The sequence below is a fragment of the Aminobacter sp. J44 genome (assembly GCF_007829415.1).
In the GTDB taxonomy this organism is placed as follows: domain Bacteria; phylum Pseudomonadota; class Alphaproteobacteria; order Rhizobiales; family Rhizobiaceae; genus Aerobium.
Map to the genome: position 1 here is coordinate 1 of NZ_VLJG01000017.1, position 54424 is coordinate 54424.

General features: G+C 62.8%; 62 protein-coding genes (1 of these 62 cut by a window edge). 30 read left to right on the forward strand and 32 right to left on the reverse strand.

The genetic code is table 11. The features are described from left to right. Positions 1–342 precede the first annotated feature (342 nt). Both L610_RS08425 and L610_RS08430 read right to left on the reverse strand, forming a co-directional pair. Positions 343–819: a hypothetical protein gene (locus L610_RS08425; RefSeq protein WP_144704270.1), complete on the reverse strand. Its 477-nt coding sequence runs from the start codon at positions 817–819 to the stop codon at positions 343–345. Positions 820–907: 88 nt separating this feature from the next. After that, complete coding sequence (locus L610_RS08430; RefSeq protein WP_144704273.1) at positions 908–1690, reverse strand: lytic transglycosylase domain-containing protein; 783 nt, start codon at positions 1688–1690, stop codon at positions 908–910. A 434-nt stretch (positions 1691–2124) separates the two neighbouring features. Here L610_RS08430 and L610_RS08435 point away from each other — a divergent pair, with 434 nt between their 5' ends. Then, entirely contained in the window at positions 2125–2346 is a 222-nt protein-coding gene (locus L610_RS08435; RefSeq protein ID WP_144704276.1) for a hypothetical protein, read from the forward strand. Positions 2347–2364: 18 nt separating this feature from the next. On the opposite strand, the gene L610_RS08440 is transcribed toward L610_RS08435, so the two are convergent. Together L610_RS08440 and L610_RS08445 are read right to left on the reverse strand one after the other, a co-directional pair. Beyond that, positions 2365–3201: an EAL domain-containing protein gene (locus tag L610_RS08440; RefSeq protein WP_186441400.1), complete on the reverse strand. Its 837-nt coding sequence runs from the start codon at positions 3199–3201 to the stop codon at positions 2365–2367. A gap of 2 nt (positions 3202–3203) precedes the next feature. Next, positions 3204–4025, reverse strand: coding sequence for an EAL domain-containing protein (locus tag L610_RS08445; RefSeq protein WP_371712975.1), 822 nt, complete (start codon positions 4023–4025; stop codon positions 3204–3206). A gap of 267 nt (positions 4026–4292) precedes the next feature. Between L610_RS08445 and L610_RS08450 the strand changes: the two genes are divergently transcribed. Then, a complete protein-coding gene (locus L610_RS08450; RefSeq protein ID WP_024849035.1) occupies positions 4293–5495 on the forward strand; it encodes a pyridoxal phosphate-dependent aminotransferase in 1203 nt (400 codons plus the stop codon). Between the two features lie 197 nt (positions 5496–5692). Continuing rightward, positions 5693–7744 (forward strand): elongation factor G, encoded by a 2052-nt coding sequence (locus L610_RS08455; protein ID WP_144704285.1) that lies wholly within the window; start codon positions 5693–5695, stop codon positions 7742–7744. 304 nt (positions 7745–8048) lie between these two features. On the opposite strand, the gene L610_RS08460 is transcribed toward L610_RS08455, so the two are convergent. After that, positions 8049–8945 carry a LysR family transcriptional regulator gene (locus tag L610_RS08460; protein WP_024849033.1) on the reverse strand — a complete coding sequence of 299 codons (897 nt, stop codon included), beginning with the start codon at positions 8943–8945 and terminating at the stop codon, positions 8049–8051. Positions 8946–8977: 32 nt separating this feature from the next. Continuing rightward, complete coding sequence (gene trxB, locus L610_RS08465) at positions 8978–9952, reverse strand: thioredoxin-disulfide reductase (protein ID WP_024849032.1); 975 nt, start codon at positions 9950–9952, stop codon at positions 8978–8980. Between the two features lie 252 nt (positions 9953–10204). On the opposite strand from trxB, the gene L610_RS08470 reads away from it, so the two are divergent. Next, positions 10205–10678 (forward strand): Lrp/AsnC family transcriptional regulator, encoded by a 474-nt coding sequence (locus tag L610_RS08470; protein WP_024849031.1) that lies wholly within the window; start codon positions 10205–10207, stop codon positions 10676–10678. 12 nt (positions 10679–10690) lie between these two features. Here the strand turns inward: L610_RS08470 and L610_RS08475 are convergent, their stop codons facing one another. The 3 genes from L610_RS08475 to L610_RS08485 all read right to left on the reverse strand — a co-directional run bounded on the left by L610_RS08475 (position 10691) and on the right by L610_RS08485 (position 12795). Further along, entirely contained in the window at positions 10691–11773 is a 1083-nt protein-coding gene (locus L610_RS08475; RefSeq protein WP_246658968.1) for a glycosyltransferase family 4 protein, read from the reverse strand. Between the two features lie 6 nt (positions 11774–11779). Next, positions 11780–12253 (reverse strand): transcription elongation factor GreA, encoded by a 474-nt coding sequence (gene greA, locus L610_RS08480; RefSeq protein WP_144704288.1) that lies wholly within the window; start codon positions 12251–12253, stop codon positions 11780–11782. A 191-nt stretch (positions 12254–12444) separates the two neighbouring features. Beyond that, positions 12445–12795 (reverse strand): DMT family protein, encoded by a 351-nt coding sequence (locus L610_RS08485; protein WP_024849028.1) that lies wholly within the window; start codon positions 12793–12795, stop codon positions 12445–12447. A gap of 194 nt (positions 12796–12989) precedes the next feature. Between L610_RS08485 and L610_RS08490 the strand changes: the two genes are divergently transcribed. Then, positions 12990–13682, forward strand: coding sequence for an extensin family protein (locus L610_RS08490; protein ID WP_144704291.1), 693 nt, complete (start codon positions 12990–12992; stop codon positions 13680–13682). Positions 13683–13854: 172 nt separating this feature from the next. Continuing rightward, complete coding sequence (locus L610_RS08495) at positions 13855–15165, forward strand: hemolysin family protein (RefSeq protein ID WP_144704294.1); 1311 nt, start codon at positions 13855–13857, stop codon at positions 15163–15165. 81 nt (positions 15166–15246) lie between these two features. Here the strand turns inward: L610_RS08495 and L610_RS08500 are convergent, their stop codons facing one another. Beyond that, positions 15247–15849 carry an NADPH-dependent FMN reductase gene (locus L610_RS08500; RefSeq protein ID WP_144704296.1) on the reverse strand — a complete coding sequence of 201 codons (603 nt, stop codon included), beginning with the start codon at positions 15847–15849 and terminating at the stop codon, positions 15247–15249. Positions 15850–15938: 89 nt separating this feature from the next. Here L610_RS08500 and L610_RS08505 point away from each other — a divergent pair, with 89 nt between their 5' ends. Next, entirely contained in the window at positions 15939–16301 is a 363-nt protein-coding gene (locus L610_RS08505) for a helix-turn-helix domain-containing protein (protein ID WP_024849024.1), read from the forward strand. Positions 16302–16307: 6 nt separating this feature from the next. Here the strand turns inward: L610_RS08505 and L610_RS08510 are convergent, their stop codons facing one another. Then, on the reverse strand, positions 16308–16700 hold the full coding sequence (locus tag L610_RS08510) for an acyl-CoA thioesterase (protein ID WP_144704299.1): 393 nt from the start codon (positions 16698–16700) through the stop codon (positions 16308–16310). 202 nt (positions 16701–16902) lie between these two features. On the opposite strand from L610_RS08510, the gene L610_RS08515 reads away from it, so the two are divergent. After that, a complete protein-coding gene (locus tag L610_RS08515; RefSeq protein ID WP_024849022.1) occupies positions 16903–17130 on the forward strand; it encodes a hypothetical protein in 228 nt (75 codons plus the stop codon). 3 nt (positions 17131–17133) lie between these two features. Here L610_RS08515 and L610_RS08520 read toward each other — a convergent pair whose 3' ends face one another. The 4 genes from L610_RS08520 to L610_RS08535 form a co-directional block, all read right to left on the reverse strand. Beyond that, on the reverse strand, positions 17134–17484 hold the full coding sequence (locus L610_RS08520) for a DUF1428 domain-containing protein (RefSeq protein WP_024849021.1): 351 nt from the start codon (positions 17482–17484) through the stop codon (positions 17134–17136). Positions 17485–17506: 22 nt separating this feature from the next. Continuing rightward, positions 17507–17926 (reverse strand): glyoxalase/bleomycin resistance/extradiol dioxygenase family protein, encoded by a 420-nt coding sequence (locus L610_RS08525; RefSeq protein WP_144704303.1) that lies wholly within the window; start codon positions 17924–17926, stop codon positions 17507–17509. Between the two features lie 117 nt (positions 17927–18043). Further along, complete coding sequence (gene uvrB, locus L610_RS08530) at positions 18044–20962, reverse strand: excinuclease ABC subunit UvrB (protein WP_144704308.1); 2919 nt, start codon at positions 20960–20962, stop codon at positions 18044–18046. A gap of 160 nt (positions 20963–21122) precedes the next feature. Further along, on the reverse strand, positions 21123–21335 hold the full coding sequence (locus L610_RS08535; RefSeq protein WP_024849018.1) for a cold-shock protein: 213 nt from the start codon (positions 21333–21335) through the stop codon (positions 21123–21125). A 615-nt stretch (positions 21336–21950) separates the two neighbouring features. On the opposite strand from L610_RS08535, the gene L610_RS08540 reads away from it, so the two are divergent. Continuing rightward, entirely contained in the window at positions 21951–22163 is a 213-nt protein-coding gene (locus tag L610_RS08540) for a cold-shock protein (RefSeq protein ID WP_024849017.1), read from the forward strand. Positions 22164–22272: 109 nt separating this feature from the next. Here L610_RS08540 and L610_RS08545 read toward each other — a convergent pair whose 3' ends face one another. The 3 genes from L610_RS08545 to L610_RS08555 all read right to left on the reverse strand — a co-directional run bounded on the left by L610_RS08545 (position 22273) and on the right by L610_RS08555 (position 24553). Further along, positions 22273–22911 carry an MBL fold metallo-hydrolase gene (locus L610_RS08545; protein ID WP_144704311.1) on the reverse strand — a complete coding sequence of 213 codons (639 nt, stop codon included), beginning with the start codon at positions 22909–22911 and terminating at the stop codon, positions 22273–22275. A 161-nt stretch (positions 22912–23072) separates the two neighbouring features. After that, positions 23073–23372 carry a hypothetical protein gene (locus tag L610_RS08550; protein ID WP_144704314.1) on the reverse strand — a complete coding sequence of 100 codons (300 nt, stop codon included), beginning with the start codon at positions 23370–23372 and terminating at the stop codon, positions 23073–23075. Between the two features lie 287 nt (positions 23373–23659). Further along, complete coding sequence (locus L610_RS08555; RefSeq protein WP_144704317.1) at positions 23660–24553, reverse strand: branched-chain amino acid aminotransferase; 894 nt, start codon at positions 24551–24553, stop codon at positions 23660–23662. A gap of 246 nt (positions 24554–24799) precedes the next feature. On the opposite strand from L610_RS08555, the gene L610_RS08560 reads away from it, so the two are divergent. From L610_RS08560 to L610_RS08570, 3 genes are read left to right on the forward strand one after another with little or no spacing between them, the layout of a single operon-like run. Beyond that, positions 24800–25330 (forward strand): MarR family winged helix-turn-helix transcriptional regulator, encoded by a 531-nt coding sequence (locus L610_RS08560; protein WP_144704320.1) that lies wholly within the window; start codon positions 24800–24802, stop codon positions 25328–25330. A gap of 57 nt (positions 25331–25387) precedes the next feature. Further along, positions 25388–26092: a response regulator gene (locus tag L610_RS08565; protein WP_144704323.1), complete on the forward strand. Its 705-nt coding sequence runs from the start codon at positions 25388–25390 to the stop codon at positions 26090–26092. A gap of 33 nt (positions 26093–26125) precedes the next feature. Further along, positions 26126–27541 (forward strand): ATP-binding protein, encoded by a 1416-nt coding sequence (locus tag L610_RS08570; protein WP_144704326.1) that lies wholly within the window; start codon positions 26126–26128, stop codon positions 27539–27541. Between the two features lie 24 nt (positions 27542–27565). Here L610_RS08570 and L610_RS08575 read toward each other — a convergent pair whose 3' ends face one another. From L610_RS08575 to L610_RS08585, 3 genes are all read right to left on the reverse strand, one after another. Then, positions 27566–27925: a tRNA-binding protein gene (locus tag L610_RS08575; protein WP_144704329.1), complete on the reverse strand. Its 360-nt coding sequence runs from the start codon at positions 27923–27925 to the stop codon at positions 27566–27568. 4 nt (positions 27926–27929) lie between these two features. Beyond that, on the reverse strand, positions 27930–28430 hold the full coding sequence (locus L610_RS08580; RefSeq protein WP_144704332.1) for a YbjN domain-containing protein: 501 nt from the start codon (positions 28428–28430) through the stop codon (positions 27930–27932). A gap of 341 nt (positions 28431–28771) precedes the next feature. Then, positions 28772–29080 (reverse strand): accessory factor UbiK family protein, encoded by a 309-nt coding sequence (locus L610_RS08585; RefSeq protein WP_144704334.1) that lies wholly within the window; start codon positions 29078–29080, stop codon positions 28772–28774. A 141-nt stretch (positions 29081–29221) separates the two neighbouring features. Here L610_RS08585 and lgt point away from each other — a divergent pair, with 141 nt between their 5' ends. From lgt to L610_RS08615, 6 genes are all read left to right on the forward strand, one after another. Beyond that, the gene (gene lgt, locus L610_RS08590; protein ID WP_144704338.1) at positions 29222–30061 is read left to right on the forward strand and encodes a prolipoprotein diacylglyceryl transferase; all 840 of its coding nucleotides are present in this window, start codon (positions 29222–29224) and stop codon (positions 30059–30061) included. Then, entirely contained in the window at positions 30058–31146 is a 1089-nt protein-coding gene (locus tag L610_RS08595) for a class I SAM-dependent methyltransferase (RefSeq protein ID WP_144704341.1), read from the forward strand. The genes lgt and L610_RS08595 overlap by 4 nt, the downstream gene beginning before the upstream one ends. A gap of 98 nt (positions 31147–31244) precedes the next feature. Next, positions 31245–32039, forward strand: coding sequence for a peptidoglycan editing factor PgeF (gene pgeF, locus L610_RS08600; protein WP_024849005.1), 795 nt, complete (start codon positions 31245–31247; stop codon positions 32037–32039). Further along, on the forward strand, positions 32039–33190 hold the full coding sequence (locus L610_RS08605) for a Xaa-Pro peptidase family protein (RefSeq protein ID WP_024849004.1): 1152 nt from the start codon (positions 32039–32041) through the stop codon (positions 33188–33190). The genes pgeF and L610_RS08605 overlap by 1 nt, the downstream gene beginning before the upstream one ends. A gap of 67 nt (positions 33191–33257) precedes the next feature. After that, entirely contained in the window at positions 33258–33812 is a 555-nt protein-coding gene (locus L610_RS08610) for a hypothetical protein (protein ID WP_024849003.1), read from the forward strand. 147 nt (positions 33813–33959) lie between these two features. Next, positions 33960–34892, forward strand: a complete 933-nt coding sequence (locus L610_RS08615) for a ribose-phosphate pyrophosphokinase (protein WP_024849002.1) — start codon at positions 33960–33962, stop codon at positions 34890–34892. On the opposite strand, the gene L610_RS08620 is transcribed toward L610_RS08615, so the two are convergent. Continuing rightward, complete coding sequence (locus L610_RS08620; RefSeq protein ID WP_144704343.1) at positions 34889–35734, reverse strand: helix-turn-helix domain-containing protein; 846 nt, start codon at positions 35732–35734, stop codon at positions 34889–34891. The genes L610_RS08615 and L610_RS08620 overlap by 4 nt on opposite strands. A gap of 102 nt (positions 35735–35836) precedes the next feature. Here L610_RS08620 and L610_RS08625 point away from each other — a divergent pair, with 102 nt between their 5' ends. The 8 genes from L610_RS08625 (at position 35837) to L610_RS08660 (ending at position 42059) form a co-directional block, all read left to right on the forward strand. Further along, positions 35837–37057 (forward strand): MFS transporter, encoded by a 1221-nt coding sequence (locus L610_RS08625; RefSeq protein WP_024849000.1) that lies wholly within the window; start codon positions 35837–35839, stop codon positions 37055–37057. A 158-nt stretch (positions 37058–37215) separates the two neighbouring features. Then, positions 37216–37833 carry a 50S ribosomal protein L25/general stress protein Ctc gene (locus tag L610_RS08630; protein WP_024848999.1) on the forward strand — a complete coding sequence of 206 codons (618 nt, stop codon included), beginning with the start codon at positions 37216–37218 and terminating at the stop codon, positions 37831–37833. Between the two features lie 24 nt (positions 37834–37857). After that, positions 37858–38577, forward strand: coding sequence for an aminoacyl-tRNA hydrolase (gene pth / locus L610_RS08635; RefSeq protein WP_144704347.1), 720 nt, complete (start codon positions 37858–37860; stop codon positions 38575–38577). Between the two features lie 8 nt (positions 38578–38585). Then, complete coding sequence (locus tag L610_RS08640) at positions 38586–39122, forward strand: dihydrofolate reductase family protein (protein ID WP_024848997.1); 537 nt, start codon at positions 38586–38588, stop codon at positions 39120–39122. Positions 39123–39160: 38 nt separating this feature from the next. Continuing rightward, the gene (locus L610_RS08645; RefSeq protein WP_024848996.1) at positions 39161–39751 is read left to right on the forward strand and encodes an exopolysaccharide biosynthesis protein; all 591 of its coding nucleotides are present in this window, start codon (positions 39161–39163) and stop codon (positions 39749–39751) included. A 73-nt stretch (positions 39752–39824) separates the two neighbouring features. After that, positions 39825–40928: a redox-regulated ATPase YchF gene (gene ychF, locus L610_RS08650; protein ID WP_024848995.1), complete on the forward strand. Its 1104-nt coding sequence runs from the start codon at positions 39825–39827 to the stop codon at positions 40926–40928. Positions 40929–41136: 208 nt separating this feature from the next. Continuing rightward, the gene (locus L610_RS08655) at positions 41137–41598 is read left to right on the forward strand and encodes a MaoC family dehydratase (RefSeq protein ID WP_024848994.1); all 462 of its coding nucleotides are present in this window, start codon (positions 41137–41139) and stop codon (positions 41596–41598) included. Then, positions 41595–42059: a MaoC family dehydratase gene (locus L610_RS08660; RefSeq protein ID WP_024848993.1), complete on the forward strand. Its 465-nt coding sequence runs from the start codon at positions 41595–41597 to the stop codon at positions 42057–42059. The genes L610_RS08655 and L610_RS08660 overlap by 4 nt, the downstream gene beginning before the upstream one ends. 28 nt (positions 42060–42087) lie before the next feature. Here the strand turns inward: L610_RS08660 and L610_RS08665 are convergent, their stop codons facing one another. From L610_RS08665 to L610_RS08700, 8 genes are all read right to left on the reverse strand, one after another. Further along, the gene (locus L610_RS08665) at positions 42088–42633 is read right to left on the reverse strand and encodes an adenine phosphoribosyltransferase (RefSeq protein ID WP_024848992.1); all 546 of its coding nucleotides are present in this window, start codon (positions 42631–42633) and stop codon (positions 42088–42090) included. Positions 42634–42729: 96 nt separating this feature from the next. After that, positions 42730–43557, reverse strand: coding sequence for a cytochrome c1 (locus tag L610_RS08670; RefSeq protein ID WP_024848991.1), 828 nt, complete (start codon positions 43555–43557; stop codon positions 42730–42732). 29 nt (positions 43558–43586) lie between these two features. After that, positions 43587–44879, reverse strand: a complete 1293-nt coding sequence (locus tag L610_RS08675; RefSeq protein ID WP_024848990.1) for a cytochrome b N-terminal domain-containing protein — start codon at positions 44877–44879, stop codon at positions 43587–43589. A gap of 22 nt (positions 44880–44901) precedes the next feature. Beyond that, positions 44902–45465 (reverse strand): ubiquinol-cytochrome c reductase iron-sulfur subunit, encoded by a 564-nt coding sequence (gene petA / locus L610_RS08680; protein WP_024848989.1) that lies wholly within the window; start codon positions 45463–45465, stop codon positions 44902–44904. Positions 45466–45683: 218 nt separating this feature from the next. Further along, positions 45684–46010, reverse strand: coding sequence for a DUF6665 family protein (locus tag L610_RS08685; protein ID WP_024848988.1), 327 nt, complete (start codon positions 46008–46010; stop codon positions 45684–45686). Positions 46011–46019: 9 nt separating this feature from the next. Then, the gene (locus tag L610_RS08690; protein ID WP_144704353.1) at positions 46020–47912 is read right to left on the reverse strand and encodes an ABC transporter ATP-binding protein; all 1893 of its coding nucleotides are present in this window, start codon (positions 47910–47912) and stop codon (positions 46020–46022) included. Beyond that, positions 47909–49780 carry an ABC transporter ATP-binding protein gene (locus L610_RS08695; protein ID WP_144704356.1) on the reverse strand — a complete coding sequence of 624 codons (1872 nt, stop codon included), beginning with the start codon at positions 49778–49780 and terminating at the stop codon, positions 47909–47911. The genes L610_RS08690 and L610_RS08695 overlap by 4 nt, the downstream gene beginning before the upstream one ends. Before the next feature lie 13 nt (positions 49781–49793). Beyond that, entirely contained in the window at positions 49794–50069 is a 276-nt protein-coding gene (locus L610_RS08700) for a hypothetical protein (RefSeq protein ID WP_144704359.1), read from the reverse strand. Positions 50070–50417: 348 nt separating this feature from the next. On the opposite strand from L610_RS08700, the gene L610_RS08705 reads away from it, so the two are divergent. Then, on the forward strand, positions 50418–50903 hold the full coding sequence (locus L610_RS08705) for a tRNA (cytidine(34)-2'-O)-methyltransferase (protein WP_024848985.1): 486 nt from the start codon (positions 50418–50420) through the stop codon (positions 50901–50903). On the opposite strand, the gene L610_RS08710 is transcribed toward L610_RS08705, so the two are convergent. Beyond that, positions 50872–51129 (reverse strand): hypothetical protein, encoded by a 258-nt coding sequence (locus L610_RS08710; RefSeq protein WP_084466061.1) that lies wholly within the window; start codon positions 51127–51129, stop codon positions 50872–50874. The genes L610_RS08705 and L610_RS08710 overlap by 32 nt on opposite strands. Before the next feature lie 115 nt (positions 51130–51244). On the opposite strand from L610_RS08710, the gene hemF reads away from it, so the two are divergent. From hemF to L610_RS08725, 3 genes are all read left to right on the forward strand, one after another. Further along, a complete protein-coding gene (hemF, locus tag L610_RS08715) occupies positions 51245–52159 on the forward strand; it encodes an oxygen-dependent coproporphyrinogen oxidase (protein WP_024848984.1) in 915 nt (304 codons plus the stop codon). Between the two features lie 282 nt (positions 52160–52441). Then, complete coding sequence (locus L610_RS08720) at positions 52442–53230, forward strand: alpha/beta hydrolase (protein ID WP_024848983.1); 789 nt, start codon at positions 52442–52444, stop codon at positions 53228–53230. A gap of 131 nt (positions 53231–53361) precedes the next feature. Further along, positions 53362–53547, forward strand: a complete 186-nt coding sequence (locus L610_RS08725) for a DUF1059 domain-containing protein (RefSeq protein ID WP_024848982.1) — start codon at positions 53362–53364, stop codon at positions 53545–53547. Here L610_RS08725 and L610_RS08730 read toward each other — a convergent pair. Continuing rightward, positions 53544–54424 carry the 3' portion of a CCA tRNA nucleotidyltransferase gene (locus L610_RS08730; RefSeq protein ID WP_024848981.1) on the reverse strand. It continues 388 nt past the right edge of the window, so 881 of the gene's 1269 nt are visible here — the last part of the coding sequence; its start codon lies beyond the right edge, outside the window; it ends in the stop codon at positions 53544–53546. The two genes, L610_RS08725 and L610_RS08730, sit on opposite strands and share 4 nt — an antisense overlap.

The window sequence follows — 54424 nt, forward strand, 5'->3', positions numbered from 1 at the left end:
GGCCGATCATGAACTAAGATTGAAACCGGACCACCCTATGGGGTCAGGCCACCGGCATGGACCCTCGGGTCGAGCCCGAGGGTGACGAAGATGGGAATGTTTACGTTCCTTCCTTTGGTCGTCGCTGAGTTGGCAAACACAATTCAGTGGCCCAGCATGCCAAAGCCGCCCTTTCCTCCTCGTCATCCTTGGGCAAACGGAGCGAAGCGGAGTGCGACCCAAGGATCCATGCCTGAACGCTTCATCACGCACCACCGACCGGAACCTGAGGCTCGATACGGAGAACAGGCGTGTGCGGGTATCGGGATCTACGCCAAGAAGGCAGGCCGGGACGCAGACGCCTCAGCTCGTCTTTTTCTTTTCCTTGAGCTGCTCGACCGCCTTGGTGTTGGCGGCGCGGATTTCGCGCAGGAACAGGCGGCACTGGCGCTCGTCGAGCACGAAGACACGGCGGGCGGCCTTGGTCCAGGACATGTTGACCAGCACGCCGTCGCTGCGCGCCTCGGCGTCGCTCGCCTCCTTCAGCGCGCGGATGTCCATGCGGCCGCACTGGTTGGCGATGATCTGCGACAGCGCATAGGCGTGGGTGAACGACGTCTCGGCCGCCAGTTCGGTCGGCACGGTCGAGACGGCGATCGGGTCCGGCCGGTCATGATGGGCCGCGTTCGCCGCGCTCTGGTAATACATCCAGCTTGCATAACCGCCGCCAACGAGCGCGATCACCGGCAGGATCGCGAACAGCGCGACCTTATTGCCGGAGCGGACCGGCTTGGACTCGGACTTTTTGGCGGATGCTGGCTTGGAAGATTCATTGGTCATGGCCCGGGCAAGCTAGGACCCGTCCATTAAGGACGGGTAACCGCTGCCCGGCGGCCAATGAAAAAGGTGAAAAAATTCAGAAGCAGCCCTACTGGATCTGCGCTCGGGCGTCTGCCTGGGTCTGGGCCTGTGGCTTGGGCTGCGGCTTCGGCATCCGGCTGCGGTCGACCCCGAGGCCGGTGATGCCGAGCATGCCCTTGCGCTTGGCGTCGTAGTAGTAGCCGCGCGAGTAGTAGCGGACCGCGAGGTCATGGTCGCCGCCGGCGACCAGATAGGCGCCGCGCAGATACTTGCCCGCGTATTTCAGGTTGGTCTCGGCATCGAGCAGCCCGTCAGGCGAGCCGCTGTAGCCCATCGCGCGGGCCGTGGCCGGCAGGATCTGCATCAGGCCCCAGTACGGCCCGTTGCGGGCAGCCGGATTGAAGGTGCTCTCGCGCTTGACGACGCGGCGCAGCAACTCGACCGGAATTTCGTGATGAGCGGCGTAGCGCTCGATGAGGGCATCGAGCTCCGGGCTGCGCGCGCGGACATTGTTGGTGCGGATGGCTGCTGCTGCGGCGTTCTCGACGGTCGGGCCGACATAGGCGGACGCAACGATGGTGGGATCAAGCCCCTTCTGAGGCCCGGCGGCTACGGGCTTGGCAGCGTCGGCCGCCGTCGCGGCGGCGAGCGCCGCAGCGGCTTCATCGACGTCCTGACCGGTCGCCGTCGGCACCAGCGCAACCGCATCCGGCAGTATCGGATCCCCCTCCTCGATCACCGAGGCAGTCGTCGGTGCGATGGCGTCAAGGCCGCCCGAGGTGGAGCAGGCCGAAAGCAGGCCGGTCGAGAGCAGCGCGCAAATCGCGACTTCGGGAAGGAAACGAGGCATGGCCCTCTTCATGGTCAATCAGCAGTCCCTCTGGACGATGAAGTACAGGAGCAAATCCGGGGCTGCAACCCGCGCGGGTCCACGCTCGCCCCAGCGCGGGAGACTTCAGCATCAGGGCGATTTCGTGGCAGTGGGTGAATCAGAGTCGGGCGCCAGTCGCGGAAAAGTATTTTCTCCGAAAAGGGTTGCGGGGTCCCGCGGACACGCAGCTCAAATGCGGCGAAAACGCGAAGTTATTGTGAAGACAACACGTTTCGAAGCTTGCACGAAGCTTGGCTCGCGCTGCGCAATTCTTGTCTCGCGCGCGAATCCGCTCATACTGAACGAGCTGAGTCGAAGATAACGCCAGCCTGAAAACGCCTTTCGAGTGCCCGGTCCGTGTTCACGCGTCTCGTAACAACGACACATAAGTTGAACGCAGGGGGAAGTCGAACATGCCTCCGTTTACAGAGGAAAGCCTGAAACGCCGGCTGACGGAGCCCGACGATCTCGCAGTTGCAGCCCGATTCCTGATGGAGCGCGGGTACGAAAGAGACGAGATCGCCGTCGAGTTGTCGCGGCACTTTTACGTCGACATCGACATGCTGAACGAGGTGGTCGTGGCACTCGCGGCACCGCCTGCGCCGATGCCGACGCAGTGGTGGCGCGCCGCCTAGTCCGTCAGCGGCGGATCCTCATCCGCCTCGAAACAGGGGAATGATGTCCGCGCTCTTCTCGCGGAACTTGTCGAGGGGTAGCTCGGCCTCATCCGTCACCGGCATGCCGGCGAGCTGCGGGCGCGACAGGAGAAAACCCTGGAAATAGTCCGCGCCAAGCGAGACGGCGGCGAACAATTGGTCCGCCGTCTCGATCATGTCGATCATGACCGCCGTTCCCCTGGACTGCAGATCGCTGACGAGGTGAGAGAGAAGGCGAAGCGCCCCTTCGTCGCCCGCAATGCGTTGGAACCAGCGGCCATCGATCCGCGCGATCGCCGGGCTGAAATGCTTGAGCGCGTCCAGCGGCGGCTGCTCGCCCTTGGCCGGGCCGATGGCGAGGCTGTAGCCTTGGTCGCGAAACTTGGTCACCACTGACTTCTCGCGGTGGTCGGCAGGTTCGGTCACGCCGAGAACGATGCGAACTTCCTCGAACGACAGGCCCGCGACCTCGCCGAGCTGGTCGGCGAAGAAGTCCGGTGTCGTGGCGTCGGCGCAAGCGGCAGCGCCCAGCGCGACAAAATGGTCGAGGCCGGTCACCTCGACATGCGGGTGATTGTAGAGATGCAGCGCAATTGCCAACTGCTCGGCAAAGCAGCGCTCGCGCTGCGAAAGCCCGCTAAAGAACGTGCCGGCGTCGAGCTCGCGGCCACGAAAATGCGGCCGCACGAAACCCTGCGTGGTGACGGCGCGCAGCGTGTCACCATCCTTCGCGTAAATCATCTGGAACGCGCTGTGCAGGATGACGCTGCCGCAGCGTGCGGAGGCAATGCCAATCTCGTCCAGCGAGATCGCGTCTTCGATTCTTTTTCTCAAATTCATGGTTGTGGACGTCTGCCAAATATTTTCGAAACTGATTGCGTGCGGGCAGCGGACCTGCGTGCGCCGGCTGCGTCTGCCGGCACCGAGCCCGGCGGAAGAACCGGGCGGCCGAGCGCCATGGCAAAGCTTGACGGCGCGAGCTCCGGCCGCGCCAGTGCATAGCCCTGAACCATGTGGGCGCCGGACTGCTCGGCGATCTCGAGCTGCCAGGGCTCCTCGATGCCCTCGAAAACGATCCTGATGCCGCTCGAGGCAAACTCCTCGACCATCGCGGCAAGCAGCGCGACGCCGTGCGGCGTGTCCATCAGCCGCATGATCCACTGCGCGTCGAACTTGACGATATCCGGCTTGAGCGCGCGCACGCGGGCAAGGTCAGACTCTTCCGCGCCATAGTCGTCGACGGCGATCGTGAAGCCGTCGTCGCGCATCGCGGACACGAAGGTGGCGAGCGCTAGCTTCGATGTCGCCTTCTTTTCCGTCACCTCGCAGACGACGCGGGCGGGCTCGATCCCCGCCTCGTGCAGCACCAGCCGCATCCCGCGGAGCAGAGACGCGATGACGCGGCGATCGCTGAACACCGACGGGTCGAAATTGACGAAGATGAGGGTGGCAGGATCCAGGAACCGCCCGGCGTTGAGCAGGTGGATGGTTCGCGTCAGCGCCTCGATCGCCAGCCGCTCCTGCGGCGGGATGAGCGCAAAGAACTGCATGGGGGAAATCTCCTCGTCGTCACGAAAGGGACGAACAAGGCCCTCGAAGGCTTTCATCACCAGCTTCTGGTCGTGAAAGGCAAAGATTGGCTGGAACGCCGTCTGCAACTCAAAATCCGCCCACGACCCGGTTGCTACACCAGTGTCATGGCGTTTGATGTTTGCGAATATCGTGCTGCGCGACAAGCACCCTACTCCATGCCGCCCCGCCGCGACGTTCCTGCCGGACGATGCCGCGGTTAGCTTAGCATTTGGTTAAACAACCTGCCATCGGCGCATCTGGGACTGCATTTCACTTGAGATTTTCACCGGGATCGGACATGAAGCAGGCGCCGCATGGAAGCGGCGTTCTTTACCCCATTGGAGATTTGTCTCATGGCCTTCCTCGCCGATATTCTCTCACGCGTTAAGCCGTCCGCGACCATCGCGTTCACGCAGAAAGCGCGGGACCTGAAGGCGAAAGGCCGGGACGTGATCTCCCTGGCTGCCGGCGAGCCTGACTTCGACACCCCGGACAACATCAAGAACGCCGCGATCGAAGCGATCCGCCGTGGCGAGACCAAGTACACTCCGGTCTCCGGCATCCAGCCGCTGCGCGAGGCGATCGCCGTCAAGTTCAAGCGCGAGAACAATCTCGACTACAAGCCGGAGCAGACCATCGTCGGCACCGGCGGCAAGCAGATCCTGTTCAACGCCTTCATGGCGACGCTGAACCCGGGCGATGAGGTCATCATCCCGCGTCCGTACTGGGTCAGCTACCCCGAGATGGTCGCAATCTGCGGCGGCACTTCGGTTTTCGCCGAGACCTCGATCGACAACGGCTTCAAGCTGACCGGCGCGGCGCTCGAGAAGGTGATCACGCCGAAGACCAAGTGGCTGGTCATGAACTCGCCGTCGAACCCGTCGGGCGCTGCCTACACCGAGGCTGAGCTGCGCGAGATCGCCGACGTCCTGCTCAAGCACCCGCATGTCTGGATCCTCACCGACGACATGTACGAGCACCTGACCTATGGCGACTTCGTCTTCAAGACGATCGCCGAGGTCGAGCCGAACCTCTATGAGCGCACGCTGACCATGAACGGCGTGTCCAAGGCCTATGCGATGACCGGCTGGCGTATCGGCTACGCCGCAGGCCCGGTCCAGCTCATCAAGGCAATGGACATGATCCAGGGCCAGCAGACCTCTGGCGCCTGCTCGATCGCCCAGTGGGCTTCGGTCGAGGCGCTGAACGGTCCGCAGGACTTCATCGCGAAGAATAAGGCGATCTTCCAGGGCCGCCGCGACCTCGTCGTCAGCATGCTCAACCAGGCCAACGGCATTACCTGCCCGACGCCGGAAGGCGCGTTCTACGTCTACCCGTCGGTTGCCGGCCTGCTCGGCAAGACCGCGCCTTCGGGCAAGGTCATCGAGACCGACGAGGATTTCGCGCTCGAGCTGCTCGAGGCTGAGGGCGTTGCAGTTGTTCACGGCACGGCCTTCGGCCTTGGCCCGAACTTCCGCATCTCCTACGCGACCTCGGAGTCGATCCTTGAGGACGCCTGCTCGCGTATCCAGCGCTTCACCGCTTCGCTGCGCTAAGAACTTCCGGCACGCGGCCTTCGGGCTGCGTGCCTCTCCTCCTCGCGTCCGGCCAGATCCGGAACGCCCTTGCTCTCCCTCCCTACTCGTGTTTGCATGCGTAATGGCCAGCCACGGCCGCCGCGCCGTCGCTGCCACGCGACGGTCGAAGACCGGCCGCCGCTCATGAGGAACAAGTGGGATGGAGGTTGGTCATCATGGGCACCAGAGCCGGAGAACGTTGCAAGGGCCCCAAATGCATAGCCATTGTCGGGCCCTTCAGCAGCGGCAAGACAACGCTTCTTGAAGCTCTACTGGCGCGAACGGGGATTATTCCCCGCCAGAACCCGATCGGCTCCGGCAGCACGGTCGGAGACAATTCACCCGAGGCCCGCGGTCACATGATGAGCGTGGAGGCGACCGTCGCCACCACCGAGTTCATGGGCGAAAGCATCACATTCGTCGATTGCCCGGGCTCTATCGAATTTTCCTTTGAGTCCCAGCCCATTCTCGCCGGCTGCGACCTCGCGGTCGTCGTCGCCGAGCCCGACGAGAAGAAGATCCCCGCGCTGCAGCTGATCATGCGCCAGCTGGACGACATGGGCGTCCCGCGCATGCTGTTCCTCAACAAGATCGACAAGGCAACGGTCGGGGTGCGCGACCTCCTCAAACTGCTGCAGCCGATCAGCTCGACGCCGCTCTTGCTGCGCCAGATCCCGCTGCGCAAGGAAGGCGTCATCATCGGCTCGATCGACCTCGCCCTGGAGCGCGCTTACATCTACCGCGAATACGCGCCGAGCGAGATCGCTTCCATTCCCGACGACGAGAAGGCGCGCGAGGTCGAGGCACGCTTCTCGATGCTCGAACGGCTTGCCGACCATGACGACGCGCTGATGGAGCAGCTGCTCGATGAGATCGAGCCCCCGAAGGATGCCATCTTTGATGACCTGTCCGCTGACCTTCGGGAAGGCGTCATCACCCCGGTGCTGATCGGCAGCGCGGAAAAGGGAAACGGCGTCCTGCGCCTGCTCAAGGCAATACGGCACGACGCACCGGACGTGACCGCCACACGCGAAAGGCTCGGCCTCGAGGCCGGCAAGCCGGCCGTCCAAGTGCTCAAGACCTGCCACACGCCGCATGGCGGCAAGCTGTCGATCGCCCGCGTGCTCGCCGGCCGCTTTCCTGACGGCGCGGAGGTCTATTCCTCGCGCAGCACGAGCGGCAAGATCTCCGGCATCTATCGCCTCCTCGGCAAGGAACAGAAGAAGCTCGCCGCTGCCGAGGAAGGCGAGACGGTTGCGTTCGGCAAGCTCGACGAAATCGCCACCGGCGACACGCTGTCGCTCGACAAGAACGTGCCGCAGCTTGTGACGCTGGACATTCCCGCACCGGTCTATGCGCTCGCCATGCGGCCTAAGGAGCGCAAGGACGACGTGCGCCTGACTGCAGCCCTGCAGCGCATGCTTCAGGAAGACCCGTCACTCACCCTCGAGCAGAACCAGGACAGCAGCGAGACCATCGTCTCCGGCCACGGCGAGATGCACCTGCGCGTCACGGTCGAGCGGCTCGAAGGAAAATATCAGATCGCGGTCGACACCCAGCCGCCGCGCATCCCCTACCGCGAGACGATCCGCACGGGCACGACTCAACGCGGCCGCCACAAGAAGCAGTCAGGCGGGCATGGCCAGTTCGGCGACGTCCTCCTCGACATCAAGCCGCTACCACGTGGCTCGGGTTTCGAGTTCACCGACACGATCACCGGCGGCGTGGTGCCCAAGCAATACATTCCCTCAGTAGAGGCCGGCATTCGCGACTACCTCAAATGCGGACCGCTTGGCTTTCCGGTCGTCGACATCGCGGTCAACCTCGCAGACGGCTCCTACCATACCGTCGACTCGTCGGACATGGCATTCCAGCAAGCGGCGCGGCTCGCGATGCGCGAGGGCATGGCAAACTGCTCGCCGGTCCTTCTGGAGCCGATCCTGAAGGTCGAGATCTACACCCCGTCGGAAGCTACCGCGAAGATCACCGGCATCGTCCCGCAGCGGCGCGGGCAGATTCTTGGCTACGACGCACGGCCTGGGTGGGAAGGCTGGGACATCGTCGAGGCGACGATCCCGCAGTCGGAAATCGGCGACCTCATCATTGAGCTGCGCTCGGCGACCTTTGGCGCGGCGTCATACTGCGCAAAATTTGATCACCTTGCTGAACTGACCGGGAGATTGGCAGACGAGGTGATTCAAAGCCAGGCAAAGAAGGTTGCTGCCTAGCCGCAGGCTCCAACAGGCTGATTTAAGACAGAAAAAAAGCCGGATCTGGAAAGACCCGGCTGAGTTATTGGAAGTGCCGTTAGGCTAAACCTCCAGAGGGGAACACTCGCGGGCGCTAATGGGAGGAGGAACGCGCCCGGGAGATGGCGTTGATATGGGCGCTTCCTGCTCAAATTGCAAGCAATCTCTTTCGCAATGCACCTATGCGGATGCAGCATAGCTGACCTGGAACAAAAAAGCCTGCCGTCGCGGCAGGCTTTTTCCGAAAGATGCCCGGTTTCGCAGCAAAACGTCCAAGGACGTCTCAGAAATTCCAGCTACGCGCCTTCGCGAGCAGGAAATCGCGGAAGACATGCAGTTTCACCTGATTCTTCATCGCGTCGGGGTAGCAGAAGTAGGTGTCGAACGACGGCACCTCCGTCTCCGGCATCAGCTGCAGCAGGCCCGAATCCTTGTCGACCATGTAGTCCGGCAGGATGGCAACGCCCGCACCGCGCTGAACCGCGATCTTCAGCGACATGATGTTGTTGATCTGCAGCGCCGCCGTTCGCTTCTGCCCTTCAGGCAGGCCAGCGGTCTCCAGCCAGTTCATGTCTGCCAGGTGAGTCGGCACCGGCTCGCCGAAGGTAACGATTCGGTGCTGATCGAGCTCCTCCATCGAACGCGGCTTGCCGAACTTATTGACGTACGAGGGCGCCGCGTAGACGTGGAAGTGCACGGTGAACAGCTTGCGCTGGATCAGGTCCGGCTGCTGCGGCTGACGCAGGCGAATGGCGCAGTCGGCCTGGCGCATGGTCAGATCGAGTTCCTCGTTGGCAAGAATTAGCTGCAGCTGAATCTCGGGATAGAGGTCGAGGAACTCCTGAACGCGCTCGGTAAGCCACCCCGAACCGAGGCCCACAGTCGTGGTCACGCGCAGCGGGCCGGACGGTCGGTCCTTGGCCTCCGTCAGGCGCATCCTGACGGTTTCCAGCTTCATTAGCACTTCATGCGCCGTCTGGTAGAGGATCTCGCCCTGCTCGGTCAGGACGAGACCACGCGCATGGCGGTGGAACAGCGGAACGCCGACATCCTGCTCCAGCGCGCTAACCTGGCGCGAGATCGCGGACTGCGACAGGCGCAGTGCCTCGGCAGCATGTGTGAATGACCCGGCTTCGGCGGCCGCGTGGAATACGCGCAGCTTGTCCCAGTCGAGTGCCATATCCGCTGTCCCCTTCCAAAACCCTCTGAGGCTTACTCTGCAGCCTCGCGGTGCATTTCGAGTTCAGCGACATAGCGTTCGGCCTCGAGTGCTGCCATGCAGCCCATGCCCGCCGCCGTGATCGCCTGACGGTACACGTCATCCGTCACGTCGCCCGCCGCAAAGACGCCAGGGACATCCGTTGCCGTGGAGTCCGGCGCGGTCCAGAGATAGCCGTTCGGCTTCAGCTTCAGCTTGCCCTTGAAGAGTTCGACTGCCGGTGCATGGCCGATCGCCACGAACAGGCCATCGGTGGACATCTCGGTGAGTTCGCCGGTCTGAACGTTGCGCAACCTGAGCCCCGTGACTGACGGCGGCAGCGGCGCCTTACGCACCTCTCCGAGGATCTCGTCGACCTCGTGGTCCCAGATGACCTTGACGTTTTCCTTCATCGCCAGGCGCTCGCGCAGGATCCGCTCGGCGCGGAACTCGTTGCGGCGGTGCACGACGGTGACGCTCTTTGCGATGTTGGCAAGGTACAGCGCCTCCTCGACGGCCGTGTTGCCGCCGCCGACGACGACCACATCCTTGCCGCGATAGAAGAAGCCGTCGCAGGTCGCGCAGGCCGAGACGCCGAAGCCCATGAAGGTCTGCTCAGACGGCAGGCCCAGCCACTTCGCCTGCGCTCCGGTGGCAATGATCAGCGCGTCGCAAGTGTAGGTCGTGCCGGAATCGGTCGAAACGACGAACGGCCGCACGTCGAGGTTCACGTCGGTGACGAGGTCGGAAACGATCTTGGCGCCGACATGCTCGGCCTGCGCGCGCATCTGCTCCATGAGCCAGGGGCCCTGGATCGGCTCGGCAAAACCCGGATAGTTCTCGACGTCGGTGGTGATGGTGAGCTGGCCGCCCTGCTGCAGCCCTGCGATCAGCACCGGCTCGAGCATTGCGCGTGCTGCATAAATGGCGGCTGTATAGCCGGCCGGGCCGGAACCGATGATCAGAACGGGCGCGTGTGTCGCGGTCATGTCGTTACCCTACTCCCCGCCTTCGCATGCTCGGCGCGGCTACAAATTGGTATGCTGGATGATGCCTAATCTAGGTGTTGGTATGCACTGCTTGCAAGGCGGCGATTTGTTGCGTGCCGCAATCTCTGGGGATAGGTTTGCCTGTCTGCCAGCGGCGGTGCACAATGCCTTCAAATCCCCAAGGCGTGCGGCGATTCTGGCTAGCGTCAACCTCACTCGTCTGCACACCCCTCAGCCACCTCGGAACACGACATGCCCATCAAGGCCGACCTCGACAACATCGACTGGAAAATCCTGAAAGAGCTTCAGGAAGACGGCCGGATGACAAATGTCGAACTGTCGCGCCGGGTGGGGATATCGGCGCCGCCATGCCTTCGACGGGTAAAGCGACTGGAAGACGCCGGCATCATACGCCGCTACCGCGCCATCCTCGACACGTCGCAGCTCGGGTTCGATGTCGTAGCCTTCTGCTCCATCGGCCTCAACAATCAGTCCGAAACCGAACTGAAGAAATTCGCTGAGCTCACCCGCGCCTGGCCGATCGTACGGCAGGCCTGGATGGTATCGGGCGAATCCGACTTCATGCTGTACTGCGTGGCCAGCGATCTCGCGACGTTCCAGAACTTCGTGATCGAGGAACTTACCTCGGCGCCGAATGTCGGCACCGTGCGTACCGCGCTGACCATCAGGCCGGTCAAGGACGAAGGCGCGGTCGCAATCGGCTGACGGGACCGGCGCCTAGCGCCCCTGCCCCATCAACCCTTCATAGATGGCGATGAGCTTCTTCGCTTCGCCGATCAGCTGGAAATCCCGTTCGACATGCGCCCGCGCGGCGACGCCCTGCCGCTCTCGCAGCTCGTTGTCGGCCAGGTAGCGCTCGACTTCTCGGACCATCGCCTCGCCGTCCCCAGGCGGAATGATGACGCCGGCCTCTGAAGGCACCAGCTCGGAAAACGCGCCGACATCAGCTGCCACGACCGGCACACCGCTCGCCATTGCTTCCAGCGGCGTCAGTCCAAAACCTTCCCAGCGCTGCGGCGCGACATAGAGCGACAGCGCGCGGTACCAGCGGTCGATGTCGGTATGTTCGCCGACGAAGAGGATGCGGTCGGAAAGGCCAGCTTCAGCTACGCGGCGCTTGAGGCCATCCTCGAATTCCTGGTGCTGCGCAGTCGCCCGGCCTGCAACGATCGCCGACCATTCCGGATAACGGGGCAACAGTGCAATCATCGTGTCGACGAAGAGGTCCGTGCCCTTCTGGTGGCGCACACGACCGAAGCAGCCGGCATAGAGCCGGGTCGGATCGAGCCCTACTTCCTTCGCCGCTTCCGCCCTGTTCGCGGGCACGTGGAACCGCTCAGTATCGATGCCGTGCATGATCACGGTATTCGGCACTTTCAGGTAAGCCGCCGTCTTGTTGCTAGTCGCGATGACGGCATCCATCCGGTCGATCAGGAAGCGGGTCAGGCGCTTGTGGTGACGCTGCGAGGCCGATGTGAAGACGATCTTCATCGGCGCGCGAAAGATGTCGCGCAGGATCAGCCCGCCGATCATCTCGACATTGCGCCGCGCGTGCCAGACACGCACGCCGCCGCCAACGGGGCGGCGCAGCAGAGCCGGCACCTGCCACCAGCGCAGCTTGGCCAGAAGCGCAGGCAGGCCCGGCCCCAGCGCCGCAAGCCCAATCATCTTCACCTGCAGCGGAACGAGCTGGATGATCGTGCTCGTCACGCCGGACAGGCGCCGCTTGAAGTTGGGCACAATGACACGCACCCGCGCCGGGTCGACGCGGGTGGCCTCACGCGTTTTTTCGGAGGTCACCGGGGTTTAGACCCAGCGCAGCTCGACGATCTCGTAGCCGCGGGCGCCGCCGGGTGCATTCACTTCGATCTCGTCGCCGACGCTCTTGCCGATCAGCGCGCGCGCGATGGGCGAGGAAATGGAGATGCGGCCGGCCTTCACGTCGGCTTCCTGGTCGCCGACGATCTGGTAGGTCTTCTCTTCCTCGGTCTCCTCGTCGACGAGGACGACCGTGGCGCCGAACTTGATGGTGTCGCCGGACAGCTTCGACACGTCGATGACATCGGCGCGCGCGATCAGGTCTTCAAGCTCGTTGATGCGACCTTCGTTCAGGCTCTGCGCCTCCTTCGCGGAGTGGTATTCCGCATTCTCGGACAGGTCGCCATGAGCCCGGGCTTCGGAGATGGCCTCGATAATGCGAGGACGCTCCTCCTGCTGACGCCAGCGCAGTTCTTCCTTCAGCGCCTCGAATCCGCGGACCGTCATCGGGACCTTGTTCATCTCAGTCGACCTTTCCTGCACATCCACCAACCCCCTTTCTCTCCGGGGTTGAGACAAAAATAAAACGGCTCGGCAGCCTTGGCCAACGAACCGTTCAACGCATGTTCAGGGCTAAATATAGCAAGTTTGAGTGAGTTTTCACGAACAATTTCGCGGGGCGCCGCCGCCAACCCACCGCTTCCACAAAAGCGTCAGGCGCGGAAGATGACGGCCGCCCCCGCCGCAATCAGCGCAAACCCCAGCACATGGTTCCACGTGATCGCCTCCTTCAGGTAGAAGACAGAGAAAACTACGAAGACGCACAGAGTAATGACCTCCTGGATCGTCTTGAGCTCGGCGGCAGAATACACGCCATGGCCGATTCGGTTCGCAGGCACCGCCAGCCAGTACTCGACCAGCGCAATCATCCAGCTGAACATCACGGCGGCATAAAGCGGTGCCGTCTTGAATTTCAGGTGTCCATACCATGCAAACGTCATGAAGACGTTGGATGCGAGAAGAAGAAGTACCGGTAATACCTTGGGTGAGAGGAGCAGCGACATGACGATTCCCGAACAAGGGCTTTGACGATCCGTCTTTGCGCAGGTTCAGGGCAAATTGTCATCTGAAATCAGGTGCCGTGCGCGGCCCGGCCGCTGCCGCAGGATAAAGCCCAAACAGAATCGCAACATGCCGTCATGCCATGTGATCGCCCCGGCGCTGGTCGCGATCGATTCCTGCGCCACTTTCCGGAGTCATGAGGATCTTCAACCGGCGCGCGTTCACCCTATTGATCATCCTGTCGGCCTTTCCCGCCTCCGGCGATGAGCTGCCGGAGACGATGTCACCGCCACCTCCCCGCCCGAAAGCCATCGCGAAGCCCGAAGCAAAGGCTGACAGCGGCGTCTCCGGATCGGAGCAGCAGTGCCGCGCCGAATTGCGGAAGCTGGGCGTCGAGTTCAAAAGCTTGCCGGCCATCCGATCGGGCGGCTGCCGGGTATCGAGTCCGCTCGAGGTTTCCTCGCTCGGCGGCGGCGTGGACATTCGCCCCGCCGCGACGCTCTCCTGCCCGATGGCACTGGCAGCTGCCCGCTATATCCGCGACACGGTGCGTCCGGCCGTGCGGAAGGAACTTGGCAGCGACCTGGTCGCGATCAACCAGGCATCCGGGTATGTCTGCCGTCCCCGCAACGGCACGAAGAAGCTGTCTGAACATGCGTTCGGCAATGCGCTCGATCTCTCGGCGCTGGTCCTGAAGGACGGCGACACATACGAGATCCGTGACTACGGCAAGGCGAGGCCCAATCACGCCCGGCTGCTGAAGCACTTGCGGGACAAGGCCTGCGGGCCGTTCAAGACGGTGCTGGGGCCCGGAAGCGACGCCGATCACGCCGACCACCTCCACTTCGATCTCGCCGAGCGGCGCAACGGCGGCACCTATTGCAAATAGCCGCCTGCCACTGCGGAGCTTGTCGCCGAGCTTTCAATTACGCCTGCCGCGTCATCCATTCGGTGAAGGTCTGGCCGCTTCCCTGTCTCTCGGGCGCCCGCCTGCCGCTGACAGGCGGGCCTCGCCCAAAATCCCTGTCGCTTAACGCTGCGACGGATGTTATCTCACGCAAATGCTATACCTTGAAATCGCTGTCGTCGTAGTTCTCATCTGCGTCAACGGACTTCTGGCCATGTCGGAGCTGGCCGTCGTCTCCTCCCGTCCATCCCGCCTTAGTGCGATGGCCGAGAAGGGAGATACCGGCGCTGCCGTCGCCAACAAACTCGCGGCCGATCCGGGTCGCTTCCTGTCGACCGTTCAGATCGGCATCACCCTCGTTGGCGTCCTGTCGGGTGCCTTTTCGGGCGCAACGCTCGGTCAGCGCATGTCCGAATGGATGCTTTCGGTTGGCGTGCCGGCCAGCGTTGCCGGCACCCTTGGCGTTGGTCTCGTCGTCGCGCTTATCACCTATGGCTCGCTGATCATCGGCGAACTGGTTCCGAAGCAGATAGCCCTCCGCAATCCGGAGGCAGTCGCCTCGCGCGTTGCCGGCGGCATGCGCCTTCTGTCGATCGTTGCAGCGCCGCTCGTCTGGCTGCTCGACATTTCCGGCAAGACGGTCCTTCGCCTCCTGGGGCAGAATGAAGAAGGCGGTTCAATTGTCACCGACGAAGAAATCGTCAACCTGATCGCCGAGGCTGAGAGCCACGGGGTCGTCGAGAGCGACGAGCGCAAGATGATCGCGGGTGTCATGCGCCTTGCGGATCGCAGCGTGCGGGCGCTGATGACGCCGCGTACCGAAGTCGACTGGATCGATCTCACCGACAGCAAGTCGACCCTGCGCAAGAAGCTGGTCGAGACCCCTCGCTCGCTGCTGCCTGTCGGCAACGGCAGCGTCGACGAGATGGTCGGCGTCGTGAAGGCGCGCGAGGTGCTGGCGATGCTGGTTGAGCGCAAGCCGTTCGAACTGTCCGAACTGATCCACCCGGCGCCGATCGTGCACGACACCGCCGACGCGCTCGACGTGCTGACGACGCTCAAGGAAGCCGCCACGCCGATGGCGCTGGTCCATGACGAGTATGGTAATTTCGAAGGCGTTGTGACGCCTGCCGACATTCTTGAGACGATCGTCGGCGTCTTCAAGTCGGACCTCGACGAAGAGGAAGAGCCCGCAGCCGTCGAACGTCCGGACGGGTCGTGGCTGCTGGCCGGCTACCTGCCGACCGACGAGATGGCCGACATTCTGCACATCGAACTGCCTGAGAAGCGGGACTACGAGACTCTGGCGGGCTTCGTGCTGTCCTACATGCACAAGCTGCCGGAAGTCGGCGAGTATGTTGATGCGCTCGGTTGGCGCTTTGAAGTGGTCGACCTTGACGGCCGACGCATCGACAAGATCCTCGCAACCCGCCTCATCAAGACGCACCGGGGCGTGGTCGCTTGAGCGATTTCACGAATTTTATGAAAACAAACAAAAAAGGCCGGAGCAATGCCGGCCTTTTTCTCTTGGTGACACGTGCGGCGATTATTCCGCCGCTTCCTGATGCTGGGCGCTCGCCTCGCGGGCGTTCTTCAGCGCGTTCACCCACCAGGCGAACTGGTTAAGCATGTCCTTGCCGCTCTGGACGAGGTGCGGCATGTCGGAGAACTTCTTCTCCCCGGAGGCGATCTGCGCGTAGTCGGCCCAGACGATATGAACGCCGGTGCGGATGGGCGCCATCTGCAGCTCGATCGCGATCAGGCGCAGCTGCTCCACCGCGCGGGCGCCGCCAACGCCGCCGTAACCGACGAAGGCGACCGGCTTGTTCTTCCACTCATTGTAGGCATAGTCGAGCGCGTTCTTGAGAACGCCGCTCGGGCTGTGGTTGTACTCGGCGGCGGTCATGATGTAGCCGTCAAAGCTGGCAACCTTCTGCTGCCATGCCCGCGCCACGTCCGACTTGGACGGAGCCCATGCCGGGGATGCCGGATCCTCGAAGAACGGCAGCGGGAAATCGCGAAGATCCACGATCTCGACATCGAACTCGCCCGTCTCCCTGGCCAGATCCGCGATCCACTCTGCAGGTTTATCGCCGAAACGCCCCTCGCGGGTTGAACCGATGATCACTCCGATTTTGGGTTTGGCCATGGTAAAGTCCTTCTCGCGCCAAGTTGGTATCTAAATGATACCGACACTAGATATGAAACTATTGACGCAGCGGACAAGGAGGCACTTTGTTGACACTGAGTCACCGTGACGAAACCGCCTGCCGCGCCGTCAGCGACGTGCTCTCCCGGGTGGGCGACAAATGGACGGTCCTCGTGGTCGAGTTGCTGAGCGACGGGCCGATGCGTTTCAGCGAGTTACGGCGCCTGATCGGCAACATCTCGCAGAAGATGCTGACGACCACGCTGCGCGGGCTGGAGCGGGATGGGTTGGTGACGCGCACTGTCTATCCGACCATCCCGCCGCGCGTCGATTATGAACTCACGGAACTTGGCCGCGGCCTGCGCGAGCCGGTCAAGGCCTTGGGCGACTGGGCGCGGCAAAACATCGGCCACATCAATGAGGCGCGGCGGAAGTTCGACGACGAAGCGTAGTGAGGATCAGTCTTCCTGAGGCACCGGCGTCGGCACGCCGTCCTTGTCGACGGCAACCATGACGAAGTCGGCATGCGTCACCCGCTCCATCAGGTCCGACAGATAGCGCTGCGCCCAGGCCTCGACGCGAAGCGTCATCGAGGTGCGGCCGACCTTGGTGATGTCGATGTAGATGCAGAGCGTGTCGCCGACCTTCATCGGCTTGGCGAAAGACATTTCCTTCACCGCGGCGGTGACCACCCTGCCCTTCGCCCGCTCGGCGGCGCGGATACCGCAGGCAAGGTCCATCTGCGCCATCACCCAGCCGCCGAAGATGTCCCCGGCCGCGTTCGCGTCAGCCGGCATCGCGAGGGTGCGCAGGGTTAGCTCGCCGACCGGTTTGACGTCATTGCGATTCATGCAGATGCTCTCCTTTTGCTGGGCAACCAGAGGTAGCCGTGAGCGAAAGGATTAACAAGCGGCATGGAAGGCGCAACGGGTTACACCGAAAGCGGCATCTGAAAATGCTTCTTGATGATGTGCAAAACCGCGATACACTCATTTTGTGGCGGGGATAACAAGGCGAGCGACGCCCGAACATCGCTCCACCAGGGAGGATCAGATGCCCGCCAGGCACCACTCGGAGAACGTAACTTTACTCGGCCAAAAACTGTCGCCGGATGAACTGGCCCTGACGCAGCCAGTTATCGACGCCGTATGCTGGGAACTCGGCATAACAGCCCGGGAGATTGCGCGCAGAAGAGCCGTTTCAGAACGCGTCTACGCCGCATTCCGCTCCGGCCGTCTGCCGCTGAACATGGTCACAGCAGGTTTACAGGAGCTGCGTTAACCGTCAGCTCCCGACGATGACCTCAAAGCCGCCGTAAATCATTCTCTGGGTGTCGAAGATACCTTTCCAGTCGTCCATTTTCATGCGCGGGTCCTGCATCACCTGCGCATTGATCTCATCGCGCTTCTCCCGTGACGGATAAGTGATCCACGCAAAGACAACGGTCTCATCCTCGCTAGCCTGAACCGCACGGGGGAAAGAAGTGATCTCGCCATACGGAACGTCGTCGGCGATGGCTTCAACGTAGGAAAGCGCGCCATGTTCAATCCATACGTTCTTTCCCAGTGTCGCCATCTCCTTGTAGCGCTCGATATTGGCTTTCGGCACCGCGATCACGAAACCGTCGACATACATCTGCTTCCTCCCAGGAATTTGCCTAGCTGACCGGCGCGTTCATCGCCCACGAAACGCCGAAGGGGTCGCGCAGGTTGCCCCAGCGGTCGCCCCAGAACATCACGTCCAGCGGCACCACCACCTCGCATCCGGCATCGACCGCCCGCTGCCACCAGCTGTCGATCTCGTCGGGTTTGAGGATCAGCTGCAGCGTGTAGCCCGCCGCCGGCTCATGCGGATGGCCATGCTCAGGGTAAGCGTCCGAAAGCATCAGCGAGGAACTGTTGACGTAAAGATGGACATGCATCGTCCTCCCGTTTTCGTCTGGGGGAACGGCGAATGCCTGCTCGGCACCGAAGGCCTTCTTGTAGAACTCAGCGGCCTTCAGGGCGCCTTCGACTTCGAGATAGGGAACAAGGCCGCTCTTGGCAGGCGGCATAGGCGGGAACTGCTGGTCGGACATTCAACTTCCTCCAGTTGGCTTTATGCGCCACAGGACGAATGATGGAGGAACGAGCCGACAGCAGGAAATGAAAAAATTTGATGCGCCCATCAGCGAGATCGCCGGGGCGCACCAGGATCAGCGGCCGGGACGTCCGGTCTTGCGTGAACGCCGGCTTTCCTTGCGCACGTCAGCCGGGTCCTCATAGGATCCAATGCCAGCACGCTCGCGCTTGATCGGCTTTGGATCCTCGGGCTTCACCGGCAGCTTGCCCGGCACGGGCTTTTCCGTGCGACCGACGGTCATTTCATCGAGCGAGTTCTTGCGGAACAGGCTGCCGCGGCTCGCCGGAACCGCGTGGTCGCCGGAGGTACCCATCTCGTCGAGATCGGGCTTGCGGAAAAGGTTCGAGCGGGCAGCCTCCTCGGCCTCCCTCGCCTCGCGGCGTTGCTGGATGCGTTCCTGCTCCTCGGCAGTGCGGTGCTTTGCGACACCCTTGTTATGCCGGCCCTTCTGCTGGCCGGTGACGGGGCTGACGAGGTCAGCCTCGCGCGCCAGCGGATCGTCGGAGATGGCCAGTTCGGTCTCGCGCAGGCGCTTGATCTCGTCGCGCAGCCGCGCCGCTTTCTCGAAGTCGAGGTCGGCGGCCGCATCACGCATTTCCTTCTCGAGATATTCGAGATGTGCCTTGAGGTTGTTCCCGACCAGGTTGTCCTTGCCGCCCTTGGTGAATGCAGAAATGTCCGCGCGGACGTGGTCACGCTCGTAGACCGAGTCGAGGATGTCGCCGATGTTCCGTTTGACGCTCTCCGGCGTGATGCCGTGCTCGGCGTTGTAGGCAAGTTGCTTTTCGCGGCGGCGGTTTGTCTCCGCCATCGCGCGTTCCATCGAGCCGGTGATCTGGTCGGCGTAAAGGACAACCTTGCCGTCGACGTTACGCGCAGCACGGCCGATGGTCTGGATGAGCGACGTTTCCGAACGCAGGAAACCTTCCTTGTCCGCGTCGAGGATCGCGACGAGGCCGCACTCCGGAATGTCGAGGCCCTCGCGCAGCAGGTTGATGCCGACGAGCACGTCGAAGGCACCAAGCCGCAGGTCGCGCAGGATTTCGATGCGCTCCAGCGTATCGATGTCCGAGTGCATGTAGCGCACGCGCACTCCCTGCTCGTGCAGGTACTCGGTGAGGTCTTCGGCCATGCGCTTGGTGAGCACCGTGCACAGCGTGCGATAGCCCTTGGCGGTCGTCTCGCGGATCTCGCCGAGCACATCGTCGACCTGGCTCTTGGCCGGGCGCACCTCGACCGGTGGGTCGATCAGGCCAGTCGGGCGGATCACCTGCTCGGCGAACACGCCGCCCGCCTGCTCCATCTCCCAGTTCCCCGGGGTTGCGGACACGCAGATGGTCTGGGGGCGCATTGCATCCCACTCCTCGAAGCGGAGCGGACGGTTGTCCATGCACGACGGCAAGCGGAAGCCATATTCGGCAAGCGTCGCCTTGCGCCTGAAGTCGCCACGATACATTGCGCCGATCTGCGGGACCGTGACGTGGCTCTCGTCGATGAAGACGATGGCGTTGTCCGGCACATATTCGAACAGCGTCGGCGGCGGATCGCCTGGCGCGCGCCCCGTGAGGTAGCGCGAATAGTTTTCGATGCCGGCGCACGAGCCGGTTGCCTCGAGCATCTCCAGGTCGAAGCGGGTACGCTGCTCGAGGCGCTGCGCCTCGAGCAGGCGCCCTGCCCGCTCGAGCTCGGCAAGCCGGTGCTTCAGCTCTTCCTTGATCGACTTAATCGCCTGCGTCAGCGTCGGCCGCGGGGTCACATAGTGCGAGTTCGCGTAGATCTTGACGCTCTTGAGGTCGCCGGTCTTCTGACCGGTGAGCGGGTCGAACTCGGTGATCGCCTCGATCTCGTCACCCCACAGCGAGATGCGCCAGGCGCGGTCTTCAAGGTGGGCGGGGAACAGCTCGATCGTATCGCCGCGGACGCGGAACGAGCCGCGCGTGAAGTTGATGTCCTGGCGCTTGTACTGTTGCGCGACGAGGTCGGCGAGCAGCTGGCGCTGGTCGAGCCGGTCGCCGACCTCCATCTGGAAGGTCATCGCCGTATAGGTTTCGACGGAACCGATACCGTAAATGCACGACACGGAAGCAACGATGATGACGTCGTCTCGCTCAAGCAACGAACGCGTAGCCGAGTGGCGCATCCGGTCGATCTGCTCGTTGATCGAGGATTCCTTCTCGATGTAGGTATCGGTGCGCGGGACGTAGGCTTCCGGCTGGTAGTAATCGTAGTACGAGACGAAATACTCGACGGCATTGTTCGGGAAGAAGCTCTTGAACTCGCCGTAGAGCTGCGCCGCCAGCGTCTTGTTGGGTGCAAGGATCAGCGCCGGGCGCTGCGTCTCCTCGATCACCTTCGCCATGGTGAAGGTCTTGCCTGAGCCGGTAACGCCGAGCAGGACTTGGGTCCGTTCGCTGCTGTTGACGCCTTCGACGAGATCGCGGATCGCCGTCGGCTGGTCGCCGGAGGGCTGGAACGGCGTCTCCATCTTCAGGCGAATGCCGCCCTCGGACTTCACCGGCCGAGCCGGGCGATGCGGCACCCACGCCTCTTTGCGCAGGTTCGGGTCACCGCCCTCGATCAGCTTCGTCAGCGCCGCAACGGTCGCGGTCACGCCGGAAGAGGAGATCGACTCCGCATCCTCAAGCGCGATGTCGAGTCCGGCAACGGGATTGAGACCGGCAGCCGCACGTTCGCGCGGGGAAGCAGCGCCACCCATCGACGTGCCGCGCGCCGAGCGCGTGGGTGCACTCGACCGTTCGGGCACTTTCTTGCGCGGTTTGCTGGTCTTCTTCTCCGCTTCTTCGGAGATCTGCCGCGCCCAGTCGGAGATAGTTCCCGACAGCGGCGTTCCCTCAAGGTCGGCCTGCGGCGCCTCCCCGAACCCTTCGGGGTTCATCTGCTCCGAGGCATCCAGAAAATCTGTCAGTGGACCTTTGCGCTCGCGCGAGCCGGGGCGGGTCGCAGCGGACTTCTTGTCGGGAGACTTAGCCATGGCGGGAATATGGGCGGCAGCAACGGAAATGGAAAGAGGCGCCGGGCCGCGCCATCGGTCAATTCACGCGATCCTGACAGCAGGTTGTCAGGAAGGAAGCGCTACGCATGCGAAAGGCGGCGCGATCGCTCGCGCCGCCCTTCAAAACTCGGTCGGATTCTTATGCAGCCGACAGGTTAACGGCCTTCGGGCCCTTACCCATACGATCCGGCTCCGTGTCGAAGGTGACCTTCTGGCCATCAACGAGGGTGCGCAGACCCGAAGCCTCGACAGCGGAAATGTGGACGAAAACGTCCTTCGCGCCGCCATCAGGCGTGATGAAGCCGAAGCCTTTGGTTGCATTGAAGAATTTAACGGTGCCGGTCTGGGCCATAGGGGGAAGCTCCTGTTCCCTTTGGTAAGCTGCGTCTGCACGACGTGTGCAGGGTCGCGGGTGTCGAGAGTTCACGAAGTCGGGGAAAGGTCGTCCAAAACGGTCCAGTCTCCGGGTAGCAAATGCCCGAACGTCATCAGCATGGCATGATTTGGGGAGCGCCGCAAGCACGGAAAGCCGCCCTTGCGGCACGCAATTCTTGCGCCGCACCAAGAAAAATTTGACCCCGCACGCCCCCACTGGATCGGCATCCTCCATAACAATTTATCATTCCGGGCGGGGCGGCTGGGAGTTGCGGGCGCGACCGCGGCAGCTATATTGTTGTTTTTGTTATACTATGATTTCCGGCAAATCTTTTGCTTGCCCGTAACTGCAAAATCGAGGACAAATTCTTCCGTTCGGGCATTTGCCGGCCCGGAGACTGGAATAGGAAACACTGGTGCAGCCACCATTGCAGGACACGCAAAATTTGCAGAGCTTCACCAGTGACCGCGAAATGAGAGGGTTTCGGCTAGACCCCGGCGCGCGAATGCCTCTTCTTCTCCCCCAGGAATGCCCAGAACACCGCGGGTGTCGCCCGCAGGGACTAAGTAGCGGGAGATAAGGAGCATCCCTATGCCTCAGAGTGGAACAGTAAAGTTTTTCAATCACGCCAAAGGCTTCGGCTTCATCACGCCTGAAGGCGGCGACAAGGATGTGTTCGTGCACATCTCTGCCGTCCAGGCGTCGGGGCTGCCGGGCCTCGAGGACGGACAGAAGGTCACCTTCGAGACCGAGCCGGACAAGCGCGGCAAGGGTCCGAAGGCGGTGAACCTCACGGTCCTCTAAGACTGCGAGCACACGCCGCGGATAGGCATTGATTGAAACACGCGCTACTGCGTCTGGCGCGTGTTTCTTATTTTCAGGCAAGCCTCGGCCGGCCTCCCTTATCAAACAACTATCGAAGGAACGGATTGGACCGGCGCTCATCGCCGAAGCGSCTGCCCGGGCCATGGCCGCAGATGAAGCCGATCTCATCACCGAGCGGCAGAAGCTTCTCATTGATAGAGCGGATCAGCGCCTCGTGGTCGCCGCCCGGCAGGTCGGTTCGGCCAACTGACCCCTGGAACAGCACGTCGCCGACATGGGCGAATTTGGCGGCTCGATTGTAAAACACGACATGACCCGGCGCATGGCCCGGGCAGTGCAGCACCTCGAACTCATGGCCCGAAAAGGAGACCACCTCTCCTTCCGAGAGGAAGCGGTCCGGCGTGCAGTTGCGCATGCCGCCGATGCCGTAGTTCTTGGCGGAAAGTTCGATGTTGTCGAGGAGGATCTTGTCGGCCTCATGCGGGCCGATGATGTCGACGCTCAACTCTTCCTTGAGCTCCATAGCCCCGCCGGCATGGTCTAGGTGGCCATGGGTGATCCAGATGGCCTCGATGGTGATGCCGTTCTCGCGGATAGCCGCGACGATGTGCTCGACGTCGCCGCCCGGATCGACAACCACTCCCCGCTTCGTCTCGTCGTCGAACATGATGGTGCAGTTCTGCTGGAACGGCGTGACAGGGATGATCCCGGCGCGAAGTTGGCCCATGACTGTCTCCTCTTTTCTGCCCCGTCCTTAGAGCAATTCGGCAGTAAGTCGAAGCCGTTTTGCTGGGAACCCCGCGACAGTCGGGAAAGGCGCAACCTTCGGCAGCATGCGTAAGCAGGAAGGGGCAGCCGTGACCGCCCCTCTTCTGTCAATCGGTTGCCTCAGGACTTCTTCATGATCGCGCCGACAATCGCCGTAAGGATCGCGCCGCCGCCCGCGCCGCCGACGAGGTCCCCGAGGAGACCGCCTAGCGCGCCAGCGGTCGCTGCGTCGGCACCGCCCCCAAGCAGCGCGCCGAGGATCTGACCGCCAGCCACGCCGCCGATGGCACCGCTTAGCAGCTTCGGCAGCTGGCTCATCGCTGCCTGCTTCATCGCAGCGCCGACGGCCTGACCTCCGACGACACCGGCAATGACCTGCACAATGATAGGTAGAAGAGCTTCCACTTTCGTTCCCTCCATGAAAGACCGGCTCTTGTGCCCCCCATCAACGATGTGAATTCTTCTTGTGCCTGCTTGTCAAAGCGCACAAAGAAAATCCCCCGCAAAAAGCGGGGGATCAGTTTGTTGACAAACCCTCGACGCACCTTTCCGGAGCCCGAGATTCACGGAACGTCTCAGATTCAAAGTGAGAACGGATCGGAATCAACAAGCCTGATTTGAAGGCTCGCGGAACTTTGTCAGCAGTCTGATCCCCCGCAAAAAGCGGGGGATTACTGCTTTATCGACTGCAAAATCGCCGGAAAGACTTATTCCGCGGCCTGCGCACGCTTCGGCTGGACCTCGGCCTCATAGGCGTCGATCAGCCTCTTGGTCAGCGCGCCCGGCGTGAAGCGGTACGGTCCGACCTCGGAAACCGGGGTGACTTCTGCTGCAGTGCCGCACAGGAAGCACTCCTCGAAGTCCGCCATCTCCTCCGGCATGATCGCGCGCTCAATGACCTCGATGCCGAGGCCCTTGGCAAGGCCAATCACGGTGCGGCGGGTGATGCCGTCGAGGAAGCAGTCCGGGGTCGGCGTGTGCAGCTTGCCGTCCTTGACGAAGAAGATGTTCGCGCCAGTCGCCTCGGCGACCTGGCCGCGCCAGTCGAGCATCACCGCATCAGCGTAGCCTTTTGCCTCTGCCGAGTGCTTGGAGATCGTGCAGATCATGTAGAGGCCGGCCGCCTTCGCGCGGGACGGTGCGGTGCGCGGGTCGGGGCGGCGGTATTCGGCCATGTCGAGGCGGATGCCCTTCATCTTCGTCGCCGGGTCGAAGTAGCTCGGCCACTGCCAGATGGCGATCGCGACATTGATGCGGTTGTTCTGGGCGGCGACGCCCATCGATTCCGAGCCGCGCCAGGCGATCGGGCGAACGTAGGCGTCAGTAAAGCCCTGTTTCACCAGAAGATCGCGACAGGCCTGGTTGATCTGTTCTGCGGTATAGGGAATCTCGAAGCCGAGGATACGGCCGGATTCGATAAGACGCTCGGTGTGCTCGTTGAGCTTGAAGATCTCGCCGTCATAGGCGCGCTCACCTTCGAAAACGGCGCTGGCGTAGTGAAGGCCGTGGGTCAGGACGTGGATTTTTGCGTCAGCCCATTTGACGAACTCGCCGTTCATCCAGATGTGACCGTCAAGCTGGTCGAAAGGAACGGATGCCATAATGTTCTCCCTAGGGGCCTTGAGGCCTGTTTTTGTTAGACGCGGGCTGCGCGGTTCGCTAACCCGAAGCTTGGAAAATTCTAGTAGTATGCCTGGCCGTGCAGCGCATTGAAGGAAGTTCCGGAAGCAGGTGTCCCGCTTTCCAATTCGTTCGCCATGGGCGTCGAACATTGACAAAAATTACCACCCGGACGAAAATATGTCAACATCACTGACATATTCGGACGGCAAGATGACTGAGGTGACATGACCAGCGAGCAAGCCACGGCAGCCTTTGCCGAATCCGAGACGGACAAAACGGCGGCCGACATCGACTTCGCGATCATCGAGGAGCTCTTCTTCGCCTATCGCGACTTCACGTCGGATCCTGACAAGCAGCTTGCGCAATATGGCTTCGGACGTGCCCATCACCGGATCGTCCACTTCGTCAATCGCCGGCCCGGCCTCACCGTGGCGGAGCTTCTGGAACTCCTGAAGATCACGAAACAGAGTCTTGCGCGCGTTCTCAAGCAGCTGATCGACGGCGGTTATATTGTCCAGGTACCGGGACCGCGCGATCGCAGGCAGCGTGAATTGCACCCGACGGAAAAAGGCCGCAAGCTGGCAATGGACCTGGCGATGCCGCAGTCACGCCGCATTGCACGGGCACTTGCTGAAACGTCCCCGCGTGATCGCGCGGTGATCGAGCGGTTTCTGTTGGATATGATGAACCCGGATTCGCGCGCCCAGATCGCGGCAGCTCCGAAGGACAGGATATCTCGGACGGGTCAGGAGTAGACCATCAGGCGCAAGCGCATTCGGCGAGTATGAGTAAGGGGCGAGGATGTACCTGCGATGACGCAAGATACTCAGATTCCGGGCGACGATGCCCCTCACCTCCTGGTGGTTGACGACGACACCCGCATCAGGACCCTGCTGAAGCAGTTCCTCACCGAAAATGGCTATCGCATTACCATTGCCGGCAGTGCCGACGAGGCGCGCCGCAAGCTGGTCGGCCTCGACTTCGACCTGATTGTCCTCGACGTGATGATGCCTGGTGAAACCGGCGTCGAGCTGACGCAGGCGCTACGCCAGGAAAAGTCAGTGCCGATCCTGATGCTCACCGCGCTGTCGGAGACCGACAACCGCGTCGAGGGGCTTGAGGCCGGCGCTGACGACTATCTGTCCAAGCCCTTCGACCCGCGCGAGCTGCTGCTGCGCATCAGCAACATCCTGCGCCGTGGCGGGCCGCAGCCGGTGCCGAAGCTCGAGCAGATCGTGTTCGGCCCCTACACGTTCCAGATCGCCAAGCGCGAGTTGAAGAAGGGCGGCCAGCCGCTGAAGCTCACTGATCGCGAGCAGGAAATCCTCGCCATATTCGCCCAGCGTGCCGGCGAGACGATCCCGCGCCACGAGCTGGTCGGCTCGGATGCCGAGGTCGGCGAGCGCACCATTGACGTCCAGATCAATCGCCTCAGGCGCAAGATCGAGCGCGACCCGTCCAATCCGGTGTGGCTCCAGACCGTGCGCGGTGTAGGATATCGCCTCAGCGTCGAGTAGCGGCGCAGGCAACGAAGCGACAGAAAGGGCAGCATGGCACGTTCCGAAACCACGGATTCCCGCGGTGCCGGATCGCGTGCCGAACGAGTCCGTTCCCGTGTCTATCCCCTCCTTCGTGGCCTGCGGCGGCTGCTGCCGAATTTCCAGCGGTACCTGCCGAAGCGCCTCTATGCGCGCTCGCTGATCATCGTCATCGCGCCAATGATCCTGTTCCAGTCGCTGGTGGCCTTCGTCTTCATGGAGCGCCACTGGCAGACGGTGACGGTGCGTCTGTCGACCGCGGTCGTGCGCGACATCGCGGCGGTTATCGACATGATCGAGACCTGGCCGACGACCGAGGACCAGACGGAAATCGTCCGCATCGCCCAGGAGCGGCTGCAGATGCGCATCGACATCCTGCCGCCCGACCCGCTGCCGTCGCCGGGGCCAAAGCCGTTTTTTTCGATCCTCGACCAGACGCTCAGCGAGCAGATCACCCAGCAGATCAACCGTCCGTTCTGGCTGGATACCGTTGGCAACTCCAGCATCGTCGAGATCCGCATCCGCCTTGAGGACAAGGTGCTGCGCGTATTTGCCCGCCGCAGCCACACCTACGCGTCGAACACGCACATCTTCCTGCTCTGGATGGCTGGCACGTCGGTGGTGCTGCTCGCCATCGCGGTGGCGTTTCTGCGAAACCAGATCCGCCCGATCCTGCAGCTCGCGGAGGCCGCCGAAAGCTTCGGCAAGGGCCGGCCGATGCCCGCCGATTTCCGCCCGCGTGGCGCGGAGGAGGTCCGGCGCGCCGGCGCCGCCTTCATCCAGATGCGCGAACGTATCGAGCGCCAGATCGAGCAGCGCACGGCGATGCTCACCGGCGTCAGCCACGACCTGCGCACCATCCTGACCCGGTTCAAGCTGCAACTTGCGCTTGGCGGCAACAGGCCAGACCGCGAGGCGCTGGACCAGGACATCAACGACATGCAGTCGATGCTGGAGGGCTACCTTGCCTTCGCGCGCGGCGAAGGCGGCGAGGATCCTGGGCTTTTCGATCTTGCTGCCTTCCTCGAAAAGCTGGTCGAGGAGGCACGGCTGCGCAAGCGCACGCTGACGACGTCACTATCCGGCAGCCCGGAAATCCACGTACGTCCGAACGCCTTCTCGCGCCTGTTGTCCAACATCGTCGGCAACGCGATGCGCTATGCCAGGAACATCGAGGTGAAGGCCTCGCATGCGCGCGGCTCGTTGCTCATCGTCATCGATGACGACGGCCCGGGCATCCCGCCAGAGAAGCGCGAGGATGTCTTCAAGCCGTTCCTACGCCTCGACACGGCGCGCAACCTGGACGCCAGCGGCACCGGCCTCGGGCTTTCGATCGCGCGCGACATCGCCCGCAGCCACGGCGGCGACATCACGCTCGATGACAGCCCTCTGGGCGGCCTCAGGGCGATCATCCGCATTCCGGCTTGATCGAAGTGTCGTGCAGGAAAGCTGCTAGTACAGCTTGCCGCCGTTCGGCACCTTCTTGTCGATGGCAGCCAGCACCACGTCGCCGTTCTCGTCCGAAAAGCCGAGCGTCAGCACTTCCGACATGAACCTGCCGATCTGGCGCGGCGGAAAATTCACCACCGCCATCACCTGGCGGCCGACAAGCGTCTCGGGCGTGTAGTGCCTGGTGATCTGCGCTGACGTCTTCTTCACGCCGATCTGCGGCCCGAAGTCGATCTTCATCTTGTATGCAGGCTTGCGAGCCTCGGGAAAAGGCTCGACCTCGATGATGGTACCGGCGCGAATGTCGACCCGGTCAAAGTCCGCATATTCGATCGGCGGACGAAGCTCACTCCCCCCGCTCATGGTGTCAGCAGGAACCCTTGGTCTCGAATAGAACGTTGGAGAGCGCGTCGCGCGCGGTCGAGCCGGACCAGACGACGAACTGGAATGCCTGGAAGTAGCATTCGCAGGCCTCGAGCGCCGACGACAGCAGCACCTCGACCTGCTGGCTGGTAGGCTCCGCGCCGCCTGCGAGCAGCAGCGACTGGCGGAACATGATCGCCCCTTCCTGTTCCCACAGGTCGAAATGGCCGAACAGCATCTGTTCGTTGATGAGCGACAGCAGGCGCATCACCTCGAGGGTACGGTTCTCGGGCACCTTGAGATCGAAGGCACATGCCAGATGGAGAGCCTCGAAATCCTCCATCCAGGAAAAGGACACGTGATAGTCGGTCCAGTTTCCGATCACGGAAATCGAGATCTCATCGTCCCCGGTGCGTTCGAAGGACCAGTCGTTCATGTTGGCCACATGCTCGATGACGTCCACCGGATGCAGATCTCGAGCAAGGTCCAGTTCAAGCAGGCTCATGAAGAGTCTCTTCCCACAGGCAATAATAAGGGCACCGTATGCGTTCACATGGAGCGCATCCGCTATGAAACACCGGTACAGAAGGAAGGCCGGAGGCGAGCTACGCACACAATGCTCGTCCGGGCCAAGCCACCCGTTGCCTTCGAGCCGTCAAATCAGCGTCTCGAATCATGCAACAAATTCAGTCTATTGATGCAGAGTCGCGTGAACAGCCCCTTTTTTGGGGAACTGGCGAACCGGGTGTGGATAGAGATTCAGAACCTGATTCAAAGGCAGAGTCTAACCGACTCTGCCGTAACGCTTTTTTCACCTTAGGGGATGTGGAAAAGAAACTGCCCGGATCAGGAAGATTTTTTCGTCCGCGAGCCCGGCTTGGCAGTTTCGGCAGTACCTGACGCCGCCGCACCCAGTTGTGCCTCGAGTTCAGAGACTCGATTTGCCAGCTTTTCGTTGTCGGCACGCAGCTTCAGGACCATGTCGCGAACCACCTCGAACTCCTCGCGCTGGACCACGTCCATGGAGTTCAGGATGCGCTCGGCCTGACTGCGGAACGCCGTCTCGACTTCCCGGCGCACGCCCTGAGCTGCACCCGCAGCATCCGTCATCAGCTTGGCAAATTCATCGAGAATGCGGTTCGGTCCGGTCGTCATGGCAAAAGCCTCGCTAGAGAATACAGGACGGAAGTAGTGCCCTGTGCCAGCGAATGCAAGGCGAATGGAAGGCCCCGCGCCTTGACCTGATCCGGCCGGACGATCATATGGGAACGAGCGCAACCGGCCGGGAATCCAGACTTGAGCGACGACCTTCTCCTGCCTCTCGCTGCCCTGCCCTTCCCCCAGATTGACCCGGTCATCGTCCAGCTCGGTCCGCTCGCGATCCACTGGTACGGGTTGGGTTATGTGGTGGGGTTGCTGTTCGGCTGGTGGTACGCCAAGCGCATCGTCACCAATCCTAAGCTCTGGGGTCCCAAAGGCTCGCCAATCACGGCCGCGGACATCGATGACTTCCTGCTCTGGGCCGCGGCCGGCGTGGTTCTGGGCGGCCGCCTCGGCTACATCCTGTTCTACGACTTCGCCAAATACGCCGAGAACCCGGCCAGCATCTTCGCGGTATGGGAGGGCGGCATGTCGTTCCATGGCGGCCTCACCGGCGTCACCGTCGCCATGATCGCCTTCGCGCTGAAGCGCGGCTTCAGTCCCTGGAGCCTGTTCGACGTGATTGCCGCAAGCGCTCCCGTCGGCTTTGGGCTGGTCCGCGTCACTAACTTCATCAATTCCGAGCTTTGGGGCCGTCCGACCGACGTGCCGTGGGGCATCATTTTCCCGAACGGCGGGCCAGAGCCGCGCCATCCGAGCCAGCTCTACGAGGCCTTCCTCGAAGGCTTCGTGCTGTTCTTCCTGCTGCGCCTCCTCACACACTCCGCGCTCAAGCTGAAGCAGCCCGGCTTCGTCGCCGGCGCGATGATCGCGGGCTATGGCTGCGCCCGCATCTTTGTCGAGTTCTTCCGCCAGCCGGATGCGCATATCGGCTATCTCGCCGGCAACTGGCTGACCATGGGCATGATCCTGTCGACCCCGATGGTGCTGATCGGCATCTGGGCAATGCTGCGCGCACGGTCGGTGCCCGCATGACGGCGCTGAAGGAACGACTGAAGCAGCTGATTGCCACCACCGGGCCGATTTCGGTCTCGGAATACATGGCAATGTGCCTGTTCGACCCGACAGACGGCTACTACACGACGCGCGAGCCGTTCGGCGTCTCCGGCGACTTCATCACCTCGCCGGAGATCAGCCAGATGTTCGGCGAGCTAGTCGGCGTCTGGGCCTATTCCGCATGGATCGCCGCTGGAAAGCCGGTGCCCTTCACCTTCGCCGAGATCGGCCCCGGCCGCGGCACGCTGATGATCGACATGCTGCGCACGATCGACCGGCTCGATCCCGGCTTCATCGCCACGGCGCGCATTGCGCTGATCGAGGCGAGCCCGCGGCTCACTGAAATCCAGCGCGAAAGGTTCGCGACTGCTGGCCGCGCCAAGCCGAGCTGGTACACGCAGGTTTCCGACCTGCCTGATGGTCCGCTCTTCGTCATCGCGAATGAGCTGTTCGACGCAATGCCGGTGCGCCAGTTCGTAAATACCGAACAGGGCTGGCGCGAACGCATGGTCGCGCTCGACGAGGCTGGCGAACTCTGCTTCTCCGCGGGTCTGGCCAGCATCGATCTGGCGCTGCTACCTACCGGCAAGGAGGCGGAGATCGGCGCGATCTTCGAGGCCGCGCCTGCCCGCTCGGCGCTGATGGCGGAGCTTTCGACGCGCATTGCGACGAACGGCGGCGCCGGGCTGTTCATCGACTACGGCCACCTCGAGCCCGGCTTCGCCGACACGCTGCAGGCGATGAAGGCTCATGCTTATGACGACGTCTTCGCCCATCCCGGCGAGGCGGACCTGACGACCCATGTAGACTTCGCCGCACTGGTCGCGGTGGCTCAAGCCAGTGGGCTCAGGCCACGGCTCTGCACGCAAGGCGATTTCCTCCTGCGCATGGGTCTGCTCGAACGCGCCGGCGCTCTCGGCAGCAAGGCTGGCGAAGACGTTCGCGAGCGGCTGCGCGGCGAAGTCGAACGCCTTGCCGGCCCGGTCCAGATGGGCAGCCTGTTCAAGGTGCTGGCAGTGTCGCCCGAAAACGTCGCGCTGCCGGGCTTCGATCCGGCGGATTGACTTTCACCCGCCCCCTGCCCCACGATCCGCGCCGCAAAACGCAGCCGGCAAGAAACGAAACCAGGCGCCTCGGCGACTTGAAACGATAAGGACGGCACATGCTGGAAGCTGTTCGACCGGATCCGCTCCGGTCTCCCGAACTCGAACGGTTTGCCTCGAATGGGATCAGGCACGGCTTCTTCACCCGGGTCGGGGGCGTCTCCGAAGGAATCTATCGCGGGCTGAACGCCGGCGTCGGCTCGAATGACGCGCCGGAAAAGGTCGCGGAAAACCGCGCCCGCATCGCAAACTGGATGGGCGTGCCACCGACGCACCTCGTCACCCTCTATCAGGTCCACTCGGCCGACGCGCTCGTCGTGCGGGAACCGTTTTCGGGCGATCGCCCCAAAGCGGATGCAATGGTCACCGACACCCCCGGCATTGCGCTTGGTGTCCTGACCGCCGATTGCGGCCCGGTGCTGTTCGCCGATCCGCAGGCACAGGTGATCGGCGCGGCTCATGCCGGCTGGAAGGGCGCGTTCACTGGCGTTCTCGAGGCAACCATTGAGGCGATGGAGAAGCTGGGCGCTAACCGGGAGAACATCACGGCTGTGCTCGGCCCATCGATCAGCGTCGCGAACTACGAGGTCGGCCCCGAATTCGTCGCCCGCTTCGTCGATGCGGACCCGGCCAACGCGGTCTGGTTCAAGCCGTCGGCGAAGGATGGCCATTCCATGTTCGACCTCAACGGCTATACGGTCGATCGACTTTCGAAGGCTGGCGTCATTGCCAGCATGCTCAGCCGCTGCACTTACGCGGAAGAAGAGCTGTTTTTCTCCTACCGGCGCACCACGCACCGCGGGGAGCCCGATTACGGACGCCAGATTTCGGCAATTGCACTGGAGGCCAGCTGATGGCGCTGCATTTCGACAGGACTGAATTTGACGCGCGACGCGACCGGCTGGTCATCGAGATGGCGGATCGCAAGCTCGATGCCATGCTCATCTTCGCGCAGGAGAGCATGTACTGGCTGACAGGCTACGACACCTTCGGCTTCTGCTTCTTCCAGTGCCTCGTCGTGAAGGCCGATGGCTCCATGATCCTGATGACGCGCTCGGCGGACCTGCGCCAGGCGCGTCACACTTCCACGCTCGACAACATCGTCGTGTGGACGGACCGCGACGGCGCCAACCCCGCCGCGGACCTGCGCAACCTCCTCAACGACCTCGACCTCCTCGGCTGCCGCATCGGCATCGAGTACGACACGCACGGCCTGACCGCGAAGAACGGTCGCCTGCTCGATGAGGAGATGAAGACCTTCGCGACGACTGAGGATGCCTCCTCGATCATCCCGCGCCTGCGCCTCTACAAGAGCGAGGCCGAGATCGCGAAGGTGGAGAAGGCCGCGGCACTCGCCGACGACGCCCTCGATGCGGCACTTCCGCTGATCCGGCAAGGTGGCGACGAAGGTGCGATCCTCGCTGCCATGCAGGGCGCGATCTTTGCTGGTGGTGGCGACTATCCGGCCAATGAGTTCATCATCGGCTCGGGCGCCGACGCGCTGCTGTGCCGCTACAAGGCCGGCCGCCGCAAGCTCAACAAGAACGACCAGCTGACGCTGGAGTGGGCGGGCGTCTACCACCACTATCATGCGCCGATGATGCGCACGATCCTGACCGGCAAAGCGTCCAAACGGCATCAGGAGCTCTACGAGGCTGCCCATGCCGCCCTGCTCGCAGTCGAGAAGGTGATGACCCCCGGCAAGACGTTCGGCGACGTCTTCGACGCGCATGCAAAGGTCATGGAAGCAGCTGGCCTCACCCGCCACCGGCTAAATGCTTGCGGCTATTCGGTCGGCGCGCGCTTTACGCCGTCCTGGATGGACATGCCGATGTTCTATGCGGGCAATCCCGAGCCGATCATGCCGGGCATGACGCTTTTCGCGCACATGATCATCATGGATTCGGACACAGAGACTGCCATGACGCTCGGGCGTACCTATCTCACCACCGAGGGCGAGCCCCGGGCACTCTCGCGGCATGGCCTCGACTTGATCGTTCAATAATTTCATAATACTCGGCTCACGAAGGGCCGAGGCCTCGCAACGAGGCGACAGTCTCCGGAGGAAGCAGGTGGCAAGGATACCGCCCCTTTCGATCGTGATTTGCGCCGCAGCGCTGCTTTCCGCGTGCACCAGTTCGAAGGACGTTCTCGAGCCTTCCGCGCTGCTCGGCACGGGCGGCGGCTCGGCTGAGAGCCCGGCGCAGTTCCCGATCAACGACCAGACCCAACAGCAGGCAGCGCCGCAGACTGCGGCGGTGGCTTCGAATGCGCGTATCCAGATCGAGCCAATCATCGGCGCGACGGAAGCCGCCTCGAGGCCACTCGCATCCCGTCTGTCCAGCCAGGCCAGTACCCGCGGCCTGAAGCTCGTCAGCGACTCCTCGGCAACGCACATCCTCAAGGGCTACTTTTCGGCCATCACCGAGAACGGCGAGACGACGGTCATCTACGTGTGGGACGTGGTCGACCCGAGCGGCACGCGCGTCCACCGCATCCAGGGCAAGAGCAAGAACGTGGCGCAGGGCGGCGAAGGCTGGGCCTCGGTACAGGTGCCGACGATGGAGGCAATCGCCGACCAGACCCTCGACGAGCTCGCTGCGTGGCTCGCCGCGCGCCCGAGCTGATGCCGCATGCGGCAGCGGCACACTGACGCGCTTACGCAACGGTTCCCCCGGGAATCTGATCAAAAGCGGAAGAAGATCACCCTCAACTCTTGCATTACCCGCCCGCGGCGTTAAAAGCCGCCCCATATCCTTCCCCGGGGAAAATCTATGAAACTCTTCGCTGGCAACTCAAATCGGGTCCTGGCTGAAGCCGTCGCCCGTTATCTCAACATACCTATGGGCAAGGCGAGCGTCCGCCGGTTCGCCGATCAGGAGATCTTCGTCGAGATCCAGGAAAACGTGCGCGGCGAAGACGTCTTCGTTCTTCAGTCAACCTCGTATCCGGCAAACGATCACCTGATGGAATTGCTCATCATGATCGATGCGTTCCGCCGGTCTTCCGCCCGCCGCATCACCGCCGTGATCCCCTACTTCGGCTATGCCCGTCAGGATCGCCGCGCTTCGGGCCGAACCCCGATCTCCGCAAAGCTCGTCGCCAACCTCATCACGCAGGCCGGCGCTGACCGCGTTCTCACCCTCGACCTTCATGCCGGCCAGATCCAGGGTTTCTTCGACATCCCGACCGACAACCTCTTCGCCGTGCCGGTCCTCGCCCGCGACGTGAAGCGCAACTACGAGCTGCCGAACGTCATGGTCGTCTCGCCGGACGTCGGCGGCGTGGTCCGCGCCCGCTCGCTGGCCAAGCGCCTCGATGCCCTGCTCGCCATCGTCGACAAGCGCCGCGAGAAGCCGGGCGAGTCCGAGGTCATGAACATCATCGGCGACGTCCGCGGCAAGGACTGCCTCCTGATCGACGACATCGTCGACTCCGGCGGCACGCTCTGCAACGCGGCTGACGCGCTGCTGGCCAACGGCGCAACCAGCGTTACGGCCTACATCACCCACGGCGTGCTGTCGGGCGGCGCGGTTGCCCGCATCACCTCCTCCGCGCTCAAGGAGCTGGTCATCACCGACTCGATCCAGCCGACTTCGGCTGTCGAGGCAGCGCACAACATCCGCATCGTCACGATTGCCGACCTGATCGGCGAGGCGATCTCGCGTACTGCCAGCGAGCAGTCCGTCTCCAGCCTGTTCGACTAAGGCTGCGTATTCCGGCCGTCCCCGCTCTGGCGACGCAGATAGTCGCGCGGGGACGCCCCTAGCATCCGGCGAAACATCGTCGTGAATGCCGGCGCGCTGTCATACCCAAGATCCAGCGCCAGCTCGGTAACCGAAACTCCCTCCGCGAGCCGCGGCAAGGCCGCAAACAGCGTTGCCTGCTGCCTCCAGACGGAAAGGCTTAGCCCCGTCTCCGTCACAAATGCGCGCGTAAAGCTGCGGCGGCTCATACCGGCCTGCCGCGCCCAGTCATCGATCGTCGCGCGTGGCGATGGCGACGCGATGAACGCGCGGCACAGCTTTGCAAGCCTAGGATCTGCCGGAAACGGCAATCCAAATGGCCTCTTCGGAAGCCGCGGGATTTCGTGCAGGATCAGCTCCATGACCGCACTGCCGCGCCGGTCGTCGGGCTCCGCCTTGCCGATCTCGACCGCCTCGATGATGAGGCTGCGCATCAAGTCCGTCATCGCAAGGACGCATACGCTGTCAGGCAGGCCATCGAGCGTGCCAGGTGCGACATAGGCCGAGCGCATGCGAACGAACCCGAGAGTCTCGACGGAATGCTCGATCCCTGCGGGGATCCACATCGCATGGTCGGGCGGAACCATCCATCGCCCCTGCGCCGTCGAGACCATCACGACACCCGTCAGCGCGTGCAGGAGCTGCGCGCGGCCGTGCTTGTGGCTCTTGACCCTGAATCCGTCGGGATAGTCGCTGGCAATCGCCAGCACCGCGCCCTCGGCCGTGTCGATCCAGTCGAGATGGTTCTGCAGTCGCGTTCTCGCGGCCGCTTGTGTCACTGCCTCGTCCTGACTGGTGGTCATGCTGCGGTGGCCCACTTGCGTAAGAAATCGACCAAACCACGAAGGACGTACGCATGCAATGCTCGTAGACGTTAGGGCAAGAAGCTGCGAGGAGCTCCGATCTTGACCGACATTGCCGCTGGCGCCCGCGCGCCCCGCGCCGAGAGTACCGTCTATCCCGTTCTGCTGGCGGTCTGCCTCTGCCACTTCATCAACGACGTGATGCAGTCGCTGCTGTCGGCCATCTATCCGATGCTCAAGGCAGACTACGGCCTCGACTTCTGGCAGATCGGCCTGCTCACCTTCACCTTCCAGTTCACCGCATCGCTTCTGCAGCCGATGATCGGCCTCTACACCGACAAGAAGCCGATGCCTCAGTCGCTGCCTGTCAGCAGTGCCTCGACCTGCTGCGGCTTGCTGCTGCTCGCCTTTTCGACGACCTATCCGATGCTGATCCTCGGCGCCGGCCTCATTGGCATCGGCTCCGCGATCTTCCATCCCGAGGCTTCGCGCGTTGCGCGTATGGCGTCCGGCGGACGCTACGGCCTCGCGCAGTCGGTGTTCCAGGTCGGCGGCAATACTGGTACGGCGCTGGGCCCGCTCCTCGCGGCCTTCATTGTCGTGCCGCGCGGGCAGACCAGTGTTGCCTGGTTCATTGTCCTTGCGCTGATCTCGATGGTCGTTCTGCGCCAGGTCGGCAACTGGTACGGACGCTACCAGAAGGCCAACGGCAAGAAGGCCGCGGCGAGCAAAACACTGCCGGTGTCGAAGAAGCGCGTGGTCCAGACGCTGGTGATCCTGACGCTGCTCGTCTTCAGCAAGAACGTCTATCTCGCGAGCATCAGCAGCTATTACACCTTCTTCCTGATAGAGAAGTTTTCGCTCGATGTGCAGCAGGCGCAGATGATGCTGTTCCTGTTCCTCGGCGCGGTTGCGGTCGGCACCATCCTCGGCGGCCCGATCGGCGACCGCATCGGCGCCAAGAACGTCATCTGGGTCTCGATCCTTGGCGTGCTGCCCTTCACGCTTGCCCTGCCCTATGCTGACCTGTTCTGGAGCGGCGTGCTGACGATGATCGTCGGCCTGGTGCTGGCATCCGCCTTCCCGGCGATCGTGGTCTTTGCGCAGGAATTGCTGCCGGGCCGAGTCGGCCTTGTCGGCGGCATCTTCTTCGGCCTGTCCTTCGGCATGGGTGGCTTGGGCGCAGCCGCGCTCGGCGTCCTGGCGGACGTCAGGGGCATCGAGTGGGTTTATTCGGTCTGCTCGTTCCTGCCGATGATCGGCCTGCTAACGGTATTCCTGCCGTCGATGAAGGAACTGCGTTCCGGCCGGGTTGATGCCTGACTCAGGTTGCACCGGCGAGCCGCTTCGGTTATAGCACCGCCACCCGTGCAGACACCCTTGGAGGCAGCACGGGGCGGATCGGCTGTGCCCAACACGGCCGGTTTGGCGTTTTCGGGCCAGCCCGGGAACACTCCAGTTTTGAAACGAAAGGAAATGCCATGAGCCAGACCTACGAGCTCAAGGCCGAGACGCGCGATACGGTCGGTAAGGGGTCCGCCCGTGCACTGCGTCGCAACGGCAAAGTCCCCGCCGTCATCTACGGCGACAAGCAGGCTCCGCTCTCGATCGCGCTGAGCTACAAGGACGTCTACTACAAGATTCACGGCGGCGGGTTCATGACCACGATCGCCACGATCGACGTCGACGGTCAGAAGATTCAGGTCCTCCCCAAGGCCTACCAGCTTGATCCGGTTCGCGACTTCCCGATCCACGTCGACTTCCTGCGCGTCAGCAAGAACACCACCGTCACGGTGCAGATCCCGGTGCGCTTCATCAATGAAGAGCAGTCGGCCGGCATCAAGCGCGGCGGCGTGCTGAACATCGTCCGTCACGAGATCGAAGCTCACGTCCCGGCCAACAAGATCCCGGACTTCATCGAGGTTGATCTGGCCGGTACCGATCTCGGCGACTCGATCCACATCTCCGCGGTCAAGCTTCCGGAAGGCGTTCAGCCGACCATCACCGACCGCGACTTCACCATCGCGACGATTGCAGCCCCGGCCGGCCTCAAGTCTGAGGAAGGCGAGGAAGCTGCTGCCGCCGAAGGCGAAGAGTAAGGCTCCCGGGCTGGGAGAACCGTCATGCTGCTCATTGCAGGCCTCGGCAATCCCGGCTCGAAATACGAGAACAACCGGCACAATGTCGGCTTCATGGCGGTGGACGCGATTGCCCACCGCCATTCGTTTTCTCCCTGGTCGAAGAAGTTCCAGGGGCTTGTCGCCGAAGGGCGCATCGGCGGCGAGAAGTTGTTGCTGCTCAAGCCGCAGACTTTCATGAACCTGTCCGGCCAGTCGGTCGGCGAAGCCATGCGCTTCCACAAGATCGAACCGTCGCAGCTGATCGTCCTTTACGACGAACTCGACCTGCCGCCCGGCAAGGTCCGCGTGAAGACGGGCGGCGGCGCAGGCGGCCATAACGGCATCCGCTCCATCGACGCGCATTGCGGCAAGGAATACCGCCGCGTTCGCATCGGCATCGGCCATCCGGGCATCAAGGAAATGGTGACGCACCATGTCCTCGGAGACTTCGCCAAGGCCGACCACGAATGGCTGGATCCCCTGCTCGAGGCGATCGCCGCCGAGATCGACAAGCTGGTCGCCGGTGACGACAACGGCTTCATGAGCAAGCTGGCCATCGCCCTGCGCGGCTCGGAGCCATCACCGGCAAAGCCGGAGAAAAAGCCTGAGCCGAAGGGACAGAGCCACATCCGCCAGGCACGCCCGCAAAAGCCGGCGATGAACATTCCTGACAAAGGCCCGATGGCCGAGATGCTAAGGAAGCTCTTTGGCAACAAGGAGTGATTCCTGCCATGAGCAACGATGTCATCTACATGTTCGCAATGAGCCTCGATGGCTTCATCGCGAGACCCGACGGGGCGTTTGACTGGCTTGATAATTATCCGGCCGACGCGGACTACGACTTCGACAGCTTTCTCGACTCGCTAAGCGGTATCGTCATGGGCCGCGGCTCCTACGAGGCTGCGCGCGGCGGCGGCAGATGGGACTACGGCCGCTGGCCCGTCACCGTCGCCACCAGCCGTGCAATTGAGGATGCGCCGGAGGGCGTCCAGGCGTTATCCGGCTCGCCTGCCGATCTGCTCGCGAACCTTCGTGAACGCGGAGCGGCTGGGCGCATCTGGCTGTTTGGCGGCGGCGACCTCGTCCAACAGTTCCTGCGCGACGGTCTCCTCGACACGATCGAGATCGGCACCATCCCGGTGATCCTCGGCAAGGGCCTTCCGGCCTTCGGACATCCAGGGCGCGACGTCTGGCTCGACCTCGACTTCGCCAAGCCGCTTGCAAACGGGGCAATCCATTCGCGCTACAGGGTCAAGCGAGACGCCTGACCGCTGGAACCTTGTGCGCCTCGGAGCCTTTCTGCGGCATGGAGAACAACAGCAGTCCTGAATCGGTCGTCGAGGTGCTCGACTGCGTCGAAGACGCGGCAAAAGGCGCCGACCGGGTTTCCCTCGCCGATGTGGTCGACCGCATCGGCGATGGCGCGTTCCCGCCGCTGATCCTCCTGCCTGCCCTCATCATGATCTCGCCGCTGACGGCAATCTTCGGCGTGGCGACCATCTGTGCGGTCGCGATTGCCCTCACCGCCGTCCAGATGATGATTGCGCGTGAGAAACTGTGGCTGCCCGACTTCATCCTGCGCGCCACCCTGCCCAGCAGCCGGATCGATCAGATTGTTTCCTGGCTCAACCGCCCCGCGAGGGTTGTCGATGGCGTCATCGACCGCCGCCTCTCGGCTCTGGTCGTCGCGCCGTTCGATCGCCTCTGGGCGCTGCTGTGCTTTACCCTTGCTTTGATGGTCCCGGCGCTTGAGCTGGTGCCGATGTCGGCGACGATCATCGCCGCTGCCATTGCCCTGTTTGCACTGGCGATGCTGGCACGTGACGGGCTGCTCGCCTTGCTGGGACTCGTCGTTCTGGGCGGCGCGATTTGGCTGCTCTGGAGCCTTGCGACCTGACGAGGGGTTGACGATCCGCCCCCCTATCGCCCATAGCCTGTCTCAATTTTCCATCACCTGACAGGACCAGATCATGGGCTTCAAATGCGGCATCGTCGGGCTGCCCAATGTCGGCAAGTCGACGCTGTTCAACGCGCTGACACGCACGGCGGCAGCGCAGGCGGCGAACTATCCCTTCTGCACCATTGAGCCGAACACCGGTGAGGTTGCGGTTCCCGATCTGCGCATGCAGCAGATCGCCAAGGTCGCCGGCTCCAAGGAAATCATTCCAACCCGCATCTCCTTCGTCGACATCGCCGGCCTCGTGCGCGGAGCATCGAAGGGCGAAGGCCTCGGCAACCAGTTCCTCGCCAACATCCGCGAGGTGGACGCCATCGTCCACGTGCTGCGCTGCTTCGAGGACGACGACATCACCCACGTCGAGGGCCGCATCGATCCGGTCGCGGACGCCGAGACCGTCGAGACCGAGCTGATGCTCGCCGACCTCGACAGCCTCGAGCGCCGCATCGTCCAGATCCGCAAGCGCGCAACCGGCAAGGACAAGGAAGCGCTGACCATCCTGCCGGTCATGGAACAGGCGCTGGAGTTGCTGCAGAACGGCAAGCCGGTCCGCATGATGCTCAAAGGCATCTCGTCGGAGGAGCTTGCGATCCTCAAGACCCTGAACCTCCTCACCTCCAAGCCGGTCCTCTATGTCTGCAACGTCGCAGAGGCGGAAGCCGCTACCGGCAACGAGCACACCAGGAAGGTTGCCGAAATGGCCGCCGAGCAGGGCGCACGCACCGTCATCATCTCGGCCGCGATCGAGGCCGAGGTTGCCCAGCTGCCGGACGAGGAAGCGAAGGAATTCCTGACCGAAATGGGTCTCGAGGAACCGGGCCTCGACCGCCTGATCCGCGCTGGCTACGAACTGCTCGACCTCATCACCTACTTCACGGCAGGCCCCAAGGAGACGCGCGCCTGGACGATCGTGAAGGGTACCAAGGCGCCGCAGGCTGCCGGCGTGATCCACACCGATTTCGAGCGCGGTTTCATCCGCGCCCAGACGATCGCCTACAACGACTATGTCACCCTTGGCGGCGAAGCCGGCGCCAAGGAGGCCGGCAAGGCCCGGGACGAAGGCAAGGAATATGTCGTGCAGGACGGCGACGTCCTGCTCTTCAAGTTCAACGTCTGACGGCGAACCAAGGCGGCCTGCGGGCCGCCTTTTCCGTTTAGGGACCAAAGCCCAAGCAAGAACGCTCCGTAGCTCCAGCGCCTGGCCGCGGACCTTCCCTGCCCCTTCCTGTCACACGCCCTGCCAGATAGAGTGCACGGCCTTCGCCGGTTGCAATGCATTACCGCATCCGGCAAACTGATTGTTCAAGCTTGAACAGGATTTGCAGATGACCACGAAGAAGTGGGCGTTCGAGAATTTTCAGGAGGGCATGACCCTCGACCTCGGCGAGAAGCACGTCACCGCGGAGGAGATCATCGAATTCGCCTCCGAGTTCGACGCCCAGCCGATGCATCTCGACGAGCAAGCCGGCAAGGCCTCCATCCTGGGCGGCCTCGCCGCCTCCGGCTGGCACAGCTGCGCGATGCTGATGCGCCTGATGTGCGACGCTTTCCTGCTCGACTCGACCTCCCAGGGCGCACCCGGCATCGACTATGTGCGCTGGATGCGCCCGGTGCTAGCCGGTGACACCCTCCGCGGCACGATGACGGTGCTGGCGACACGGCTTTCGAATTCGCGCCCTGACCTCGGCTTCGTCACCGTGCGCCATGACCTGACGAACCAGAACGGCGACGTGGTCATGCAGTGCAAGCATACCGGAATGTTCCTCAAGCGGGAGGCAGCAGCATGACTTTCGACGAGCGCCTCCGCATCGGTGAGGCCGTCACTCTCGGCACGCACACCTTCACCGCCGAGGAGATCAAGGCTTTCGCCAAGAAATTTGACCCGCAGCCATTCCACAGCGACGAGGACGCGGCGCGTGGCACGGTATTCGGCTCGCTGTGCGCCTCGGGCTGGCACACCTGCGCAAACTGGATGAAGTACAATCTCCTGCAACAGGAAGAAGAGCGACGGAACGGCCTATGGACGGCTGACTGGCCGGTATTCGGCCCCTCCCCCGGCTTCGAGAACCTGAAGTGGCTGCGGCCCGTCTACGCCGGCGAGACGATCACCTTTACCCGCAAGGCCGTCTCGCATCGGTCACTTGCCTCCCGGCCCGGCTGGCGCCTGCTGACACTTGAAGGCGAAGCCTACAACGAGGACGGCACCAAGGTTCTCAGCTTCGAGAACGTCGTCCTGGTCCAGGAATAAGAAAGGCGGCTCAAGGCCGCCTTTTTCGTCAGTCGCCGTCGAAGGCAATCAACGTTCGCACCGGAACGCCCAGCGCCTCGAGCTTCTTGCGCCCACCAAGGTCCGGCAGGTCGATCACGAAGCAAGCGGCAACGATATCCGCCCCGATCTGGCGCAGCAGTTTCACGGCGGCCTCCGCGGTGCCGCCGGTGGCGATCAGATCGTCGACGATGATCACCTTCTCGCCGGGCTCGAGCGCGTCGCGGTGCATCTCCATCTCGTCGATGCCGTACTCCAGGCTGTAGGCCACGCGCACGGTCTCGAACGGCAGCTTGCCCTTCTTGCGGATCGGCACGAAGCCGCATGATAGCTGGTGAGCCATCGCGCCGCCGAGGATGAAACCGCGCGCCTCAATGCCCGCAATCTTTTCGATATCTGCCCCGGAATAGGGCTTTACGAGCTCATCAACTGCCAGCCGGAACGCGGCCGGATCACCCAGCAGGGTCGTAATATCGCGGAACTGAACTCCCGGCTTCGGATAGTCGGAGATCGTGCGAATGGCGGAAAGGAGAGTTTCCTCGACGGAGTTGGACATCGGCGCTTCCCTGATTGCCGGACATGATTGCCCTGATCGGCGGCAAAAGAAAAGGGCGGCAGGTGCCGCCCTGTTCTTCCGAATGTTTCGAACGGCTTAGTGCTCGACGTTCGACCAGACCTTACGCTTCGTGAGGTAGATCAGGCCTGCGAACATCAGCAGGAACACCATCACGTTGAAGCCGGTCTTCTTGCGGGCCTCGAGGTGCGGCTCGGCCGCCCACATCAGGAACGCAGAGATATCGCGAGAGTACTGATCCAGCGTCTCCGGCGAGCCGTCGTCGTAGGTGACCTGACCCTCGGTAATCGGCTGCGGCATCGCAAGCGCCGAGCTCGCGATGAAGTGCGGGTTGTAATAGGTGCCCGGCTGGACCGGATGGTCTTCCGGAGCATCCTCGTAACCCGTCAGCAGTGCGTAGATGTAGTCCGGACCGCCCTCGGCATACTGGGTGAAGATGTCGAAGACGAAGGTCGGGAAGCCACGGGTCACTGCGCGCGCCTTGGCGATCAGCGACAGGTCCGGAGGAGCAGCACCGTTGTTAGCGGCAGCGGCGGCCTCGGCGTTCGCGAACGGGTTCGGGAACGTGTCGGACGGGATACCCGGGCGGGTGAACATCTCACCCGAGGAGTCCGGACCGTCAGTGATCTCGTACTCCGCGGCAATCGCGCGGACCTGCTCTTCCGAATAGCCGAGGTCAGCCAGGTTGCGGAAGGCGACGCGCTCAAGGCCGTGGCAGGACGCGCAGACCTCGCGGTAGATCTTCAGGCCGCGCTGCAGCTGGCCCTTGTCATAGGTGCCGAACGGGCCTGCGAAGGACCATTCCTGTTCGACCGGCTTCTTGAGCGGATAATCGGCAGCCTGGGCGGCGCCTGCCGCCCCGAACGCAATGCCAGCTACCGTCAGTGCCTTAAGGAAAGTTTTCATGGTTGATGTTCCTGTCTGCACCGGATCGATCAGCTCGTGGCCTCAGTGGAAACCGTGGGATGCGACGCAGCCGACTTGTTCTTCTCGAGCACGGCTTCGGTGATCGAGTTCGGCAGGCGGCGCGGCTTCTCAAGCAGGCCAAGCACCGGCATGATGATGAGGAAGAATGCGAAGTAGAACACCGTCGCGGCCTGCATCAGCGGAATGTAGATGCCTTCCGCCGGCTTCGAGCCCAGCCAGCCGAGGAACACGGCGTTGATGGCAAAGAGCCAGAAGAACAGCTTGTACCACGGACGGTAGACAGCCGAGCGGACCTTCGAGGTGTCGAGCCACGGCACGAAGAACAGCACCGCGATCGCGCCGAACATTGCTAGGACGCCGCCCAGCTTCGAGTCGATCGGCCCGATGTTGAAGGTGATCGCACGCAGGATCGCGTAGAACGGCAGGAAGTACCACTCCGGAACAATGTGCGCAGGCGTCTTCAGCGGATCAGCCGGGATGTAGTTGTCCGGGTGACCGAGGTAGTTCGGGATGTAGAAGACGAAGTAGGCGAACAGGATCAGGAACAGGACCATGCCGAATGCGTCCTTGATGGTCGCATAGGGCGTGAACGGCAGGGTGTCAGTCTTCGACTTGACCTCGATGCCGGTCGGGTTGGTCTGGCCGGTAACGTGCAGCGCCCAGACGTGCAGGATCACAACGCCTGCAATCATGAACGGCAGCAGGTAGTGCAGCGAGAAGAAGCGGTTCAGCGTCGGGTTGTCGACGGCGAAGCCGCCCAGCAGCAGCTGCTGGATCCACTCACCGACCAGCGGAATGGCGGTGAAGAAGCCGGTGATAACGGTTGCACCCCAGAACGACATCTGGCCCCAGGGCAGCACGTAGCCCATGAACGCCGTTGCCATCATGAGGAGGTAGATGATGACGCCGAGGATCCACAGCAGCTCACGCGGAGCCTTATAGGAACCGTAGTAGAGACCACGGAAGATGTGGATGTAGACGGCGATGAAGAACATCGACGCGCCGTTGGCGTGCAGGTAGCGCAGCAGCCAGCCCGAGTTCACGTCGCGCATGATCTGCTCGACGGAGTTGAAGGCCTGGCCCGTGTAGGCGGCATAGTGCATCGCCAGGACGATACCGGTGACGATCTGGACCGCCAGCATCAGCGAGAGAATGCCGCCGAAGGTGTAGGCGTAGTTCAGATTGCGCGGAACCGGATAGGAAACGAAGGAATCGTGGATGAGCCGCGGCAGCGGCATACGGGCGTCGATCCAGCGTTCGATACCGGTCTTGGGCGAATAGGTCGAGTGTCCACCGCTCATGGTCTATTGCTCTCTTAAAAACTCAACCGATCCGGATGACCGTGTCGGAAATGAATTGGAAGGTCGGAACCGCCAGGTTCTGCGGAGCCGGCCCGACGCGGATACGACCAGCGGTGTCATAGTGCGAGCCGTGGCACGGGCAGAACCAGCCGCCGAAATCGCCAGACTGGCCGAGCGGCACGCAGCCCAGATGGGTGCACGAGCCGATCATGACGAGCCAGTTTTCCTTGCCCTCGCCTGCGGAGCGGGCCTGGTCGGTTGCCTCGGCGCTCGGGTCAAGATTCGCGTTGCGAGCAACCGGATCCTTGAGTTCCGCCAGCGGCACGGCACGGGCAGCCTCGATCTCCTCCGGCGTACGATTGCGGATGAAGATCGGCTTACCACGCCACTTGGCGGTCACCGACATGCCTGGCTCAATGCCCGACACATCGACGTCGATGGTAGCCAAAGCCAGAGTAGAAGCATCGGGGCGCATCTGGTCGATAAACGGCCAGGCGGCGCCGCCGACGGCCACCACGCCAGCCATGCCGGTAGCGATGTAGAGAAAATCGCGGCGGTTATGATCGGTCGCTTCGTTCGCGCTCACGGGCACAGGGTCCTTTCGCCTTATTCCTGCCAGAAGGAACCCCATGCGCCACCCTGACGCACGTTTTGCCCGCCATCTCCAGATACCCCTTGCTTGGGTAGCTGGCAGTGGCTGGCGGATTCCCCCTTGCATTTGGCGAAGGTTTCTATGCGCCTGCCGGGCAATTGTCCAGTATCAGCGCCCTCAATGGGCAGATTGTCGCGGCTGTATGCAGGTGGTTACGACGCGCCCAGCCGGACCAGCACTTCCGCGGGAATTCCATACTCTCGGATGACATCCTGATGACGACGCATGCCGCACAATTCCCTTTGGATAAAATAGGCATAGACCGCTTCAGCCGCCTCCTTGAGCAAGACGGGTCTTTGCGGTGAGTCGGGCGCCTCGGCAGCAAGCCGCTTCAGCGCCTTCTCGACCCGATCCCCTGCCCGGCCGAGCGTCGCCGCCTTCTCGCCGAGGATCTCGTGATCCAGCGACTGAACCGCGCCTCCGGTGCCGGAAGTTCCGAGCGCGTTCATCTGGTATTGTGATGGCGGTCTAAGTGCCATGTACGATCCTTATTCGGCGGCAAGGCTTGAGGCGAGGAAGCCGCCCGACTGGCGCTTCCACAGCTGGGCGTAGAGCCCGTCTCGCTGGATCAATGCCTCGTGGGTGCCCTCTTCGACAATATGTCCCTCATCGATGACGACCAGCCGGTCGAGCGCGGCGATGGTGGAGAGCCGGTGGGCGACAGCGATCACGGTCTTCCCCTCCATCAGATGATAGAGGTTCTCCTGGATCGCCGCCTCGATCTCGGAATCGAGCGCTGACGTAGCCTCATCGAGGATCAGGATCGGCGCGTTCTTCAACATCATGCGGGCAATGGCGATGCGCTGCCGCTGTCCGCCCGACAGCTTGACGCCACGCTCCCCCACATGGCCGTCGTAGCCGGTGCGGCCCTTCGGATCGCTGACGCCGACGATAAAGTGATGCGCGGCGGCCCTTTTCGCCGCTTCGATGACCTCCTCGTCCGTTGCACCCGGCTTGCCGTAGGCGATGTTGTCGCGGATCGAGCGATGCATCAGCATCGGATCCTGCGCCACCACGCCGAATTGCGCCCTGAGCGACACCTGCGTGACATCGCGGATGTCGATGCCGTCGAGCAGGATGCGCCCGCCTTCGACATCGAACAGCCGCAGCGCAAGATTGACCAGCGTCGTCTTGCCGGCACCTGACGGCCCCACCAGCGCCACGCGCTCGCCGGGCCGGATATGCAGGTTGAGGTTCTCGATGACGCCGCCGCCCTTGCCGTAGTGGAACGAGACGTTCTCGAAGATCAGCTCGCCCTTCGAGCGCGGCATCTCGATCGCAGTGGGCTTGTCGGTGATCGTCGGCTTGACGGAGATAGTGCCGGTGGCATCTTGCACCGTGGCAAAAGACCTGATCAAGCCATTGAGATTGAACATCATATGGCCCGACATTTGGTTGAGCCGGAACACCAGCCCCATCGCCGCGGCTATCTCGCCGGTGGTCGCGCTACCGCCCATCCAGCCGCGCAGGGCGAACAGGAAGACAGCGGCCATCATGATGCCGTTGAGGATCGCAACGGCAGAGCGCACACGAGTGATCGCCCGCGTCAGATCGCGGACTGCGCCGAGGTAGCCTTCCATGCTGTCGCGAACGAAATCGTTCTCACGCCTTCCGCTGTCGAACAGTTTTACCGCCATGATGTTGGTGAAGGCGTCGACCAGGCGCCCGTTCATGATCGACCGCTCGTCGGCGCCGCGGCGGCCCGCGGCGCGTAGCGGCGGCAGCAGCTTCCATGCGGTGAAGCCGTAGGCAACCGCCCACACGAGCAGCACCAGCCCCAGCAGCGGATCGAGCAGCATCAGGATCGTCGTCGTCAGGACGACGAAGGACAGGAAGCTCCACAGCGACTGCAGCGACGAGACGATGAAGTCGCCCGTCGCTTCGCCACCTTGTAGAATCTTCGTCGCAATTCTTCCGGCGAAGTCATTCTGATAAAAGGAGTATGGCTGCTCGATCACACGCCGGAACGACTGCCAGCGCACCAGCTGGTAGAAGGACGGGACAATGATCTGCTGCTCGACCACGGTGTTGGCGATCATCACCAACGCACGCACGATCAGCACCAGCAGCAGGARSCCTGCCAGCGGCAGCCAGTGGTCTGCGAGCAGCTGGGCAGGCGACGAATGCTCGAGCAGGTCGATGATCCAGCCGATCGCCCAGTACATTGACGCCTCGACGGCGCCGTTCAGGCCGCCGACGATCAGCAGCAGGATGAACGGCCCCTTCGCCTGGCGGGCGAAGAACAGGATGAACTGCCACGCATCGCGCGGCAGCACATCCCGCTCAGTATCCACGAAGGGCTCGATGATGCCCTCCGCCCGGCGCCATATGCGCTCGGCGAAGCCGTCGTCCTTGCGATCGTCGGTCTGGGGCTGACTCACTCGGCAGCGATCTCCTTCTGCTCGGTCTCTTCAGGCGCCTCTTCATGCAGCAGGAAGCCGCCGGACTGTCTCTGCCATAACTGGGCATAGAGACCGCCCTTGGCAATGAGCTGATCGTGGGTCCCCTCCTCGATCACCTCGCCCTTGTCCAGGATGATCAGGCGGTCCATCGCCGCGATGGTCGACAGCCGGTGCGCGATCGCAATCACCGTTTTGCCCTCCATCAGGCGATAGAGATTCTGCTGGATCGCCTCCTCGACCTCGGAGTCGAGCGCCGAGGTGGCCTCGTCGAGGATCAGGATCGGTGCGTCCTTCAGCATGACCCGGGCAATGGCGATGCGCTGCCGCTGGCCGCCCGAGAGCTTCACGCCGCGCTCGCCGACATGCGCGTCGAGACCTTTGCGGTTGTTCGGGTCAGACAGGCCGGCAATGAAGTCGATCGCCTCCGCCTTGCGGGCGGCCTCCAGCACCATCTCGTCGGTGGCATCGGGCCGGCCGTAGCGGATGTTGTCGCGCACCGATCGGTGCAGCAGCGAGGTGTCCTGCGTCACCACACCGATATGCGCACGCAGAGAGTCCTGCGTCACCTCCGTGATGTCCTGGCCGTCGATCGTCACCCGGCCGCCCTCGATGTCGTAGAAGCGCAGCAGGATGTTGACCAGCGTCGACTTCCCGGCGCCGGAGCGCCCGACGATGCCGACCTTCTCGCCGGGCTTGATGGTGAGCGACAGGCCGTTGAGCACGCTTTTCTTCTTGCCGTATTGGAAGCGGACGTCGTCGAACACGATCTCGCCTCGCGTGACGACAAGCTCCTTCGCGTTAGGCTTGTCATCGACCAGGCGCGGCAGAGAAATCGACCGGATGCCGTCCTGGACCGTGCCTACATTCTCGAACAGGGCCGAGACCTCCCACATGATCCATTGCGACATGCCCCACAGGCGCAGCACGAGGCTGATGGCGATCGCGACGCCACCCACCGACACCACCCCCGCCAGCCACAACTGGATCGAGATCGCCCCGACGACGAACAGCAGGATCGAGTTTGACAGGATCAGCAGGGTGTAGAGGTTGGTCACCAGCCGCATCATCTGATGCACGGTGACGAGGAAGTCTTCCATGCCCTCGCGGGCATAGGAGGCCTCGCGCTTCGCGTGGCTAAACAGCTTAACGGTCTGGATGTTGGCGTAGCTGTCGACCACGCGCCCGGTCATCATCGACCGTGCATCGGCCTGCTCCTGCGAGACCTTGCCAAGGCGCGGCACGTAGTAGCGCAGCAGCAGTACGTAGCACGCGAGCCAGAGGCAGAGCGGCGCAGCCAGCCGCCAGTCTGCGGAGGCCACCAGCCACAGCATGCCGAGGAAGTAGACCAGCACGTAGTTGAGGACGTCGATCAGCTTGACCACGCATTCGCGCACCGCGAGTGCCGTCTGCATCAGCTTGGTCGAGATGCGCCCGGCGAACTCGTCCTGGTAGTACGTCATCGACTGCTTGAGCAGGTAACGGTGCACCTGCCAGCGGATGCGCATTGGAAAATTGCCGAACAGCGCCTGGTGCTCGGTCAGCGAGTTGAACAGGGTGAGGCCCGGAAGCACCACCAGCACGATGAACGCCATGCCGGCGAGCTTCCAGCCCTCGTTCTGCAAGAATGTTTCCCGGCTCTGCACCGACAGCCAGTCGACGATGTTGCCGAGGAAGCCGAAAAGCCACACCTCGGCAAGCGCGATCGCCGCCGTCATGATCGCCGAGACGATGATGATCGGCCACGCCCCTTTCGTGTAGTGCAGGCAGAAGGCGACCAGCGTGCGCGGCGGCTCCACCGGTTCTTCCGGCGGGAATGGATTGAGCAGGTTTTCGAACCAGCGATACATCGAAAAATCTCGTCTACTTGTGCCCGCTGCGAGGGCCGACATGCGTGCTGCGTGGCGCGCCTTTCGGATCCGCAGAAGGTTTTTCTGTCTTCGCCCGCTTCGCGATCTCTTGCGCCGTCGTCAATGCCGGAGCAGGAAGATGAGCATTGCGGCCTCTGGAGCCAAGGACGTTGCGGAAGGCTGGTGACAGACTGGTGTCAGCAGCATTGTCCGCAACGGGAGCGGGCGGAATTGCGGCGGAAAGGGCGGACGGCGCATTGAGCCCGTGCTTCTTGATACCGGATGGCATGGTCAGATTCCTTGATCGAACGGGATGAAACGTCCGGCGGAATCGCGACCGTGCCTGTGCTCAGAAGCTGGGGAGAGGTCGAACCGATACCGCCGTCAGGCGATGCGCGCGCTGCGCAGGCGCCCAGCGATGACGAAGCTGAAACCGTAGTCCATCCCCGCCTCCATGCGGTTCGAGTTCAGAAGGCGCCTCATATACACCCATTTTGACCAGATGGCCATGCCGGATGACGTAACGTCCGCTCGTCACTGCCGCAATGACTGGATTTACAAGGTTTTGGCAGCCAGGACTTGCGGCAAAGCTTTGCCGCTGCCATTCGGACAGCCTGTTTTGGACCAGAATGTTCAGATGACCACACCGCCGCTTCGCATCGCGCTCTACCAGCCCGACATTCCCGGCAACACCGGCACGATCCTGCGCATGGCCGCATGCCTTGGCCTTGCCGTCGACATCATCGAGCCGGCCGGCTTCGACATGTCGGACCGGGCATTGAAGCGCGCCGGCATGGACTATCTGGAAATGGCGGCGCTGACGCGGCACGTCTCGTGGGACGCGTTTCGGGAGTGGCAGATGGCTGAAGGCCGCCGGCTGCTGCTGTTCACGACGAAGTCCAGCACGCCCTACACGAGCTTTGCCTTCCGCGAGGGTGACATCCTTCTGTTCGGCCGCGAGTCGGCTGGCGTGCCGGACATCGTGCATCAGGTCGTCGACGCCCAACTCAACATCACCATGCGGCCTGGCGCGCGCAGCCTGAACCTCGCCATCTGCACCGCGATGGCGGCCGGCGAAGCGCTGCGCCAGGTCAGTCCGCAGTGGGCAATCGGCGGATCGTGAACTGGATGACGTCGTCGGGACGCTCGCACCAGCTCTCGATCTCGGTCCAGTAGGCCTGTTTCGGCCAGCGGTTGAACCACTCGCGCGCCTTTTCGCGTGCCGCCAGTCGCGGAAGAGTGAAGGTCTCGCGGACGAAGCCGTCCTTGGGCCGTCGGCCTGTCTCGCCGCGGCCTCGTTCAAGGCTGCGTCTGAGGCCGTCAAGTGGAGGTCTTGGAGGTACTCTCACTGGTATCTCCCGAAATTACCTTGACCCTTTCCGACAACAGATTAGGGATCGGGCTTGAGTTTTGCGAGTCAAATTCGCCAACCGGCATGACCGGCAATGGCGCAGGAGAGCGTTGATGCAGCGTCCAGAGTTGCCGCCAGGGCTGCCCGAGGGGATCGAGGAAAAGAAGGCAATCGCCAAGGCGTGGTTCGAGGAGTTGCGTGACCGCATTTGCGATTGCTTCGAGAAGATCGAGGACGACCTGACAGGCCCGCTTTCGAGCTGGGCGCCTGGCCGTTTCGAGCGCACCCCTTGGGAGCGCGATGGCGGCAAGGGCGGCGGCGGCGTCATGTCGATGATGTACGGCCGCGTCTTCGAAAAAGTTGGCGTCCACTGCTCGACTGTCTGGGGTGAGTTCTCGCCAGAGTTCCGCAAGCAGATCCCCGGTGCCGAGGAAGACCCGCGTTTCTGGGCTTCGGGCATCTCGCTGATCGCCCATCCGCAGAATCCGAACGTGCCTGCGGTGCACATGAACACGCGCATGGTGGTGACCACACGTCAGTGGTTCGGCGGCGGCGCGGACCTGACGCCGGTGCTCGACCGCCGGCGTACGCAGGAGGATCCGGACACCGTTGCCTTCCACAAGGCGATGAAGTTCGTCTGCGACAAGCACCCGAACGTCGCCGACTACCCGCGCTTCAAGCAGTGGTGCGACGAGTACTTCTTCCTGCCGCACCGCAACGAGCCCCGCGGCATTGGCGGCATCTTTTATGACTGGCTGAAGACGCCCGAGGAAAAGGGCGGCTGGGAAGCCGATTTCCGCTTCACGCAGGACGTCGGCCGCACCTTCCAGATCGTCTACAACCACCTCGTCCGCAAGAACTTCAACGAGAACTGGACTGAGGCCGACCGCGAGGAGCAGCTGGTCCGCCGCGGCCGCTATGTAGAGTTCAACCTGCTCTACGACCGCGGCACGATTTTCGGGCTGAAAACCGGCGGCAATGTCAACTCGATCCTGTCGAGCCTCCCGCCAGAGGTGAAGTGGCCGTAACGGCACCAACATCAAAGTTTCCGGGTGATGCCGGCAAGCAACACCATCTGCTATGCTGCGGAAACCAAACAAAAATATGCTGAAGAATAGGCCCGGCGACGGGCCTTTTTCTTTTGCCGGCGCTTTGCGTGCCATTCACGCCGCGTGACAAACTGAAACATCAGGAATAGAGCGTTTTTTCGGGCTTGGGAAGACGGCCGATTGAGGGCGGCCGTTCCTTCGCGTCCATGCCCTCAGTCGGTGCCCGATCACGTTTTGGTTTGGTAACCGGATGGTAAAGAATTGAGCATCAGGATCGCGATCATGCCGTCCCTACCCTCACTCTTTTTCAGCACCGCCCTTCTTCTGACCGCAACGCTTCCTACGTTCGCGGCAAACGATCTCGTCACGGAGACGAAGAAGGTGTCGGCCCCGGCTGAATCCGTTACTCGCGAAGCTACCTTCGCTTACAAGCTCATCAAGCCGCAGAACGCGAGCGGCCGCGTCATGATCCTCATGCACGGCTCGGGCGGCGACGAGTCGACCTTGGTCGACCTCGCCTCGCGCATCGCGCCGGATGCCACGCTGATCGGCGTGCGGGGCCGCGTCGTGCAGAACGGCGTGAAGCGTTGGTACAAGCGGTTGACCCCGACCGAGTTCGACCAGCAGGACGTGCGCGCGGAAGCCACGGCCTTCGTCGAGTTCATGCGCAGCAAGGCGCAGGAGCTGAAGCTGGACCTGTCATCGGCAACCTTCCTCGGCTACTCCAACGGCGCCAACCTGATCGCGGCGATGACGCAGCTCTATCCTGGCATCGTCACGAAGGCCGTGCTGCTGCGGCCGATGCCGGTGCTGGCTGATGCCCCGAAGGTCGACCTCAGCAACTCGAAGTTCCTGACCATCGCCGGCGAGAACGACAAGCTCTACTACCCCTTCGCGGATCGCTTGCAAAAGATGCTCGCATCCTGCGGGGCGAAGGTGGATGCAAGGGTGATCGGCACCGGGCACAACCTTGGCGATGAGGACGTTCGCATCGTTGCGGAATGGCTCGGGGCGACTCCCGTGCGCGAGGCGCCGCGTCCCCTGCCCTGACGATCACAAAGCTTCTTCCAGCCTACTCATCGGTGCCCAAGGCGCTATATTAAGCGGACCGGAGCCGATGCCCGGATGGCGACCTTCGCCATCCAGTCCTTCTGTATCGGCACAACACAGGGAGAAGACCAATGAAGGAATTTCATTGCGGTTCGCTCGTCCCCGGTTGCGAATGGCACACCAGGCATGAAGAAGAAGCGGAAGTGATGCGCCGGGCAGTCGAGCACATGCGCGAAACCCACGGCGAAACCGTGATCCGCGAAACCATGATCGAGGCGATCCGCTCGCGGATCGTGCCGGAAAACACGGTAGCCTAGGACGCGGCGATCAATTCTGCGGCGCGCGCAAGCAGCGCGTCGCGTTCCATGCGAAAGCCGCTGTCCATCCACTCCTTTTCGAGCGCCTTCAGGCTCTCACCCATCGCCTTCCCCGGCGCTGCACCCAGTTTTAGCAGGTCGCCGCCGTTGATCGGGAATGCGGGCTTCGTCCACCCGTCCAGGAATTTCAGCTGCCTGGAATAGCCGCCGGCCTCGACCAGCGCGGCATCTTCCTGCTGAGCACGTGCCCGCGCTGCAGCGAGCGCCAGCTTGAGGCGATAAGCGGTGCCGCAAACGTCCCCTAGGTAGAGCTGCTTGGACAAGGCCAGTTCGCTGGTCGTGTGGCTGGCCGATCCGGCTGCGGCCCAGCTGGTCAGTTTGGCAGCTTCTGCCTTCGACATCCGCAGCCGCTCCGCCATCGCCTCCAGCTTCTCCTGGACAGGCGGAAGAAGCGAGGCCAGCCGCAGCATCGGGTCAACCTGCCAGCCGAGGTCTTTTTCTGTCGCGATGAGCCCGTGGATCGCGTCGATCCCCCATTTCTCGCTCTCGGGCAGAATCTGCGTCAGCACGCCGGCTTGGCGCATCCATAGCAGCGCTCGTGACGGGTCTGGCGCCGACAGAAGCTTCTTGAGTTCCGACCAGATCCGCTCGGCCGAGAGCCGCGCCAGACCGTCCTTCAAACGCGCCGAGGCACGCAAACCGTCCGCATCCGGGCGCCCCTTGCCGTACCAGGCAAAGAACCGGAAGAAGCGCAAGATACGCAGGTAATCCTCGCGAATGCGCGCGTCGGCATCGCCGATGAAGCGCAGTGTACGGGTCTCGAGATCAGGCAGTCCGCCGACCAGATCGACCACCTCGCCGTTGGCTCGCGCATAGA

Bases quoted from the DNA above. Each gene is read 5' to 3' on its own strand.
- L610_RS08570 (WP_144704326.1), top strand. From the start codon at position 26,126: ATGGCACGTTCCGAAACCACGGATTCCCGCGGTGCCGGATCGCGTGCC.
- L610_RS08525 (WP_144704303.1), bottom strand. From the start codon at position 17,926: ATGTCCGACCAGCAGTTCCCGCCTATGCCGCCTGCCAAGAGCGGCCTT.
- L610_RS08555 (WP_144704317.1), bottom strand. From the start codon at position 24,553: ATGGCATCCGTTCCTTTCGACCAGCTTGACGGTCACATCTGGATGAAC.
- L610_RS08430 (WP_144704273.1), bottom strand. From the start codon at position 1,690: ATGCCTCGTTTCCTTCCCGAAGTCGCGATTTGCGCGCTGCTCTCGACC.
- L610_RS08640 (WP_024848997.1), top strand. From the start codon at position 38,586: ATGAGCAACGATGTCATCTACATGTTCGCAATGAGCCTCGATGGCTTC.
- L610_RS08550 (WP_144704314.1), bottom strand. From the start codon at position 23,372: ATGGAGGGAACGAAAGTGGAAGCTCTTCTACCTATCATTGTGCAGGTC.
- L610_RS08565 (WP_144704323.1), top strand. From the start codon at position 25,388: ATGACGCAAGATACTCAGATTCCGGGCGACGATGCCCCTCACCTCCTG.
- L610_RS08490 (WP_144704291.1), top strand. From the start codon at position 12,990: ATGAGGATCTTCAACCGGCGCGCGTTCACCCTATTGATCATCCTGTCG.
- trxB (WP_024849032.1), bottom strand. From the start codon at position 9,952: ATGACCGCGACACACGCGCCCGTTCTGATCATCGGTTCCGGCCCGGCC.
- L610_RS08685 (WP_024848988.1), bottom strand. From the start codon at position 46,010: ATGGCACTTAGACCGCCATCACAATACCAGATGAACGCGCTCGGAACT.
- L610_RS08605 (WP_024849004.1), top strand. From the start codon at position 32,039: ATGGCGCTGCATTTCGACAGGACTGAATTTGACGCGCGACGCGACCGG.
- uvrB (WP_144704308.1), bottom strand. From the start codon at position 20,962: ATGGCTAAGTCTCCCGACAAGAAGTCCGCTGCGACCCGCCCCGGCTCG.
- L610_RS08675 (WP_024848990.1), bottom strand. From the start codon at position 44,879: ATGAGCGGTGGACACTCGACCTATTCGCCCAAGACCGGTATCGAACGC.
- L610_RS08540 (WP_024849017.1), top strand. From the start codon at position 21,951: ATGCCTCAGAGTGGAACAGTAAAGTTTTTCAATCACGCCAAAGGCTTC.
- L610_RS08695 (WP_144704356.1), bottom strand. From the start codon at position 49,780: ATGTATCGCTGGTTCGAAAACCTGCTCAATCCATTCCCGCCGGAAGAA.
- L610_RS08425 (WP_144704270.1), bottom strand. From the start codon at position 819: ATGACCAATGAATCTTCCAAGCCAGCATCCGCCAAAAAGTCCGAGTCC.
- L610_RS08725 (WP_024848982.1), top strand. From the start codon at position 53,362: ATGAAGGAATTTCATTGCGGTTCGCTCGTCCCCGGTTGCGAATGGCAC.
- L610_RS08435 (WP_144704276.1), top strand. From the start codon at position 2,125: ATGCCTCCGTTTACAGAGGAAAGCCTGAAACGCCGGCTGACGGAGCCC.
- L610_RS08670 (WP_024848991.1), bottom strand. From the start codon at position 43,557: ATGAAAACTTTCCTTAAGGCACTGACGGTAGCTGGCATTGCGTTCGGG.
- L610_RS08495 (WP_144704294.1), top strand. From the start codon at position 13,855: ATGCTATACCTTGAAATCGCTGTCGTCGTAGTTCTCATCTGCGTCAAC.
- L610_RS08560 (WP_144704320.1), top strand. From the start codon at position 24,800: ATGACCAGCGAGCAAGCCACGGCAGCCTTTGCCGAATCCGAGACGGAC.
- L610_RS08630 (WP_024848999.1), top strand. From the start codon at position 37,216: ATGAGCCAGACCTACGAGCTCAAGGCCGAGACGCGCGATACGGTCGGT.
- L610_RS08520 (WP_024849021.1), bottom strand. From the start codon at position 17,484: ATGTATGTCGACGGTTTCGTGATCGCGGTGCCGAAAGCCAATATCGAG.
- L610_RS08510 (WP_144704299.1), bottom strand. From the start codon at position 16,700: ATGAATCGCAATGACGTCAAACCGGTCGGCGAGCTAACCCTGCGCACC.
- L610_RS08515 (WP_024849022.1), top strand. From the start codon at position 16,903: ATGCCCGCCAGGCACCACTCGGAGAACGTAACTTTACTCGGCCAAAAA.
- ychF (WP_024848995.1), top strand. From the start codon at position 39,825: ATGGGCTTCAAATGCGGCATCGTCGGGCTGCCCAATGTCGGCAAGTCG.
- L610_RS08585 (WP_144704334.1), bottom strand. From the start codon at position 29,080: ATGACGACCGGACCGAACCGCATTCTCGATGAATTTGCCAAGCTGATG.
- greA (WP_144704288.1), bottom strand. From the start codon at position 12,253: ATGAACAAGGTCCCGATGACGGTCCGCGGATTCGAGGCGCTGAAGGAA.
- L610_RS08595 (WP_144704341.1), top strand. From the start codon at position 30,058: ATGACGGCGCTGAAGGAACGACTGAAGCAGCTGATTGCCACCACCGGG.
- pgeF (WP_024849005.1), top strand. From the start codon at position 31,245: ATGCTGGAAGCTGTTCGACCGGATCCGCTCCGGTCTCCCGAACTCGAA.
- L610_RS08575 (WP_144704329.1), bottom strand. From the start codon at position 27,925: ATGAGCGGGGGGAGTGAGCTTCGTCCGCCGATCGAATATGCGGACTTT.
- L610_RS08705 (WP_024848985.1), top strand. From the start codon at position 50,418: ATGACCACACCGCCGCTTCGCATCGCGCTCTACCAGCCCGACATTCCC.
- hemF (WP_024848984.1), top strand. From the start codon at position 51,245: ATGCAGCGTCCAGAGTTGCCGCCAGGGCTGCCCGAGGGGATCGAGGAA.
- L610_RS08460 (WP_024849033.1), bottom strand. From the start codon at position 8,945: ATGGCACTCGACTGGGACAAGCTGCGCGTATTCCACGCGGCCGCCGAA.
- L610_RS08660 (WP_024848993.1), top strand. From the start codon at position 41,595: ATGACTTTCGACGAGCGCCTCCGCATCGGTGAGGCCGTCACTCTCGGC.
- L610_RS08665 (WP_024848992.1), bottom strand. From the start codon at position 42,633: ATGTCCAACTCCGTCGAGGAAACTCTCCTTTCCGCCATTCGCACGATC.
- L610_RS08580 (WP_144704332.1), bottom strand. From the start codon at position 28,430: ATGAGCCTGCTTGAACTGGACCTTGCTCGAGATCTGCATCCGGTGGAC.
- L610_RS08615 (WP_024849002.1), top strand. From the start codon at position 33,960: ATGAAACTCTTCGCTGGCAACTCAAATCGGGTCCTGGCTGAAGCCGTC.
- L610_RS08455 (WP_144704285.1), top strand. From the start codon at position 5,693: ATGGGCACCAGAGCCGGAGAACGTTGCAAGGGCCCCAAATGCATAGCC.
- L610_RS08700 (WP_144704359.1), bottom strand. From the start codon at position 50,069: ATGCCATCCGGTATCAAGAAGCACGGGCTCAATGCGCCGTCCGCCCTT.
- L610_RS08655 (WP_024848994.1), top strand. From the start codon at position 41,137: ATGACCACGAAGAAGTGGGCGTTCGAGAATTTTCAGGAGGGCATGACC.
- L610_RS08500 (WP_144704296.1), bottom strand. From the start codon at position 15,849: ATGGCCAAACCCAAAATCGGAGTGATCATCGGTTCAACCCGCGAGGGG.
- L610_RS08470 (WP_024849031.1), top strand. From the start codon at position 10,205: ATGCCCATCAAGGCCGACCTCGACAACATCGACTGGAAAATCCTGAAA.
- L610_RS08645 (WP_024848996.1), top strand. From the start codon at position 39,161: ATGGAGAACAACAGCAGTCCTGAATCGGTCGTCGAGGTGCTCGACTGC.
- L610_RS08620 (WP_144704343.1), bottom strand. From the start codon at position 35,734: ATGACCACCAGTCAGGACGAGGCAGTGACACAAGCGGCCGCGAGAACG.
- pth (WP_144704347.1), top strand. From the start codon at position 37,858: ATGCTGCTCATTGCAGGCCTCGGCAATCCCGGCTCGAAATACGAGAAC.
- L610_RS08535 (WP_024849018.1), bottom strand. From the start codon at position 21,335: ATGGCCCAGACCGGCACCGTTAAATTCTTCAATGCAACCAAAGGCTTC.
- L610_RS08485 (WP_024849028.1), bottom strand. From the start codon at position 12,795: ATGTCGCTGCTCCTCTCACCCAAGGTATTACCGGTACTTCTTCTTCTC.
- L610_RS08450 (WP_024849035.1), top strand. From the start codon at position 4,293: ATGGCCTTCCTCGCCGATATTCTCTCACGCGTTAAGCCGTCCGCGACC.